Source organism: Roseateles sp. P5_E1 (assembly GCF_054049335.1).
Genome location: NZ_JBFUMN010000009.1, coordinates 1 through 56996 on the forward strand (window position 1 = coordinate 1; position 56996 = coordinate 56996).

Below are 56996 nucleotides of genomic sequence, written 5' to 3' on the forward strand. Positions count from 1 at the left end.
CGCCAATGACTGGGGCGCGCCGCAGCTCGACAACACGACGTCCTTCATCGCCCGCTTCCAGACGGTGCAGCTCAGCCTCACCGCCAACGCCGCTGGCTCCGCCCTGCCCTACACGCTGACGCCGACGCTGCAGGCCACCACGCTGCTGTCCAGTTCCACAGCGCTGAACTACGGCCCCAAGGCCGCGACACTGAGCGGCATCGTCGACAGCAGCACAGTCCTCGCCGGCAGCAAGAACTACTTCTCGGGCCGCTCCGACAACTTTGCCGCCGGCCTGTCGACCAACCCGGCCAACGCCCGTCTCGACCCCGAAGGCATCCGCGTCTCCAACGACGGCAAGAGCGTCTTCATCTCCGACGAGTACGGCCCCTACGTCTACCAGTTCGACCGCGCGACGGGCGAGCGCATCCGCACCTTCAGCCTGCCGAGCAGCTTCGCCGTTGGCAACGTCAGCTCTTCCGGCGCCGCCGAGGTCTCTGGCAACACGGCAGGCCGCGTCGCCAACAAGGGCATGGAGGGCCTGGCCATCTCGCCCGACGGAAAGACGCTGTTCGGCTTCGTGCAGAGCCCGCTGGCCCAGGACGGCGGCGACGGCGGCCGCTACAACCGCATCGTCAAGATCGACGTCGCCACGGGAGCCACCAACCAGTTCGCTTTCGACAACCAGATCAACGGCAAGGCCTACAACAGCAGCGAGTTGCTGGCACTGAACGACCACGAACTCATCGTGCTGGAGCGCGACGGCAAGGGCACGGGCGACGGCTCCAAGGCGGCGGTGAAACAGCTCGTCAAGATCGACCTGACTGGGGCCGCCGAGGTCAGTGGCATCGCCGACCTGCGCACCCAACCCGGCACGGCAATAGTCGGCACGCGATTTCTCGATATCAAGGCCGCGCTCAACGCCGCCGGCATTTCCGACGCGCTGATACCGGCCAAGCTCGAAGGCATTGCCTTCGGCGAGGATGTCATCGTCAACGGCAAAACGATGCACACGCTGTATCTCGCCAACGACAACGACTTCCTGGCCACGGCAATCCCGAACGGCGGCAGCGCGCCGGCAGCCTACGGCAACCAGTTCTACGTCTTCGCTTTCGAGGGCAATCTGACCAACCAAGCCATCGCGGCCGTGCCTGAACCCAGCCAATATGCCCTGCTGCTGGCCGGCCTGAGCCTGGTCGGTTTCGTGGCCCGGCGCCGCAGCCGCTGAGGCTCAGTCGCCCAGCAGGCTCAGGATCAGTTCGATCCTGGCCTTGACCGGGCTCAGCGCGCCGGCGCTGGGCAGCAGCCCGGGCAAGTCCATGACCGGGCCGGCGTCGCAGCGCGTGCTGCGCCAGACCTTGACGCCGCCGGCCCGGGCTTCGTGCAGCGCGGCAGCCAGCGTGGTGCTGAGCGTGCCGTTGCCCGTGCCAGCGGCGACCAGCCCGTCGATGCCTGCCGCGCAGAGCGCCCGCACGACAACGCCATCCGCACCGGCATGGTTCATGACGATCTCGACCCTCGGCCAGCGTGCGGCCGGCCGGGCGATGCGCGCCAGCCCCAGGCCATCGCCCACGGGCCAGCGGCCAAGCTGGCGCACGACGCCCTCCTCCACCCGCGCCACCAGCGCCCCGTCGACCGACTCGAAGGCGTCAACGCGATAGCTGTGTGTCTTGCGCACCTGGGTCGCATCGTGCACACGGCCTGCGAATGCGACGACGACGCCCGCCGCATCGGGCGTCGCTGCCACCTGCACCGCATCGAAAAGGTTTTGCGGCCCGTCGGGCGCCAGCGCCGTCGCCGGCCGCATCGCGGCCGTCAGAACGACGGGCTTGACAGGTGCCAGCACGCGCTGAAGGAAGTAGGCGGTCTCCTCGAGCGTGTCCGTGCCATGGGTGATGACGATGCCAGCGACTTCAGGCCGGTCGAGGTGCTGCTGTACGGCGACTGCGAGCCGCTGCCAGGTCGCGAAATCCATGTCCTTGCTGTCGAGCTGGGCAACCTGCTGCGCCTCGAGCTTCTGGCCCGACAGCGCGGGCACTGCCGCCAGCAAATCCTCAACGCTCAATTGCGCCGCCGTGTAGCCCACACCGTCGCTGGCGGTTTTGGCAGTGCCGGCAATCGTGCCGCCGGTGCCCAGAATGACGATCAGACGGTCAAAGGTTTGCAATTTCTTGGATTCCTGGATGAAAATACAGGTGCTGGACAAATTTCCAGCCCTGACGAAAAGGCCGCCCCGTGCAAGACCGACCCAAGCTTACCGCCCGACAGCAGCAGATCTTCGACCTGGTCCGCAACGCGATCGAAAGCACCGGCTCGCCACCCACCCGCGCCGAGATTGCCGCCGAGCTGGGTTTCAAATCCGCCAACGCGGCCGAGGAGCATCTGCAGGCCCTGGCTCGCAAGGGCATGCTGGAACTCGTCGGCGGCACCTCGCGCGGCATTCGCCTCAAGTCCGATGCGCTGAGCGCCRTCAACCGCGCCCGCCAATTCAACCTTCCGATTCCCCACTTCGCCCAGTTGACGCTGCCCCTGATCGGTCGAGTGGCTGCGGGCGCGCCCATCCTGGCGCAGGAGCATGTCGAGCAGACCTATACGGTCGAGCCCGGCCTGTTCGCTAGGAAGCCCGACTACCTGCTCAAGGTCAAGGGCATGAGCATGAAAGACATCGGCATCCTCGACGGCGACCTGCTGGCCGTGCAGTCGGCCAAGGAGGCGCGCAATGGCCAGATCGTCGTGGCTCGGGTCGGCGACGAGGTCACGGTCAAGCGCTTCAAGCGTGGGCCTGATGGCATCCAGTTGCTGCCCGAGAACGCCGATTTCGAGCCCATCCGCGTCGATGAGCACAGCGAGAGCTTCAGCATCGAGGGCCTGGCTGTTGGGCTGATTCGCGGACAGGGGTTCAATTGACCCCGGCGCACTCGAGATGAAAAAAGGCCCGTGTCACCGACACGGGCCTTCTCAATTGGATGGTGGAGCCGGGGGGAATTGAACCCCCGTCCGCAAGCCATCACCGGGCAGATCTACATGTTTAGCCGGCTGATTTGAATCTCACGGTCAACTCGCGCAGTGGCACGCTAGCTTTCCCGCCAGTCACTTGATCTCACGCCCCACCGAGTGACCCGGTGCGACGCCAGCCGATGTGAGTGACTTCTCAGCCTTGCCCCTTGCGGAACTCAGCCCGGCCCATCGGCCTGCCGTTGAGAAGCTCATCCGCAATTAAGCGGCGAGTGCGAACGTAGAGTCGTTTGCAGTTACTTTGTTTCCAGTGGTTTTACGAGCGGACTGGTGCTCGACATGCCCTACTCCGGATCCGCACCCACGTCGAAACCAAGTCGGCCCCAGAGACCTTGCATCTTAGGCCAGACCGAGCGCTTTCAAGAGCTCACCCGGCGCGGACAGCTCCAGGTCGGCGCCCCAATGACGAAATTCACCGCTATGGCCGAGATAGCCCCACGCCGCAGCGGCCGTTGCCATGCCAGCAGCGCGACCGGCCAGGATGTCGCGTTCGTCGTCTCCGACATAGAGGCAGGACGCCGGTACCACGTTCAAGCGGCGTGCTGCCTCCAGCAGCGGGGCGGGGTGCGGCTTGGTATGGCTCGTGGTGTCGCCGCCCACGATGGCGCCGGCCGCCAAACCCAGCGCCTTGGCAAGCGGCAAGGCGAAGCGTTCGGCCTTGTTGGTGACGATGCCCCATGCCAGGCCCGCATCAGCGAGCCCGAGAAGCTCCGCCTCGATGCCGACAAATGTGCGCGTGCTGTCATACATCAGCGCTTCGTAGCGATCCAGAAATTCACGCTTGAGTTCGTCATAGCCCGACTGACCAGGCGCCGCGCCGAAGGCTTGGCCCAGCATGCCGCGCGCGCCGGAGCCGCCATGCGGCCGATATTGCGGCAACGGCAGCGGGGTGAGACCGCGATCGGCGCGCATCGCATTGGCGGCGGCCGCGAGGTCTGCGGCACTGTCGATCAACGTGCCGTCCAGGTCGAACAGCACGGCCTGCAGATGCGACCAGGGGGCGGCAAGCTTCAAGCGGGACGGCGGCAAGCCAGCAGGTAGTTCACGTCGGTGTCGCTACCCAGGCTGTAGCGCTGCGTGAGCGGGTTGTAGGTCAGGCCGCGGCTGCCTTGCAGCTCAAGCCCGGCGTCGCGACAGAACTGCGACAGCTCCGACGGCTTCAGGAAGCGCGCATATTCGTGCGTGCCCTTGGGCAGCATCTGCAGTACGTACTCCGCACCAACGATGGCGAGCAAGAACGACTTGGCGTTGCGATTGAGCGTCGACAGGAAGACCCAGCCGCCGGGCTTGACCAGCGTCGCCAGCGCCCGCACGACCGAGGCCGGGTCGGGCACATGCTCCAACATCTCCATGCAGGTAACCACGTCAAAGCTGGCCGGTTGTTCAGTGGCCAACGCTTCGACGGCGATTTCGCGGTATTCCACGCCTTCGGTCCCCGCCTCCATGGCGTGCAGTTCTGCGACGCGCAGCGGCTTGGTCGACAGGTCGATGCCCAGCACCTGGGCGCCGGCACGCGCCATGGAATCGCTCAGAATGCCGCCGCCACAACCGACGTCCAGCACACGCTTGCCTGCCAAAGGGCAGAGCTGCTGAATCCATCCCAGGCGCAGCGGGTTGATCTCGTGCAGCGGTTTGAAGTCGCTCTCGGGGTCCCACCAGCGGTGGGCCAGTTCGCCGAATTTGGCGAGCTCTTGCGGATCGGCGTTGATCGTCATGACATCCAGAAAGTAGAAAAGCCCCGACGGCGGACCGTGCGGGGCTTTGCAAAGCGCCCGAGGGCGCTGAGCTTACTTGTTGCGCGTACCGACGACTTCGATCTCGGTGCGGCGGTTCTTGGCGCGGCCTTCGGTCGTCTTGTTGTCGGCGACGGGCTGCTTTTCGCCCTTACCTTCGGTGTAGACGCGGTTCGGCTCGACACCCTTGCCAACCAGGTAAGCCTTGACAGCTTCCGAGCGGCGGATCGACAGCTTCTGGTTGTACTCATCGCTGCCCACCGAGTCGGTGTGGCCAACGGCGATGATGACTTCCAGGTTGATGCCCTTGGTCTTGCTGACCAGGTCGTCCAGCTTGGCGGTGGCTTCGGGCTTCAGCGTCGACTTGTCGAAGTCGAAGAAGGCATCAGCGGCGAAGGTGACCTTCTCGCTGACCGGAGCTGGCGGCGGGGGAACCGGCTTCGGAGGCTGGGGAGCCGGCGCCGGAGGCGGGGGAGCAACCGGTGCCGGCGGCTCAACCTTGGGTGCCGGCTTGATTTCGCCGTCGCAGCCCTTGGCCGCCGTAGCGGGCGTCCAGAAATTGTCGCGCCAGCAATATTCGTTGGTGCCGTTCTTCCAGACGGTGCCGTCGGTTGCGCGCCAGTTGTCGATAGCTTGGGCCGATGCGCCAGACGCAGCAACGGCGACCGCGGCCACCGCAAACAGCGACGCCACACGATTCAGTTTCTTCATGATTCTCCTCTCAAGGAATGCCGCAGTTGCCCTGCGAGAGTCAGTACTCAACCTCTAACCTCAGGAGAGACTTTAGGGTTTCTCCTAGGGACCCGACGATTGTGCCATGGGGGCACCGAGACCAACGCATTGTGGCGGCCTACGTTCAAGGCCATGGTGACGATGTTGCGCTGCTGCTACAGGGGGGCGGGCCGCATAGAATTCGCGCCTTTCACCTACCTCTGAGGACGCCGCGGCCGTGTAGCGCGTGCGTCATCCTGCCGCATGACCCAGTTCGCCAAGGAAACCCTCCCGATCAGCCTCGAGGAGGAGATGCGCCGCWSCTAYCTCGAYTACGCGATGAGCGTGATCGTGGGMCGCGCCCTGCCCGATGCGCGTGACGGCCTGAAGCCGGTGCACCGTCGCGTGCTGTATGCGATGAACGAGATGGGCAACACCTACAACGCCAAGTACCGCAAGAGTGCGCAGGCGGTGGGCGAGACCATGGGCAAATACCACCCGCACGGCGACTCGGCCATTTATGACACGATCGTCCGCATGGCGCAGCCATTCAGCCTGCGCCACATGCTGATCGATGGTCAAGGCAACTTCGGCTCGATCGACGGAGATAACGCCGCCGCAATGCGATACACCGAGATTCGTCTCGACAAAATCGCTCACGAAATGTTGGCTGACATCGACAAGGAAACCGTCGATTTCGGACCCAACTATGACGGCAGCCATAAGGAACCCCTGGTACTGCCGACCCGTTTGCCGAATCTTCTGGTGAATGGCGCTTCGGGTATTGCCGTGGGTATGGCCACGAATATCCCGCCGCACAACCTCAACGAGGTTGTCGACGCCTGCCTGTTCGCGCTGAAGAGCCCGGAATGCACCGTTGACGAGCTGATGGAGATCATCCCGGCGCCGGACTTCCCGACCGCCGGCATCATCTACGGCCTGGCTGGCGTGCGCGATGGCTACCGCACCGGCCGCGGCCGCGTCGTCATGCGCGCCAAGGTGCATTTCGAGGACATCGACAAGGGTTCGCGCCAGTCGATCATCGTTGACGAGATCCCCTACCAGGTCAACAAGAAGACCCTGCTTGAGCGCATTGCCGAACTGGTGCAGGAAAAGAAGATCGAGGGCATCAGCCACATCCAGGACGAGTCCGACAAGTCCGGCATGCGCGTGGTCATCGAGCTCAAGCGCGGTGAAGTGCCCGAGGTGGTGCTGAACAACCTGTACAAGCAGACGCAGCTGCAGGACAGCTTCGGCATGAACATGGTCGCCCTCGTCGATGGCCAGCCCAAGCTATGCAACCTGCGCGACATGGTCATCGTGTTCCTGGAGCACCGCCGCGAGGTGGTGACCCGCCGCACGATCTACGAACTGCGCAAGGCCCGCGAGCGCGGCCATGTGCTGGAAGGCCTGGCGGTGGCGCTGGCCAACATCGACGAATTCATCGAGACCATCAAGACCTCGCCGACGCCGCCCGTCGCCAAGGCTGCCCTGATGGCCAAGAGTTGGGATTCGTCGCTGGTGCGCGAGATGCTGTCGCGCACCGAGACGCTGTCGGCCGGTGGCCCCTCCGCCTACCGTCCCGAAGGCCTGGAGCCCGAGTACGGCATGCAGGCCGACGGCCTGTACCGCCTGTCGGAATCGCAGGCTGGCGAAATCCTGCAGATGCGCCTGCAACGCCTGACTGGCCTGGAGCAGGACAAGATCGTCGGCGAGTACAAGGAAGTGATGGCGGAGATCGCCGATCTGCTCAACATCCTTGCCACGCCTGCCCGGGTGACAACCATCATCAGCGACGAGCTGGTGCAGCTGAAGAACGAGTTCGGCCAGACCAAGCTGGGCGCTCGCCGCAGCGTCATCGAGCACAACGCCCAGGAACTCGGCACCGAAGACCTCATCACGCCGACCGACATGGTCGTGACGCTCTCGCACACCGGCTACATCAAGAGCCAGGCATTGAGCGAATACCGCGCTCAAAAGCGCGGCGGCCGCGGCAAGCAGGCCACGCAGACGAAGGACGACGACTGGGTCGACCAGCTCTTCATCGCCAACACCCACGACTGGCTGCTGTGCTTCTCCAACCGCGGCCGCGTCTACTGGCTCAAGGTCTGGGAAGTACCGCAGGGCTCGCGCAACTCGCGCGGCAAGCCCATCGTCAACATGTTCCCGCTGCAGGCCGACGAGAAGATCACCGTCGTGCTGGCGCTGACCGGCGAGTTCCGCAGCTTCCCTGAAGATCACTTCATCTTCATGGCCACGGCCATGGGCACGGTCAAGAAGACCTCTCTGAAGGACTTCAGCAATCCCCGCAAGGCCGGCATCATCTCCGTCGACCTGGACGAGGGCGACCACCTGATCGGCGCCGCACTGACCGACGGCCACCACGATGTGATGCTGTTCAGCGACGGCGGCAAGGCCGTGCGCTTCGACGAGGACGACGTGCGCCCGATGGGCCGCACCGCCCGCGGCGTGCGCGGCATGATGCTCGAGCCCGACCAGCGTCTCATCGCCATGCTGGTGGCCGAAGACGAAACCCAGAGCGTGCTGACCGCCACCGAGAACGGCTACGGCAAGCGCACGTCCATCGTTGAGTACACGCGCCACGGCCGCGGTACCAAGGGCATGATTGCCATCCAGCAGAGCGAGCGCAATGGCCGCGTCGTCGCCGCGACGCTGGTGCGTCCCGAGGACGAGATCATGCTGATCACCGACAAGGGCGTGCTGGTGCGCACCCGCGTCAGCGAGATCCGCGAACTCGGCCGCGCCACGCAAGGCGTCACACTGATCGCGCTGGACGACGGCAGCAAGCTGTCCGGCCTGCAGCGCATCGTCGAGAACGACGCCAACGAGACCGATGCCCCTGCCGAAGATGGCGAGGCCGGCCTTACCGATGACTCCTCCGAAGCCCCCAAGGACTGATCACATGACCTCTCGCAACCTGGGCCTGGCCCTCGCCCTGGCCCTGGCCCTGGCCACCGGTACCGCCCTGGCCGATCCGTCGCCGGCCAAGAAGGCTCTGATCGACAAGATCGTGGCGCTGCAGCAGCAGGGCATGGCCGACAGCATGGCGGCCAGCATCGTGCAGCAACCCCTGCCGCAGCTGACGCAAGGCGGCCGCGCCGCGCTGCAGCAAGTGCCGCCCGAGAAGCGCGACGCGACGGCCAAGGCCATGGACGCCGAGCTGAAGAAGTTCATCGAGGAAAACGTGCCCTACCTGAAGGACAAGATCGCCAAGGCGATTGGGCCCACGGCTTCGGCCCTGCTGGACGAACGCTTCAACGAGGACGAACTGAAGCAGGTCGTCGCCTGGGCAGAATCGCCGGTCAGCCAGAAATTCGGCCTTGCCAGCGTCGAACTGCAGAAGGCCGTCGCACAAAAGGTGATGGCCGAGGCCGGCCCCACGCTGGAAGGCCGTCTCAAGGCCTTGCAGACCACGCTGGCCAAGCAATTGGGCCTGCAGCCTCCGCCGGCCGCCGCGCCCAAGCCCGCAGCCTCCGCGCCCAAGAAATAGCCTCCCGGATCTCGATGACCACAGCCCGCCCGTTCAATTTCGCCCCCGGCCCCGCCACACTGCCTGAACCGGTGCTGCAACAGGTGGCGGCCGAGATGTTGGACTGGCACGGCAGTGGCATGAGCGTCATGGAGATGAGCCACCGCGGCAAGGAGTTCATCTCCATCGCGGAAGCGGCTGAGCGGGATCTGCGCGAGCTGCTCGCTGTGCCGGCCAACTTCCGCGTCCTCTTCATGCAGGGCGGCGGACTGGGCGAGAACGCCATCGTGCCGCTGAACCTGAGCCGAGGCGGCAAGGTGGACGTCGTCGTGACGGGTTCCTGGTCGCGCAAGAGCGCTGCCGAGGCGCGCCGCTATGCCGACGTGCAGATCGCCGCCGACATCGGCAGCGGGCATGCCATCCCTGGCAACTGGCAGCTTCGCAGCGACGCGAGCTATGTCCACGTCTGCACCAACGAGACCATCGACGGCGTCGAATTCCACGACCTGCCCCGTGTCGGCAACGGCGTGCCGCTGGTCATCGACTGCTCCTCCCACCTGTTGTCGCGCCCCATCGACTGGAGCCGCATCGGCCTGGCCTTCGGCGGCGCGCAGAAGAACATCGGCCCGGCCGGCATGACTCTGGTCTTCGTGCGCGAAGACCTGCTGGGCCGCGCACTGGAGATCTGTCCTTCGGCCTTCAACTACGAAACCGTAGCGGCAGCCCAGTCCATGTTCAACACGCCGCCGACCTTCGCGATCTACGTGGCGGGTCTGGTGTTCCAGTGGGTGAAGGGCTTTGAGTACGCTGGCAAGCGCGGCCTGGCCGCCATTGAGCAGCGCAACATCGACAAGGCCGGCCTGCTCTACGCGACGCTGGATGCCTCCGGCTTCTACGARAACCGCGTCGACACCAGCTGCCGYTCGCGCATGAACGTGCCCTTCTTCCTGAAGGAYGARAAGCTCAACGAGAGCTTCCTGACCGCGGCCAAGGTCGCTGGCCTGCTGCAGCTCAAGGGTCACAAGTCGGTAGGCGGCATGCGCGCGTCCATCTACAACGCGATGCCGCTGGAAGGCGTGCAGGCGCTGGTGTCATTCCTGAAGGACTTCGAGGCCCGCCATGGCTGAACCTGTCGCCTCCCAGGCACTGCTCGCGCTGCGCGACCAGATCGACGCCCTGGACCGCCAGCTGCTGGACCTGCTGAACCAGCGCGCACGCGTCGCCGAGCAAGTCGGCGAGATCAAGCGCGCCGAGGGCACACCCTTTTTCCGCCCGGACCGCGTCGCCCAGGTCATCGACAAGATCCGTGCCGCCAACCCGGGGCCGTTGAAGTCCGAGCACGTCGCGGCCATCTGGCGCGAGATCATGTCCGCCTGCCTGGCTCTGGAGTCGCCGCAGCGCGTCGCCGTGCTCGGCCCCATCGGCACCTTCTGCGAGCAGGCCGCTCTCGAATACTTCGGCAGCGCCGCCGACATGACCTACTGCGCCACTTTCGACGAGGTCTTCCACGCGACGGCCAGCGGCAGCGCGCAGTTCGGCGTCGTCGGCGTCGAGAACATGACCGAGGGCGTCGTCACGCGCTCGCTGGACCTGTTCCTGCACACGCCCTGCCATGTGGTCGGCGAGGTCAGCCTGCTGATCCGCCACAACCTGATGCGCAAGGAGCCTTCGATGCACGGCATCGAAGCGGTGCTCGCGCACCCGCAGGCCCTGGCCCAATGCCAGAACTGGCTGAACAAGCACCTGCCCGACGTCGAGCGCCGCGCCGTGTCCAGCAATGCCGAGGGCTCGCGCCTGGCCGCCACCAACCCGGCCTGGGCCGCCCTGGGCAGCGAACGTGCCTCGCAGGTTTTCGGCCTGCACATCACCGCGCACGCCATCCAGGACGAGGCCTACAACCGCACGCGCTTCGCCGTCATCTGCCTGCCGCAGACGATGGCCACACCGCCGGCCACCGGGCGCGACTGCACCAGCCTGGTCGTTTCCGTGCCCAACCGGCCCGGCGCCATGCACGATCTGCTGGTGCCGCTGAAGAAGCACGGCGTGTCCATGACCCGCCTGGAGTCCCGCCCGGCCCGTACCGGCCAGTGGGATTACTACTTCTACATCGACCTCGACGGCCATCCGACGCAGCGCCACGTCGCCGACGCGCTGGCTGAGTTGCGCGAGCTCTGCGCCTTCTTCAAGATGCTGGGCGCCTACCCGGTGAAAAACTAACCATGTTTCAACAGCTCGGCGTGATCGGATGCGGCCTGATGGGTGGCAGCTTCGCGCTGGCGATGAAAAAAGCCGGCCTGGTCAAACGCGTCGTCGGCTACAGCAAGTCGCCGTCCACGACGGAGCAGGCCAAGAAGCTGGGCGTCATCGATGTGGCCGCCGAATCGGCGCTGCTGGCGGTGTCAGGTTCGGACATCGTGCTGATCGCGGTACCCGTGTCGGCCACCGAGAGCACGCTCAAGGCCATCCGCCACCTCGTCAATCCGGGCGTCCTGTTCATGGACGTCGGCTCGACCAAATGCGACGTCATCGAGGCCGCGCGCCGCGCCCTGGGTGACCGCTCTTCCAGCTTCGTGCCCTGTCATCCCATCGCCGGCAAGGAGTCGGGCGGTGTCCAGCATGCCGAGGCGAATCTCTACGAAGGCCGCCAGGTCATCCTGACACCCCAGCCCTTCACCAATCCGCAATTGGTGCAACGCGCCACCGATGTTTGGTCCGCGCTGGGCGCCACGGTGCTGAAGATGCGGCCGCACAACCATGACGCGGCCTTCGCCGCGGTCAGCCACCTGCCGCATCTGCTGGCCTTTGCCTATTTCCAGGCCATCGCCGAGCAGCCGGCCGCGCGCGACTACCTGAGCCTGGCCGGCCCAGGCTTTCGCGACTTCACCCGCATCGCCGCCGGCGAGCCGTCCGTGTGGCGCGACATCCTGCTGGCCAACAAGCACGAGGTGCTGGCCCAGTCCAAGCGTTTTCGCACCATGCTGGATCAGCTCGAAGCGCTGATCGAATCCGGTGACGCGCCGGCCCTGGAAGCCGCGCTGCGTCCCATCTCCGAAGGCCGTTCAGCCTGGGGCAATCCGCCCCCTGCCCCTCCTCCCGGCCGACCAGCCGGCAAGTGATGTTCAAGATCCCTTTTCTCGACCTGCCGCCCCTGCGCGGCGCCGCAGGCACCGTGCGCCTGCCCGGTTCCAAGAGCATTTCCAACCGCGTGCTGCTGCTGGCGGCCTTGAGCGAAGGCAAGACCGCCGTGCGCGACCTGCTGGCGTCCGACGACACGGCCGTCATGCTCGATGCGCTGCGGGCGCTCGGCTGCGGCGTCTGGAACGAAGGCGAGGCCATCGTCATCGACGGCCTGGGTGGCCGCCTTCGCGCCAAGGACGCCAAACTCTTTCTCGGCAACGCCGGCACCGCCATGCGGCCATTGACCGCAGCGCTTGCCCTGCTGGCCGCGACGCAGGGGGCGAGCTTCGAGGTGTCCGGCGTGGCGCGCATGCATGAGCGCCCCATCGGCGATCTCGTCAACGCGCTGCGCGGCCTGGGCTGCGAGATCGACGACCTCGGCAATGCAGGCTACCCGCCGCTGCGCCTGCGCGGCCCGTCCCAGCTCGCGCTGGACACGCCAGTGCGCGTGCGCGGTGACGTGTCCAGCCAGTTCCTCACGGCCCTGCTGCTGGCCCTGCCGCTGGTGGCAGAGCGCGACATTCGCATCGAGGTCATCGGCGAGCTGATCTCCAAGCCCTATATCGAGATCACGCTGGCCCTGCTGGAGCGTTTTGGCATCGCGGTGAAGCGTGAAGGCTGGGAGGCTTTCATCATCCCGGCCGGAAGCCGCTATCGCTCGCCCGGCGAGGTCTTCGTCGAGGGCGATGCGTCCTCGGCGTCCTATTTCGTCGGCCTCGGCGCCATCGCCGCGATCGATACGCCGATCCGCATCGAAGGTGTCGGCAGCGAATCCCTGCAGGGCGATGTGCGTTTCATCGAGGCCGCTGCCGCCATGGGTGCGCAGGTCAAGACCGGGCCCAACTGGCTGGAAGTCCGCCGCGGCGCCTGGCCGCTGAAGGGCATCACGCTGGACTGCAACCACATCCCCGACGCGGCGATGACGTTGACAGTGATGGCGCTTTATGCCGACGGCCCGACCACGCTGACCAATATCGCCAGCTGGCGCGTCAAGGAGACCGATCGCATTGCTGCCATGGCCGCCGAGCTGCGCAAGCTGGGTGCCACGGTCGACGAAGGGCCGGACTGGATCCGGGTTGAACCGCTGCAGGACTGGAAGGCCGCGGCCATCCACACCTACGACGATCACCGCGTCGCCATGTGTTTCTCGCTGGCCGCCTTCAACGGCCTCGTCACCGATCACGCCGTGCCGGTGCGCATCCTCGAGCCGCACTGCGTCGCCAAGACCTTCCCGGACTACTTCGAGACGCTGTTCGGCGTCGTGATGGCCAACGCTGCCGACATTCCGGTCGTCACCATCGACGGCCCGACCGCCTCCGGCAAGGGCACGCTGGCCGATGAGGTGGGCAAGGCGCTCGGCTTTGGCGTGCTTGATTCCGGTGCGCTCTACCGCGTCGCGGGCTTGGCCGCGCGCCGCGCCGGCTTGAACCTGGATGACGGCGACGCCGTCGCCGCCATCGTGCCGACGCTGCAACTGCGGTTCGGCGATGGCCATGTCTTCCTGGGCCAGGAAGACGTCAGTGCCCGGCTGCGAGCCGAAGCGACCGGCCTGCTGGCCTCACAGGTCGCCGTCCATCCTCAGGTGCGCAAGGCCCTGCATCAGTTGCAACTCGACTTCCGCCGCCTGCCCGGTCTCGTCGCCGACGGCCGCGACATGGGCACAGYCATCTTCCCKGACGCCTCCCTCAAGGTATTCCTCACCGCCAGCGCCGCGACGCGCGCTGAGCGCAGGCATAAGCAGTTGATTTCCAAAGGAATTTCGGCTAATATCGATAGCTTGCGCGAAGATCTGGAGGCGCGGGACGAACGGGACAAGAACCGCTCGGCCTCGCCTTTGGCCCCCGCGCAGGAYGCGCAGCTGCTCGACAACTCGGCGCTGACCATCGAAGCCTCGGTGGATCAGGTGCTGTATTGGTGGCAACAGCGCAGGCCTTTTTGACGCGCCTCGTTACGCACGAGGTGCCAGAGAAGGTCCAGGCTTGAGACGCCACGGCCCGCGGCCCTTCCCTCCGAACGTCAGTTCACTGAGGGCCGCGATGTCAACAACTTAACCCGCAGCTTGTCTGCACGCCGCGTCCGGGGCTCCCCGGCGCATCAGGATCCATCACATGTCCCAAACCCAAACCGCCCAAGCCTCCGGCATGGAATCCTTTGCCGCCATGTTCGAGGAGTCGCTGCAGCGCTCCGACATGCGCGCTGGCGAAGTGATCTCGGCTGAAGTCGTTCGTGTCGAACACAACTTCGTCGTCGTCAACGCAGGCCTCAAGTCCGAAGCCTATGTGCCCATCGAAGAGTTCAAGAACGACCAGGGCGAACTGGAAGTCCAGGTCGGCGACTTCGTCTCCGTCGCCATCGACGCCATCGAAAACGGCTACGGCGACACCATCCTGTCGCGCGACAAGGCCAAGCGCCTGGCCTCGTGGCTGAGCCTGGAAACGGCTCTGGAGTCCGGCGACTTCGTGACCGGCACCGTCTCCGGCAAGGTCAAGGGCGGCCTGACCGTCCTGGTCAACGGCATCCGCGCCTTCCTGCCCGGCTCGCTGCTGGACACCCGCCCGGTGAAGGACATGAGCCCGTTCGAGGGCAAGACCATGGAATTCAAGGTCATCAAGCTCGACCGCAAGCGCAACAACGTTGTGCTGTCGCGTCGTGCCGTGGTCGAAGCCTCCATGGGTGAAGAGCGCGCCAAGCTGCTCGAGACGCTGTCCGAAGGCGCCATCGTCAACGGCGTGGTCAAGAACATCACTGAATACGGTGCGTTCGTGGACCTCGGCGGCATCGACGGCCTGCTGCACATCACCGACATGGCATGGCGCCGTGTCCGTCACCCGTCCGAAGTCGTGACGGTTGGCCAGGAACTGACCGCCAAGGTCCTGAAGTTCGACGCCGAGAAGAACCGTGTCTCGCTGGGCATCAAGCAGCTGGGCGACGACCCGTGGTTCGGCGTTGCGCGCCGCTACCCGACCGGCACCCGCCTGTTCGGCAAGGTCACGAACATCGCCGACTACGGCGCGTTCGTCGAGATCGAGCCGGGCATCGAAGGCTTGGTGCACGTCTCCGAAATGGACTGGACCAACAAGAACATCGCCCCCAGCAAGCTGGTCTCGCTGGGCGACGAAGTCGAAGTCATGGTCCTGGAAATCGACGAAGACAAGCGTCGCATCAGCCTGGGCATGAAGCAGTGCAAGGCCAACCCGTGGGAAGAGTTCGCCGAGAACGTCAAGCGCGGCGACAAGGTCAAGGGCCCGGTCAAGTCGATCACCGACTTCGGCGTGTTCGTGGGCCTGGCGCAAGGCATCGACGGCCTGGTGCACCTGTCCGACCTGTCCTGGGACGAGACCGGCGAAACCGCCGTTCGCAACTTCAAGAAGGGCCAGGAAGTCGAAGCCGTCGTGCTGGCCGTGGACGTCGAGCGCGAGCGCATCTCGCTGGGCATCAAGCAGCTGGACAGCGACCCCTTCACCGCCTACACCACGATCAATGACCGTGGCGCTTCGGTGACCGGCATCGTCAAGACCGTCGACCCGCGCGGCGCCGAGATCGAGCTGGCTGACGGTGTGATGGCCTATCTGCGCGCTTCGGAAATCTCCCGCGACCGCGTGGAAGACGCCCGCAACGTGCTGAAGGAAGGCGACGAAGTCACCGCCGTCGTCGTCAACATCGACCGCAAGACCCGCAACATCCAGCTGTCCATCAAGGCCAAGGACAACGCCGACAACCAGGAAGCCATGACGCGCCTGAGCCAGTCGAGCGAGCGTGAAAACGCCGGCACCACCAGCCTGGGCGCCCTGCTGCGCGCCAAGCTGGACAACCAGGGCAATTAAGCCCTGTTTGAACTGCCCGGTCCTCTAGCGAATTGCTGGAGGCCGGGTATGCTCCCCACAGGCTCGCCGGCCTCGCCAGCGGGCCTGTTTCAATTCCAAGACCGACAAGCTGCCTCGCTTATGACCCGCTCCGACCTCGTCGCCGTGCTCGCCGAACGATTTGGCCAATTGACCCAGCGGGACACAGAGTTCGCGGTCAAGACCATCCTCGACGCGATGAGCGACGCTCTCGCGCGCGGCCACCGCATCGAGATCCGCGGCTTCGGCAGCTTCTCCATCAGCCGCCGCCCGCCGCGCGTGGGCCGCAACCCGCGCAGCGGCGAGCAGGTCATGATCCCCGAGAAACTGGCTCCTCATTTCAAGCCCGGCAAGGCGCTGCGCGAGGCTGTCGACAAGCATCTTCCTGTGACGGACGCCTGACCCCGCCTGAGTCAGAATCCCGGGCCATGCGCACCCTCGTCTGGCTCCTGCGAGCCCTGCTCTTCTTCACACTGTTTGCCTTCGCGCTGAACAACAGCCACGAAGCCGTCGTGCGCTGGTTCTTCGGCCACGAGTGGCGCGCGCCGCAGGTCATCATCGTGCTGCTGGCCTTTGGCTTCGGCGCCGCCTTTGGCGTGCTGGCCATGGTGCCCGCCTGGTGGCGCCACCGCCGCGCCGCCCAACGCGTCGAACCCCTGCCCGGCATGCCCCAACCCACACCCGAAGTCCCCGCAGCCCCTTACGCCGCCCACCAAGATGGAGTTTGATCCGCGCTGGCTGCTCTTTGTCCTGCCCGTCGTCTTCGTCCTCGGCTGGCTGGCCTCCAAGCTCGACTCCAAGCAGTGGAAGCTGGAACAGCGTGATTCGCCCAAGGCCTATTTCAAGGGTCTGAACCTGCTGCTGAACGAACAGCAGGACAAGGCCATCGATGCCTTCATCGAGGCCGTCCAGAACGACCCCGACACCTCCGAGCTGCACTTCGCCCTGGGCAGCCTGTTCCGCCGCCGCGGTGAGACCGAGCGCGCCGTGCGCGTGCACGAGCACTTGTTGCGCCGCGGCGACCTGCCCAAGACCGACCGCGATCGCGCCCAGCACGAACTGGCCCAGGACTTCTTCAAGGCCGGCCTGTTCGACCGCGCCGAGGCGGCCTATGCCGAACTGCGCGGTACCGCCTTCGAGCGTGAGGCGCGCCTGGCCCTCTTGTCGCTGTACGAGCGTTCGCGCGACTGGGCCAAGGCCGCCGAGGTTGCCGCAGAACTGGAAGCCGCAGGTACGGGCTCCTTCTCCGGTCGTATCGCGCATTACCTCTGCGAGCAGGCCCTGGTCGCCCAGTCCCAGGGGCATATCGACCTGGTGCCCTCCCTGCTTGAACAGGCGCAGCGCCGCGCGCCCGAAGCGGCCCGCGCCTATGTGCTGCAGGGCCAGATGCTGCTGAAGGCCGGCCAGGCCGAAGCCGCGCTTGCCGCCTTCACCAAGCTGCTCGCAGCCAATCCGCCGGCCTTCAACCTCGTTGCAGCCGACTGCGCCGCCGCCGCCAAGTCTCTGGGCCAGCCCGAGCGCGCCATCGCGTTGATCAGCGAGCAGTACCACCGCTCGCCCAGCATGCATTTGCTGCGCGCRCTGGCAGGCCTGCAGCCTGGCCCCCAACGTGAGCGCCTCGCGGCCCATCTGCGCGAGCAGCCGGCCCTGTCGGCCGCCACGGAGCTGCTCAAGCTCAATGCCGGCGCGTTGCCCGCCGACGAGGCCGCTCCCATGATCCAGACGCTGGAAAAGGCCGCCAAGCCGCTGCAGCGCTATCGCTGCGCCGCCTGCGGCTTCGAGGCCGCCCACTACTTCTGGCAATGCCCGGCCTGCCTCAACTGGGACAGCTATCCGCCGCAACCCATTGAGGAACTCGCGTAGATGAAGCCCCTCGCCCAGCCGCACACCGCTGAACGCGGTGCGCCTGACCGGTCCCCCGGGGGGACGGCGATGCTTGCCGGATTGACCGGCAAGCACATCGCCAGCGCGGGCCGGCTTGGGAGCGGCCCGGCGCTCGGCCCGCAATGACTATGGAACAACAGAAATGAGCAGCGCAGCCGAAGACCGCTTCGTCATCTGCATGAAATGGGGCACCAAGTACGGCCCCGAGTACGTCAACCGCCTGTAYGGCATGGCCGCGCGCCACCTGCGCGGCCCCTTCCGCTTCGTCTGCTTCACCGATGACGCCAACGGCATCCGCTCCGAGGTCGAAAGCCTGCCGCTGCCGGAGACGCATGCCAGCCAAGGCAAGCGCGATGGCGGCTGGAAAAAGCTCGGCACCTACCAGGCCGACCTCTTCGGCCTGAAGGGCACGGCCCTGTTCCTGGACCTGGACGTCGTCATCGTCGGCGACCTGACCGAATTCTTCGCTGTGCCCGGCGACTTCCTCATCATCAAGGACTGGAAGCGCCCCTGGCGCGTGACGGGCAACTCCTCGGTCTACCGTTTCCGCATCGGCGCCCACGCCGACGTGCTGGCCCACTTCATCGCTCACCAGGACGAGGTGCGCGCCAAGTACCGCAACGAGCAGGAATATCTCAGCCATTTCCTGCACGACCAGGGCAAGCTGGGCTACTGGCCCACGGACTGGTGTGCCAGCTACAAGTACCACTGCCTGCCGATGTGGCCCACCAGCTTCTGGCGCGACCCCTTCATTCCGGCCGGCGCGCGCGTGCTGGTCTTCCACGGCGTGATGAACCCACCCGATGCGCTGGTCGGCCGCTCGGAAGGCAACTGGCGTCACGCCCGCCCGGCAAAGTGGATCGCCGATCATTGGCGTGAATGAGGCCAGGGGCATGGACAACCGCATCGTCACTGTCGACAGCCGCGACTGGACCTCGCCCAGGCATGGTCTCGTGCCCGACCTGGAAGCCGGTCGGGTGCTGTTCTTCCCCGAGCTGCGCTTCGAGCTGACTTCAGAAGAAGCCGGGCTGCTGCGCCCCGACGTGCGTGACGAGAAGGCACGCAACATCAGCCTGCGCCTTGACGGCGTGCTCGCTGGCGCCGCCGTGCAGGGCGAAGAGCGGGCAAGGCTGGCAGCCATGATCGGGCGTTTCCGCGCCCGCGCCAGCTCGCTGATCGACGCAATCGCGCCAACCTACAAGCCGGCGCTGCGCCTGGCACCCACGAGCTATCGGCCCATGCAGGTCGAGTCGCGCGTGCAGTCCTGGCGCGCTGATGACCGCCGCCTGCATGTGGACGCCTTCCCCTCGCGCCCCAACCGCGGCGAGCGCATTCTGCGTGTGTTCACCAACCTCAACCCCAACGGCGAGCCGCGCGTCTGGCGCGTCGGCGAGGCCTTCGAGGACATCGCCCGGCGCTTCGTGCCACGCGCCAAGCCTTATGTGGCCTGGCAGGCCAAGGCCCTGAAGGCGCTGCACGTGACCAAGTCGCTGCGCACCGAATACGACCACCTGATGCTGCAGTTGCACGACGGCATGAAGGGCGACCTGGACTACCAGCGCAGCAGCCCGCAGGTCGAGATGCCCTTCCCGCCTGGCTCGACCTGGGTTTGCTATTCCGACCAGACGTCGCATGCGGTCATGTCCGGCCAGTTCATGATGGAACAGACCCTGCACTTGCCGGCCGAGGCCCAGGTGGACCGCACGGCCAGCCCCCTCGCCATCCTTGAGCGCCAGCTAGACCGCCGGCTGACCTGAATGCCCTGGTTGTCCACGGGCATCGTCCTCATCGTCGCCGGCCTGTTCCTGCGCGAACTGGCCACCGTGCTGAGGGCCCGCGTACCGACGCAGACCCGCGCCATCATGGTGGGCGACAACGCGCCGCTCTGCCAGGACGAGATTCCCAGGATCATCTGGACCTACTGGCAGCCCAGCCCGGCGCCGGCCTTCATCCAGGACTGCCTGGCCAACTGGCGCCGCTTCGCGCCCGACCACCAACTGCGCCTGCTGGACCGCGACAGCGTCTCGCAATGGCTGCCCGCGCTGCGAACCGATTTCGACGAGATGCCGCCCCACCGCCAGGCCGACTGGCTGCGCGTCCAGCTGCTGGCGCGGCACGGCGGTGTCTGGATGGACGCCTCCATGCTGCTGAGCCGCGACTTGGGCTGGCTGCACGAGACGCGCCGGCGCCGCGCCGCGGACTATGTCGGCTTCTACATCGACCGCTACACAACCCGGCCTGAGCTGCCCATCATCGAGAACTGGCTGATGGCTTCGGTGCCTGGCGGGGCTTTCGTGACCGCGCTGGCTGCCGACTTCGACCGGGCGCTGGACGAAGGCGCCGAGGCGCTGCTGCCGCGCCTGCAGACCGATGGCCGGCATGCACGCGTCGTCCAGGCGCTGCCCGATGACCTCCAGCGCCATCGATTGATGCAGATTGCAGCAACGGAGCTGCTGGACTGCGAGCCCCAGCTCGCTCGTCTCGTGCTGCTGCGCGCCGAGGACGGCCCTCTCGCCTGGCAGGCCGGCGTCGGCTGGCGTCATCGCCACTTGTACGCTCGCTTGGCCCTGGTGCCCTGCCCGCGCGTGCTGCCCGCCGTGCTCAAGCTGCGCAGCGCTGACCGCGCCATCGTCGAGCGCAACTGGCGCCGCGGCCTCGTGTCGCCCTTCAGCGCCCTGGTCCAGCTTATGGACCGCAGCAAGTAAAGCCACCTCGGCTGCAGACCTGCCTGGCTTCGTCGAAGCCCTTGCTCGCCGCAACTGCGGCCCCGGCCGCGAGCACACGGCGACACGCCGCGCACCTCTAACTCCCATCACTCTCGATATTAGGGTTCGCGCGAAGCACGGAAGAGCCACAGCCAGTAATCAACAGGTAAACAACCCCAACGTAAGCTCCTCAAAGCCGGCCTAGATCCACGTTCTGTTCAGTTAGAACGGCCATATATTTCGGGCCGGAAAATCAGAGAAGTCACATATACGCAAGGGTAAGATGAAAAAACTGTCATTCGCCAAATCCATGATTGCGGCAGCGGCGCTCGTATGTTCCGCCAGCAGCATGGCCCAAACCAGTCCGAGCCCGTTCGTCGGGCAATGGAATCAGTTCTACGCAAGTCTGAACGGCAACGCCGAATATATCGACAAGCATTCGATCCAGGGTTACGCCTTCAACGCCTTCTATCACAACTGCGGCGGCAGCGCATACCAGGACTGGGCGACAAACAACGGCCAGTCCCAGTATCTGGTCCAGATGTCCACTGGCGGATACATGACTGGGCTGCACGTCATCAACAATGAGCTGCTGTGCGCCAAGGGTGCATCGTCCGCCATCCCTGCCTTCATGGAGTCCAGCACCGTGCGGCAAGGGATGCTCGCCTGCCCGTTGGGCACCATCATGACCGGCCTCCATGTCCAGAACAACAAGATCTGGTGCGCGTCACCGGCCAGCGGCCGGATCCTGCATACCTGGGCCGAAACCGTCGACTATTCAACCGGCCGCCCCGGCACATCAGCTGCACATATGCACGCATGCCCGCCAAAGTGGGTCATGACCGGCGTCCATGTTGGCAACAACGCCTTCCTTTGCACGCCGTATGAAGGCCCGGGCATTGATCCGTGGAGCGCCGCGCCGGTGGCTGATCCCAGCGTTGGCCCGGCCGCGTCCGGCGGTGGCGGTGGCGGTGGCGGTGGTGGTGGTGGCGGCGGCGGCGGTGGCGGGCAGCAGCAGTACTGATATTCCGCTTCAGCACAGCCGTTGAACTGCAGGGTGTGCCAGCCAATCCACTGGCGCACCCGACCAGTTCCAAATTGGAATCGCTTGGCAGGAGTTCCATCCAGGAATATTAATCTCCAGGTTTGATTCGAGCATCTTCGGGAGTTGCAGCCATTGTCTTTGGAGAATGGCTGCAACTCCCGATCTGCATGAGGACTCTCGCGTCCCGTCACCACGCCCTTCGGCCGCGTGCCCCGCCTGTGCGCGAGTGCACCGCCCCTCCAGCGCGGGTCAGTCGGCTGGCACCACCGCCCCATCACCGATACTTGAAACCATCGGTCTGCAAGCGGGTGAGAGCCCCGGTCTCCTCATGAGTTCCCTGTTTCTGCGCAATCTCGATGAACACCTGCAACTGATGCAACTCCTGGGAGCGCTGGACCCACAAGTGCAGCAGGCCGGCCAACGGCTCGCCGACGCGCTGAAGGCGGGCGGCAAGATCATGTTCTGCGGCAACGGCGGCTCGGCCGCGGACAGCCAGCACCTGGCCTCCGAGCTGACGGGCCGCTTCATCAAGGACCGCCGCCCGCTCGCCGGCCTGGCGCTGACGACCGACAGCTCAGCGCTGACCTGCATCGGCAACGATTACAGCTTTGACGATGTGTTCGCCCGCCAGGTGCAGGGCCTGGGCCGCGCCGGCGATGCGCTGATCGGCATCTCGACCTCGGGCAACTCGGCCAATGTGCTGCGCGCCGTCGAGGCCGCCAAGGCCATGGGCATCTACACGCTGGGCCTGCTGGGCCGTGACGGCGGCAAGCTGGGCGCGCTGTGCGACGACAGCATCATCGTGCCGCACGGCATCACCGCCCGCATCCAGGAGGCGCACCTGCTGATCGGCCACACGCTGTGCGGCCTGATCGAGGCCAACCTGGGCGTGGGCCAATGAGCGCCCTGCCCTCGCGTGAACTGCTCGCCTCCCGCCGCATCCTCGTCGTCGGCGACGTCATGCTGGACCGCTACTGGCACGGCGCCGTGGAGCGCATCTCGCCCGAGGCGCCCGTGCCCGTCGTGCGCATCGAACGCGAGGAGGAGCGCCTGGGTGGCGCCGCCAACGTCGCGCTCAACATCCGCACGCTGGGCGCGCGGGCCACGCTGCTGACCGTCGTCGGCCAGGACGAACCGGCCCGCCGCCTGCGCGAACTGCTGCACGAGCGCGACATCGAAACCGTGCTGCGCGAGGACAAGCAGCTCTACACCATCGTCAAGCTGCGCATCATTGGCCGCGCCCAGCAGTTGCTGCGCGTGGACTTCGAGAACGAGCCCGACCACGAGGCGCTGGGCGAGATGCTTGAGGCCTTCGCCGAGCAGTTGCCCCGACACGACGTCGTGCTGTTCTCCGACTATGGCAAGGGCGGCCTCACGCACATCCCGCGCATGATCGAAATGGCCCGCGCCGCGGGCAAGCCCGTGCTGGTCGACCCCAAGGGCAGCGACTACAAGCGCTACGCCGGCGCCAGCGTCATCACGCCCAACCGGGGCGAACTGGCCCAGGTCGCGGGCGCCTGGCGCGGCGAGGAAGAGCTGCGCGCCAAGGTCGAGACGCTGCGCGCCGACATCGACGTCGGCGCCGTGCTGCTGACGCGCTCGGAAGAAGGCATGACGCTGTTCGAAGCCAGCGGCGTCACTCACGAGCCGGCACGCGCCCGCGAGGTGTTCGACGTGACCGGCGCAGGCGACACCGTCATCGCGACGCTGGCCGTGATGACCAGCGCCGGCGTGCCGCTGCCCGAAGCCATGCGCCTGGCCAACAAAGCCGGCGGCATCGTCGTCGGCAAGTTCGGCACAGCGACGGTGAGCTACGACGAGCTGGCGGCATGAGCATGCTGGAAGACAAGCTCATCGACGCCGCCGCGCTGGGCGACGCCGCGCTGGCGGCGCGGCTGGCCACGCTGGGCCGACCCATGGTGTTCACCAACGGCGTGTTCGATGTGCTGCACCGCGGCCACGTGGCCTACCTGCATGCGGCGCGCGAGCAAGGGGCGAGCCTCGTCGTGGCCGTCAACTCCGACGTCTCAGCGCGTGGCCTCGGCAAGGGGCCGGACCGGCCGCTGAACCGCGACGTCGACCGCGCCCTGGTGCTTGCCGGCCTGGCGTCGGTCGACGCGGTGCTGTTCTTCGACGAGCCCACGCCTTGCGCACTGCTGGCGCGCGTGCGCCCGCAGCTCTACGTGAAGGGCGGCGACTACGACATGGAAGCGCTGGAAGAGACGCGCCTCGTGCGTTCGTGGGGGGGCGATGCGCGCGCCATTCCCTTCGTCGACGGCTACTCGACGACCGCCCTGGTCAACCGCATCCGCGCGCAGGGCCGATGAGCGCGCGCCGCCCCGCCGCCTTCCTCGACCGCGACGGCGTCATCAACATCGACCACGGCTACGTCTACCGCTGGGAAGACTTCACCTTCGTACCTGGCGCGGTGGATGGCCTCCGCCGCCTGCAGGCTGCCGGTTACGCCCTCGTCATCGTGACCAACCAGTCGGGCGTGGCGCGCGGCTACTACGACGAAGCGGCGGTGCAGCACCTGCACGACGCGCTGCGGGAGCACCTGGCGCAACAGGGCATCACGCTGGCCGCCATCGAGTACTGCCCCCACCTGCCCGACGCGCAGTTGCCCCGCTACGCGCTCGACTGCGACTGCCGCAAGCCCGCGCCCGGCATGATCCTGCGCAGCGCCGAAGCGCTGGACGTCGACCTCGCCGGCTCGCTGATGTTCGGCGACAAGCCATCGGACGTCGAAGCTGGCCGGGCGGCAGGTGTCGGGCGCCGCGTTCTTCTCGCGAAGAACGGGCAGCCGACCCCGTCGGCCGTGGACTACCTCGACCTCCCGCAGGYGCTGGACGCACTGGGCATCGCCTGACATGAGCCGCCCGCCCGTCTTCGCGATCGAGGCCACCAACCTGACCGACGAACGCGGCACCGGCATCGGCCGCTACACGCGCCAGCTCACCGAAGCCTTGTCGGCGCTGCAGGTGCCACCGCAGGACGAATTCGAGCTGCTGCAGCTGTGCAAGCGCTCGCGCTGGCAGCTGCGCGACCGGCTGGCCCAGGGGCCCCGGCTGTCCAGCCGCTGTTGGTGGGGCCCCGTCTGGCCGCTGCCGCGCCCGGCCTGTGCCTTGCTGCATGTGCCCGACGAACGCCAGCCGCCCTGGCGCGTGCCCACCGTCGCGACCGTGCACGACCTCTACGCGGCGCTGAACATCAACTACACCGACGAGAAGAAGCGCCAGCGCAAGCTGCGCCACTACGAACATCTGCGCGACAGCTGCGCGCGGCTGGTGTGCGTCAGCGAGAACACGCGGCAGGACTTCCTGCGCCTGGTCGGCGGTGATCCGGCGCGGCTCAAGGTCGTCCATCCGGGCGTCGCACCCGAGTTCCGGCCGCACACGGCGGACGAGATTCAGGCCGTGCGCACGCGCCATGGGCTGGCGGGGCCCTATCTGCTATTCGTCGGCTCCACGCCCAACAAGAACCTGGCACGCACCATCGAGGCCTTCGCCGCTGGGCGCTTCGGCCAGGACTACACATTGATGGTCTGCGGCGAACACTCCCGCAACCAAGGCGAGGCCCTGGCGGCACGGCTTGCCGAGCTGGGCCTGGCCTCGCGCGTGCACTTCGCAGGCTTTGTCAGCGACACGGACCTACCCGCGCTCTACGCCGGCGCGGCGGCCTATCTCTTCCCGTCCTTGTACGAGGGCTACGGCCTGCCCATCCTGGAGGCCATGGCCTGTGGCACGCCCGTGCTGGCCAGCGACCGCGGCAGTTGCCCCGAGGCGGCGGGTGGCCACGCCGCTATCGCAGACCCGGAGGACATCGAGGCGCTGGCCGCGGGCATTGCGGCCGCGGTGGCGATGACGCCCGCTCGCCGCGCAGCGGCACTGGCCTACGCGCGCACGCGGACCTGGGAGGCCACGGCCCGCGGGACGCTGGCGGTCTGGCGGGAAGCGCTGGCGCGCTAGCCGATCACCTCTTGCACACGGGCCTCGACGTCCGCGGCGCCGATGTCCGACAGCTGCGCGGCCTGCAGCAAGTGCACGTGCTCGGGATCGTGCTCCAGCGGCGGGCGCGGGCCGAGCACGATGAAGGCATGCGTGCCCACCGCGGCCGCGATGTTGACGGCACCCGTGTCGTTGCCGATGCAGGACCGCGCCAGCGACAGGGCCGCCACGCTCTCGGCGACGCTGCTGTCGGTCATCGTCGCCACGCGCTCGCGCAATGCCGGCTCGACGCGCGCCAGGATGGTCTGCGCCAGCACGCCTTCCGCCGGCCCGCCCAGCAGCAGGACGCCGTGGCCACGCGCGGCCAGGCGATTGGCCAGTTCGACGAAGTTGTCTTCGCCCCACTGCTTGTAGGGCTCGGACGCGCCGATGGCCAGTGCATGAAAGGGCCGCGGCAATGGCGCCAGGCGCTCGCCCATGCGCGCCAGCGCATCGGGGCGCACGCTGATGCGAGGCACGATGAGCGCGCTGCAGAAACCCTGGGCGATGGAGAAATTCGTCGCGTCCTTGTAGCCCGCCACGGCGGGGCCGCGGTAGCGACTGATCCAGGGCGATCGGGTCAGCAGCAGGCGCTGCAGCCAGGTCTCGCCGAAGCCGAGGACGGTGCGGATGCCGGCGCGCCAGCAGACGATGATGGCGCGACCCGGATGGTCGGAGAACAGCACCATGCGGTCGAAACGCTTGGGGGCCAGCTCGGCACCCAGGCGCAACAGGCCATCCAGGCCGCTGTGGCGGCCGCGGCGACGCTCGCTCTTGCGCGGGCGCCGGTCGAAATCGATGATTTCGCGCACCCAGGGTTCGTGGCCCAGCAGCTCGTGGGCCATCGTGGTGGGCGCGGCGATGAGGCTGACCTGGCCGTCGCGGCTCTGCTCGGCCACGCAGCGGAAGTACTGCGCGTGCCACACAAGATCGCCCATGCCATTGAGCTGCAGCTGCACGGCTGTTTTGGGGCGGGTGTCTGCCGGGCTCATGCGGCCTGCGCCAGCGCGATACGGGCAACGGCGCCGGGCTGGATGTCGGCCAGCCTGGGCGCGGTCAGCATGTGCAGCGTTTCGGCGTCATGCGCCAGCAGCGGACGTGGGCCCAGCATCACCCAGGTCGGCGTGCCGACCGCAGCGGCGATCTGCACGCCGCCCGTGTCGTTGCCCAGGCAGGTCCGCATCAGCGACATGGCCGCCACGGTCTCGGCCACCGTGCCGTCCGTGACGGCCAGGACGCGCGGGCGCAGTGCCGGTTCGACGCGCTGCAGGATGGCCTGCGCCATCTCGCGCTCCGCCGGGCCGCCGATCAGCAGCACCCCGTGGCCGGCGCGGGCGAGCTCGGCAGCCAGCGCGGCGAAGTTGTCGGTGCCCCACTGCTTGTAGGGCTCCGACGAGCCGATGCACAACGCATGCATGGGCTGTGGCAGGCCACGCACTCGCGCCTTCATGCGCTCCAGCGCTTCGGGGCGCACGACGAGGCTCGGCACGATGGGTGCATCGCACCATCCATGCGCGATGGCGAACATCGTGGCGTCCTCGTAGGTGCCGACCGCCGGCCCGCTGTAGCGCCGGATCCATGGCCCATGCGACAGCAGCCGGCGCTGCAGCCAGGTCGTGCCATAGCCCAGGCGCTCAGGGATCTTCGCGGCCAGCGCCACCAGGGAGCGGTTCGTGTAGTTGGTGAACAGCACGATGCGGTCGAACTGCTTCTCGCGCAGCTCCACGCCCATGCGGAACAGGCCCAGCACGCCGCGGTGACGCCCCTGGCGGCCCTCATGGCGGCGCGGGTGGCGGTCGAAGTCGATGATCTCGCGCACCCAGGGTTCATGGCCCACCAGCTGCGGCGCGAACACGGTCGGCGAGGCAATCAGCGACACCTGCCCTCCAAAACTGGTCTCGGCGACGCGTCGAAAGTACGGCACATGCCAGACCAGGTCGCCCATGCCGACCCACTGCAGCAGGACCACGGTGCGCGGGCGGGTGTCGGGGCCTGCCGGGCCGTCCGCGGCGGAAGGGATCACCGGCGCGGGCGAAGGCGGAATCGGATGCATCGGGCGTGAGAAGCGGGGGGCGGCGGCGATTCTATGGGCCGGGCATGGCGGCACCGGCTGGCGAAGCGCCTCCAAACACGCACGACAATCACGCCCGATGTCGACCTCCGCCGAAGCCAATCCTGCCCGCCGCCTGGGCCAGTACATCTACCCGCACCGTTGGGGCGCGCTGTTGACGGTGCTGGCCTACATCGGCGCGGCCGCCACCGAGCCGATGATCCCCAAACTGATCGGCTATGCCTTCGGCGAGGGCTTCACCAAGGATGCCTTTCCGCTGTGGATGATCCCGGTCGTGCTGATCGGCCTGTACCTGATGCGAGGTGTCTTCGGCTTTGCCGGCCAGTACCTCTTCAACTGGACGCTGACGCGCAGCGTGATGGACTTCCGCTCCACCCTCGTCAACGCACTGCTGCGGCTGGACGCCCAGGTCTACACGCGCATGCAGCCCGGCACGGCGGTCAGCAAGGTCGTCAACGACCCGCAGCAGATCCTGCAGCTCGTCGGCGATGTCGGCGTGAGCGTGCTGCGCGACGGCCTGCCGGCGCTGGCAATGCTGGGCTACCTCTTCTATCTGAACTGGCAGCTGACGCTGCTCAGCCTGGTCGTCACGCCGCTGATGGCGCTGGTGATGAAGAAGCTCAACCAGCGCATGCGGCTGATGGCGACGCGCTCCTATGACTCTCAGCTGCTGCTCGTCAACAAGGTCGACGACCTGACTCGCGCCTGGCGCGTGGTGCGCCAGTTCGGCGCGGCCGCGCACGAACGCGAACGCTTCGCTGCCGTTGCCCACGACGTGCGCCGCAACAACCTGAAGACGGCAACCGCCGGCGCCTTGGCCCAGCCATTGTCGCAACTGGTCGCCAGCGTCGGCCTGTCCTTCATCATCTGCGTGGCACTGTGGCAGGCGCGCGCTCAGGGCACGGGGGTGCAGGCCTTCGCCGAGTTCGTCACGGCCCTGCTGCTGCTGACCTCGCGGCTGCGCCATTTGTCCGACCTGGCCGCGCCGCTAACTCGGGCTACCGTCATCGCCAAGGGCTGCTTCGAGCTGATGGATGCGCCCAAGGAGGCCGACAGCGGCACCCGAGAGCTGCCGTCGCACGCACACGGCGAGCTGACGATGGAAGACGTGCGCCTGACCTATCCCGGCGCCTCCCAACCGGCTCTGGACGGACTCAGCCTCGCCTTTCACGCCGGCAAGACGACGGCCCTGGTCGGGGCCTCTGGCGCGGGCAAGAGTTCCATCATCCATCTGCTGCTGGGCTTCGGCCGGCCGGACGCGGGCCACATCCTGCTGGACGACATCGACATCGAGGCGCTGACGCGTCTATCCCTGCGCCGCCAGTTCGCCGTCGTGTCGCAGGACATCGTGCTCTTCGACGACTCGGTCGCCAACAACATCGCCTACGCGCAGCCGCGCGACGAGGCCAGGCTCGAAGCCGCGCTGCGGGCCGCCCATCTGTGGGACTTCGTACAGACGCTGCCCGAGGGCGTCGAAACCCACGTCGGCGCCAACGGCAGCAAACTGTCCGGCGGCCAACGCCAGCGCCTGGCGATTGCCCGGGCGCTGTACAAGGACGCGCCGATCTGGATCTTCGACGAAGCCACCTCGGCGCTGGACACCGAGAGTGAGCGCGCCGTGCAGCAGGCCCTGGCGGCCTGGTCGGGCCGCAAGACGCTGATCGTCATTGCCCATCGGCTGTCCACCATCCGCGATGCGGACGCCATCCACGTGCTCGGCGCCGGCAAGCTTGTAGAGACCGGCACGCACGCCGAGCTGATCGCGCGCGATGGTGCTTACGCGGCCATGGTGCGGGCACAGCTCGGCGAAGCCTGACGATGAAGCGGCGGGCCCTGCTGCTGTGGGTGGCACTTCCCGCCCTGGCTCAGAGTGAGGTCGAGGCCAACACCGCGACCCGCGCGGAACTCGAATCCCTGCCTGGCCTGGGCCCGGCCCTGGTGCAGCGCCTGCTGGCCGCGCGGCCCTTCAAGGACTGGGCCGACCTGATGCGGCGCGTACCGGGTGTCAAGGCCGCCACGGCGCGCAAGCTGTCAGCGAACGGCCTGCGCGTGGCCGGCTCGGCCTTCTCAACAGCCGGCAGCGAAGCCGGCGACTCTTCAACAGCCGGCAGCAAAGCCGGCTGAGCGGCTCTTGCGCAGCAGCGCCGGGTCGATCTGCGGCGCCCGCGCCGGCCAGCCGAAGAAGCGCTGCACCTCGGCGCGCTTGGCCAGCGTGTCGCTCATGCCCAGGTTGATCAATTCGTTGACGAAGCTAGGTTCGAACAGCAGATAGCTCACTAGCGCCGAGCCGCTGGTCGTCTTGCCCTTGCCGCTGACGCCGAAGGCCCGCAGCATGGCGCGCACCGAGGGCGGCAGGCTGGCCTGATGCTCGCCGGCCAGTTCGTCCAGGCGCCGGCTGGGCGCAATGACGAGCAGCTCGATGGGCCGCAGCGCCGTTGCCGCCCTCGTCTCGCGTGACAACAGGGCGAGCGTGCGGTTGATGCGGCGCAGCCGTTCGACGTCCACCGCCAGCGCATCCAGGAAGATGTTGGACAGCGCATGGCCGGCAATCTGGGCCATGCTGGGATGGGCCTCGGTGGCGGTGACGCGGCGCCCCTCGGGTTCCTTCATGCGGCCCGCGCCGATGACGAGGACGCGCTCGGCACCCAGGTGCACGGCCGGCGAGATCGGCGCGCTCTGGCGCATAGAGCCGTCGCCGAACCACTCGGCCACGCCCTCCAGCTCCAGCAGCTCGGCCGGGAAGATGAAGGGGATGGCCGAGGACGCCATCAGGTGACTCAGGCTCAGCTTGGTCTGCACCGCCATGCGCTGCTCGCGCAGCCACGGCACGACGTGGTGATGGGTCTGGAAGAAGGTGACGTGCTGGCCCGAGGTGTAGCTGGAACCGGTCAGCGCCAGCGCGCGCAGATGGCCGCCGTCCAGCATGGTCTCGATGCGCGGCATGTCGAGGTAGCGGGCCAGCAGCTCGCGCAGCGGTGAATTGTTCAGCAGGCTGCGCGGGCGGCTGCGCGTCCAGCGTGCAATGGCCCAGCCCAGGCTCAACATGCTGAGCCAGCGCGCGCCGCTCCTCACCGCCTCGAACGCGTCGGCACGGTAGATGTTCTCGACATGCAGGCCCTGCCAGAGGTGCAGCAGACCGTCGACGGCGGCGTCGAAGTCGTCCGCGTGGCAGGCCAGCGTCGACGCATTGATGGCGCCGGCCGAGGTGCCGCTGATCACGGGAAACGGGTTCTGCTGCGTCGCGCCGGCATCGCGGCGCAGCTGGGCGATGGCCGCCAGCACGCCCACCTGGTAGGCGGCACGTGCGCCGCCGCCGGTCAGGATCAACCCCGTGACCGGTGGCGTACGGTTGAGCCCCATCGACTGGGATGCGGGCTTGGGCACGGCTTGCAGCATCGGCGGGAATCATCGCCGATGCCGGGGCTCATCCAGCTTCGTAAATGACCTCAGCCGCTGTGCCCAATTTGGCTAAAGCCTCGTCCGCGGGCCAGAAACGGCTGGCCTCGCCAAGTTCCACCAGCCAGCGCGCGCCGACGCTGTCGCCATCCGGCTCGGCCTTGACCGACACGCGCACGGGCAGGCCGAGCTTGCGCTTGCCGCCCTCCTCCGTCTCGACCTCGCGCGGCGGAAAGCGCTCGACCAGCTCCTTGACCAACCCGGCGGCACCGGCATTGCCCAGCAGCAGATGCCGGCCGAACTTGGCGCGCGCCGCCGACAGGCTCCACACCGCCTGCACATTCATGCGCAGGCCGCCCGAGAAGCGGTCGTTCTGCACCTTGCCCTGGGCAATGATGAGTTCGTCCTCGGCCAGCAGTTCCTTGTTGGCGTTCAGCAGTTCCTCGTTGGCCACGGCCTCGATGGCGTCGCTCTTGTCGTCGATCTTGAAGATGGCGACGCGGCCGCGCTGGCCGTTGATGACGCGCATGTCGCTGACGATGCCGGCCACCAGCGTCGGCTCGCGGCTGTCCACCAGGTCGGCGATCTGGCGCTTGACGATGCGCCGCACCTCGGCGCCGCCGTGGTCGAACAGGTGACCCGACAGGTAGAAGCCGATGGCGGTCTTCTCCAGCGACAGGCGCTCCTTGATGCTCCATACGGGCGCGTCGACCAGATCGGGCTCGACATGCGAGGCCGCATGCGAGTCACCGAAGTCGAACAGGCCGCCCTGGTCGGCATTGGCCTCCTGCGTTTCGGCATGCGTGTAGCCGCGGCCGACGCTGGCGAGCAGCCGGGAGCGCTCGGGGTTGATGCTGTCGAAGGCGCCGGCCTTGATCAGCGCCTCCACCGCGCGCTTGTTGACGGCCTTGCGGTCCACGCGCAGGCAGAAGTCATAGAAGCTCAGGAAGGGCCCGCCTGATTCGCGCGCGGCGATGATGGCCTCGATGGCGCCGCGGCCCGTGCCTTTGACGGCGCCCAGGCCGTAGTTGACGAGGCGGTTCGTCATCGGCTCGAAGCGGTAGACGCCCTTGTTGACGCAAGGCGACTGGAATTCGATGCCGAAGATCTTGGCGTCGTTGAGCAACACCTTGAGCTTGTCGGTGTCGTCCATTTCGATGGTCATGTTCGCGGCGTAGAACTCGGCCGTGTAGTGCGTCTTCAGCCAGGCCGTGTGATACGACAGCAGCGCATAGGCRGCGGCGTGCGACTTGTTGAAGCCGTAGCCSGCGAACTTTTCCATCARGTCAAAGACTTCATCCGCCTTGGCCTGGTCGATGCCCTTCTCCGCGGCTCCCTTGCGGAAGATCTCGCGGTGCATGGCCATTTCCTCGGCCTTCTTCTTGCCCATCGCGCGGCGCAGCATGTCGGCGCCACCAAGGCTGTAGCCGCCCAGCACCTGGGCGGCCTGCATCACCTGCTCCTGGTAGACGAAGACGCCATACGTCTCCTCCAGCACCTGCCCCAGCAGCGGGTGCGGGTACTCGATGGCCTCCTTGCCATGCTTGCGCGCGACGAACGACGGGATCAGGTCCATCGGGCCCGGCCGGTACAGCGACACCAGCGCGATCAGGTCCTCGAAGCGCGAGGGCTTGGCGTCCTTCAACAGGCGCTGCATGCCGGGCGATTCAAACTGGAACACGCTCTCGGAGTAGCCCTTGCCGAAGAGGTCGAAGACTTTCTTGTCGACCAGCGGCACATTGGCCCAGTCGAAGCCGGCGCGGTCGGCGTGGCGGGCGACGATGAAGTCCTTGGCCAGCTCCAGGATGGTCAGCGTGGCCAGGCCCAGGAAGTCGAACTTCACGAGGCCGATGGCCTCGACGTCGTCCTTGTCGAACTGGCTGACGGCCGAGGTTGAGCCGGGCTGCTGGTATTGCGGGCAGAAGTCGGTGATCTTGCCCGGCGCGATCAGCACGCCGCCGGCGTGCATGCCGATGTTGCGCACCATGCCTTCGACGCGGGCGGCGAGCTTCAACAACTCGGCCACTTCCTCGTCGCTCTTCTCGCGCTCCTCGAGTTCCGGCGCCTCGTGGCGGGCGTAGATGACCTTGGCCTTGTCGGGGTCGAAGTTGGGCGGCAGCTTGGCCAGCGTCACCGTCTTGCCCGGCGGCGCGGGGATGAGCTTGGCGATGCTGTCCACATGGCCGAAGCCCATGCCCAGCACGCGGCCGATGTCTCTCAAAGCCGCTTTCGCGGCCATGGTGCCAAACGTCGCGATCTGGCTGACCGCCGGGCGGCCATACTTGTCCTTGACGTAGTCGATGACGCGGTCGCGGTTGCCCTGGCAGAAGTCGATGTCGAAGTCGGGCATCGAGACCCGCTCGGGGTTCAGGAAGCGCTCGAACAGCAGGTTGTACTTGAGCGGGTCCAGGTCGGTGATCAGCAGTGCATAGGCCACCAGCGAGCCCGCACCCGAGCCCCGGCCCGGGCCGACCGGGCAGCCGTTGGCCTTGGCCCAGCGGATGAAGTCCGACACGATGAGGAAGTAGCCCGGGAAGCCCATCTTGATGATGGTGTTCAGCTCGAATTCCAGCCGCTCCACATAGCGCGGCCGCTCCTTGTCGCGCTCCGCCTCGTTGGGGAAGAGATGCTTGAGCCGCCCCACCAGCCCCTCGTGGCTCAGCTCGCGGAAATACTGCTCCATCGGCATCGGCGTGCCGTCGTCCAGCAGCGGCGTCGGGAAATTGGGCAGCTGTGGCTTGCCCAGCACCAGCGTCAACGAGCAGCGGCGCGCGATCTCGGTGGTGTTCTGGATGGCGCTCGGGATGTCCTTGAACAGCTGGCGCATCTGCGCCTGCGTCTTGAAATACTGGCTGGGCAGGAAGCGCTTGATGCGCTTGGGGTTGGCGAGAGTCTCTCCTTCGGCCACGCAGACGCGCGCCTCATGGGCCTCGAAGTCGTCCTCGCCGAGAAACTGGATCGGGTGCGTCGCCACCACCGGCAGGCCCAGCTCCGCCGCCAGCGGCACGCTGGCCTGCACCAGCGCCTCCTGGCCGGGCAGGCCGGCACGCTGCAGCTCGATGTAGAAGCGCCCCGGGAAGACCTCGGACAGCCGCTGCGCCCATTCCCTGGCGCGCACCTTGTCGCCCTGCATCAGCGCCTGGCCGAGGCCGCCATGCTGGGCCCCGGACAGGCAGATCAGCCCGCCACCCAGCTCCGTCAGCCATTCCCATTTCAGGCAGGCCTGGTTGCGCTGCACGTTATCGATCCACGCGCGTGACAGCAGCTCGCTGAGGTTCAGATAACCCTGGCTGTTCTGCACCAGCAGCAGCAGGCGCGTCGGCGGCTTGTCGGTGGCGTCGGTCTCCAGCCAGCAGTCGGCGCCGAGGATGGGCTGCACGCCCTTCTTGCGCATCGCGCTGTAGAACTTGATGCCGCCAAACAGGTTGGCCAAGTCGGTGATGGCCGCCGCCACCTGCCCGTCAGCCGCGGCCGCGTCGGCGGCGTCATCGGTGCGCAGGGTGCCATCCACCACCGAATACTCGGTGTGCATGCGCAGGTGGACATAGGGCAGGTCTTGCAGGTCTTGAACAGCGGTCTCGGGCATCGCCGCATTGTAGGAAGCCCCTCCGCCGTTAAGCTGCGCGCCCATGAAACACATCGCTCTCGCGCTGGCCACTGCCGGCCTGCTGTCCACCGCCCTTGCCGCACCCCTCAAGGCTGCCAAGCCCCCGGTCAAGGCGGCCGCGAAGAAGACCGCCCAGCAGATCCTCGCCGGCTCGCCGGCCAGCGACTGGCGCGGGCTCGATCCCGAGAACACGCTGCTGATGGAGTTGGCGTCGGGTCAGGTCATCATCGAACTGGCGCCGCGCTTTGCGCCAGCCCATGCCGCCAACATCCGCGCCCTGGCCCGCGGTGGCTACTGGGATGGCCTGGCCATCCTGCGCGTTCAGGACAACTTCGTCACCCAGTGGGGCGACCCCGATGGCGAGGACGCCGCCGAGGCCAAGCCGCTGCCGGCCGGCGCCTCAGCCAAGCTGCCCGCCGAGTTCTCCGTGCCGTTGGACAAGGTCGGCAAGGAAGCCGCCTTCACCAGGCTGCCCGACGTGGAAGGCTGGGCGCCACGCACCGGCTTTGCCGAAGGCTTCCCGGTCGCTGCCGATCCCAAGGCCGGCAGGGCCTGGCTGGCCCACTGCTACGGCATGGTCGGCGCCGGGCGCAGCGACGCGATCGATTCCAGCAACGGCACCGAGCTCTATGTCGTCATCGGCCAGGCGCCGCGCGGGTTGGATCTCAACATCACCGTGGTGGGTCGCGTGCTCAAGGGCATGGAGCTGCTGTCCGGCCTGCCCCGCGGCGGCGCGGCCATGGGCTTCTACGACAAGCCCGAGCAGCGCACCGGCATCCAGCGCATCCGCCTGCTGGCCGAGGTGCCGACCGCCGAGCGGCCCGCACTGCAGGTGCTGCGGACCGAGTCCACCACCTGGACGCAGCTGCTCGATGCCAGGCGCTTTCGCGGCGGCTGGTTCGTGCACAGCCCCGGCTATATCGACATCTGCAGCGCGTCGGTGCCGACGCGGCCCACTCCCTGAAGCCCCTCGTCCGGTCTCGCCCCGCTGAACGCAGGCGCGCCCAGCCGGTCCCCCGAGGGGACGGCGATGCTTGCGGCATTGAGCCACAAGCACACGCCCAAGCGGGCCGGCTCGGGAGCGGCCCAGCGCTCGGCCCAGAATACGCTGACGTCAAGCGCCCAAGTAAAGCGCGACGCGGTAGGTGACGAAGGAGGCCAGATAGGCCAGTCCGAACAGATAGCCCGTCATGATCAACGGCATCTTGTAGCCACCGGTCTCGCGCTTCACCGCCGCCAGCGTGGCGATGCATTGCGGCGCGAACACATACCAGGCCAGCAGCGACAGGGCCGTTGCCAGGCTCCAGCTCTGCTGGATCAGCGGCGCCAGCGCCTGAGCGGCATCGTCGCCGGTGGCCGACAGCGCGTAGACCGTGCCCAGCGCACTGATGGCCACCTCGCGCGCCGCCAGGCCCGGCACCAGGGCCAGGCTGATCTGCCAGTTGAAGCCGATSGGCGCGAAGATCTTGGCCAGGCCCGCGCCTAGATAACCCGCGACGCTGTACTGGATGGGCGCCCCGGTCGCGCCCTCCGGCGGGCCGGGGAAGCTGGACAGCAGCCACAGCGCGATGGTCAGCACGAGGATGATGCCGCCGACACGCTTGATGAAGATCATGGCGCGCTGCCACAGGCCAATGGCGATGGAGCGCGGATGCGGCCAGTGGTAGCTGGGCAGCTCCATCATCAGCGGCCGCACGAGGCGGCCGGTGCTCGTGAAGCGCTTGAGCACCCAGGCCACGGCCAACGCGCCGAGGATGCCGGCGAAGTAGAGGCCAAACAGCACCAGCCCCTGCAGCTCGAAGCCCGCCACCTCGCGGTGCGGCACGAAGGCGCCGATCAGGAGGGCATAGACCGGCAGCCGCGCCGAGCAGGTCATCAGCGGCGCGATCATGATGGTGACGAGGCGGTCGCGCGGATTGGAGATGGAGCGCGTGGCCATGATGCCGGGGATGGCGCAGGCAAAGCTGGACAGCAGCGGGATGAAGCTGCGCCCCGACAGGCCGACGCTGCCCATCAGCCGGTCCAGCAGCAGGGCCGCGCGCGGCAGATAGCCCGACTCCTCCAGCAGCAGGATGAAGAAGAACAGGATCAGGATCTGCGGCAGGAAGGCCAGCACGCCGCCGCAGCCGGCGATGACGCCGTCGACGATGAGGCTGCGCAGCCAGCCCTCGGGCAGCCACAGGCCGACCTGGTTGCCGAGCCAGGCCATGCCGCTCTCGATGGCGTCCTTGGGCGGCTCGGCCCAGGAGAAGACGGCCTGGAAGAGCAGGAAGAGCAGGACGGCCAGGATGACGGAGCCGGCCACCGGATGCAGCAGCACGCGGTCGACGCGGTCGCTGGGCAGGGTGGGCAGCTCATGGTCGAGCTGGAGCTCGCGCAGCAGCGTGCGCACGGTGACATGGTCGTCGACCTGTTGCTCGCCCGCGATGGCAAGGGGCGCAGCCTCCCAGACCTCAGGCTTGTCGAGCAGCGCACGCAACTCGTCCAGGCCTTCGCGGTGGATGGCGACGGTGCGCACGACGGGCACGCCAAGCTGGGCGGCCAGGGCAACCGGGTCGATCTTGAGGCCACGCCGGGCGGCCAGGTCGGCCATGTTCAGCGCTACGACGACGGGCAGGCCCATGCGGCGCACGGCCAGCAGCAGGCGCAGGTTGCGGCGCAGATTGGTGGCATCCAGCACGCAGACGACCAGGTCGGGCCGCTTCTCGCCCTTGGCGCGGCCGGCCAGCACATCGCAGGTGACGCGCTCGTCGGGTGAGCGCGGGTGCAGGCTGTAGGTGCCGGGCAGGTCCAGCAGGCGCAAGGCCTTGCCGGCCACGGTGACGAGGCGGCCTTCCTTGCGCTCGACGGTCACGCCAGCGTAGTTGGCGACCTTTTGATGGCTGCCGGTCAGGCCATTGAACAGGGCCGTCTTGCCGCAGTTGGGGTTGCCAACGAGGGCCACCAGCTTGCCGCCGCGGTGGACATGGACAACAGACTCAGTCATGGCCGCGCGGCGTCACGGCGATGCATTCGGCCTCGGCATGGCGCAGCGCAAACGTCGATTGCCCGATGCGCACGACCAGGTTGCCGGTGCGCTGGGCGCCGCGGCGCAGCACGCGCACGGCTTCACCCGGCAGAAAGCCCAGATCGGCCAGCCACGCCGCCCATTCCGGCGAATGCCCGGGTGCACTGACCTGCTGGACGGTCAGCGCCTGCCCGGCAGGGGCGGCGGCGAGGCTGGAGAACAGCGGCTCGGACATGGGCGGGCTCGGCGGACGAGTCGGTTTGATGAGAATGATTCTCATTGTACGCAAGCCCATGGCGCCCGCGCCCCGGGAATGGGTTTTGCCCTTTCGGCGGCTCGGCCGGCGCTCAGCGGGGATTGAGGCGGTCCAGCAACTGGTCGCAGGCCTTCARGGCCTTGCYGAARTCCAGCTTCGCCACCGCCGTGGAAAGCTGGGCRAGCTCGGTGCCGAAGGCGTCGGCGTGCTGCGTGGACAGCTCTTCGCAGACTGCGACCGAGCGCATATTGCGTTCGACCAGCAACTGGCGCAGCCGGCGCAGTGCTTCCAGAGGCTCGCTCACGATGGCGGGRGCAGTGGGCGGCGGCGGGCCGGGCACGACAGCGGCGGACAGCATGGCGAGGCTGGCGTCGAGCAGCCCCTGCAAGCCGACCAGATCGACCGCGCTGGCGCTGCCACCCTCGCGCAATGCCAACTCCTGGCGGCCGGCCGATACGGCCAGCGCGGTGGCGCCGACGGCGCCAGCCAAGCCGCGCAGGGTATGCAGCACGCGCGTCGCGTCGGCCAGGGCTTGTTGTTGCAGATGGCACCTGAGCGTGTCCATCTCCGCGGGCGCGTCCTGGGCGAAGGACTTGGCGAGTCGCTCGTACAAGGCGGCCCGACCGCCCAGGCGCTGCAGCGCTGCCTCGCGCTCCAGCAGCGGTGCCGACACCGGCGGCGGGGGCGGCGCCGGCCGCATGGGGATGGGGCCGACGTGGCGGCGCAGGCTGGCGACGAGCTGCTCCAGGTCCACGGGCTTGGCGACATGGTCGCGCATGCCGGCGGCCAGGCAGGCCTGGCGGTCCGATTCCATGGCATTGGCCGTCATGGCGATGATGAGGCTGTCGGCCCGGTGCGCGAGGATGCGCCGCGTGGCCTCGAAGCCGTCGATGTCGGGCATCTGCAGGTCCATCAGGATGGCGTCGAAAACGGGCTCGGCCACCTTGGCCAGATGGGCCCCCTCGACGCCGCCGCCGGCCACTGTCACGACGGCGCCCTCGCCTTCCAGCAGCTCCTGGGCCACCTGCTGGTTGACGCTGTTGTCCTCCACCAGCAGCAGGCGCATGCCCTGCAGCCGGGGTTCGGCGGTGGCCCGCGGCAGCGGCGCCGGCTGCCCACGCGTGGCTTCAGCAACGGCGTCGTGCAGCATGGACGCCGTCACCGGCTTGACGAGATAGCCGCCCAGGCCCTGGATGTCCTGCTCGCTGCGCTCGGCCAGCAGCTCGCGGCCATGGGCCGTGACCATGATGATGACGGGCGCATCGGACTCGTGGCTGGCGCGGATGCGCCGCGATGTCTCCCAGCCGTCCAGCCCCGGCATGCGCCAGTCCATCAGGATCAGTTCGTAATGCGGCTCGCCGCGCTCGGCGGCCTCGTGCACCACGTCCAGCGCCTGCTCGCCACTGGCTGCCAGGTCGCAGTCCCAGCCCAGGCTGGCGCCGATGCCCTGCAGCACCTCGCGGGCCATCGGGTTGTCGTCGACGATCAGCACCTTGAGGCCGCGCTGCGCCGTGTCGGGCTCACCGCGCTCGGCCGGTGCAGTCGCCATCAGCAGATCGAAATGGAAGCGGCTGCCCTCGCCGACGCGGCTGTCCACGCGCAGCTCGCCACCCATCAGCGCGACCAGCCGCCGGCTGATGGCCAGGCCCAGGCCCGTGCCGCCGTAGCGGCGCGACGTCGACTGCTCGGCCTGGCTGAAGCCGGCAAAGATGTGATCGAGCTTGTCCGCCGCGATGCCGATGCCGGTGTCGCGAACCTCGAAGCGCAGCCGCGCCTGCCCACCCGTCTCGCCCAGCAACGACAGCCCCAGCACCACCTCGCCGCGCTCGGTGAACTTCAGCGCATTGCCGGCCAGGTTGAGCAGCACCTGGCGCAGCCGGGTGGCATCGCCGACGAGGGCGCTGGGCAGGCGCGGGTCGAGGCGGAACAGCACCTCGATGTCCTTGGCACCAACGTTGGCCGACAGGATGACGGCCAGCTCGCGCATGAAGTCGCTGAGCTCGAAGCGGTGCGGGTCCAGCTCCATCTTGCCGGCCTCGACCTTGGAGAAATCCAGCACATCGTTGATGACGGCCAGCAGCGCCTGGGCCGCCGTGCGGGCCTTCGCCGCATAGTCGAGTTGGCGCGGCGACAGCTCGGTGCGCAGCAGCAGGTTGAGCATGCCCAGGGCCCCGCTCATCGGCGTGCGGATCTCGTGGCTCATGTTGGCCAGGAAATCGCTCTTGGCCTGGCTGGCCGCCTCGGCCGCGACCCGGGCACGTACCAAATCAACTTCGGCGCGGTGTCTCTCGGTCACGTCGACCAGCATCTGCACGACGTTGACGAGGCGGCCACGGCGATCGCGGATGGCGCTGGCGCTGCCGTCGACGAACAGCTCGCCGCCGCCGGGCAGCGCGAAACCACGTTCGAAGCGGACATGGTCCAACCGCCCGGCCGCCAGGCGCGCCAGCTCGCCACCGGGCAGGCGGCCGGGCCGGAAGTCCGGCAGATCGGCCAGCTTGGCGCCGCGCAGCGCCCCGGCCTCGCGGCAGAGCATGGCCGTCAGCGCCTGATTGACGTCGAGGATGACACCCTGGGCGTCGCACAGCGCAATGCCGACCTGGGCGCGCTCGAAGACGCCGCGAAAGCGCTGCTCGCTCTCATTGAGCGCCCGCGTGCGTTGCTCGACGCGCGCCTCCAGCAGTTGGCGCTCGACGACGAGCTGTTCCGTCATTTGGTTGAAGCTGCGCGCCAGCTCGCGGAACTCGGCAAAGCCGCAGACCGGCGCTCGCTCATCCAGCTTGCCCCCGGCGATGCGGGCCACCGCACCGCTCAGCATCTGGACGGGCTCGACCAGGCGACGCCCCAGCAGCAGACCCAGGCCCAGGGCCAGCAGCAGGGACAGGCCGAGGGCGAGAGCCAAGCGGTCGCGCAGCGCACGCGCCGGCGCAAACGCCTCGGCCGCGTCGATGTTGACGGAGATGCCCCAGTCCAGCGCGGGCAGGTGGCGCCAGGACGCGACGATCTCGATACCGGCGTAGTCGCGCGTCAGGCCGCTGCCGCTTTCGCCGCGCAGGGCGCGCACGGCCGGCGGCGGCTCGGGCGAGGCCAGGTCCAGCGAGCCGGTCAGCGTCTGCAACGGCGGCCGCTTGAGGTCGTTGATGAAGACGGCCCGGTCGCCCTGGCGCTGCACCAGCACCGTCTCGCCCGTCAGCGCCAGCCCCGAGCGCTCGGTCGCGACCCGCAGCAGGCGGTCCAGGTCGAGCTGCAACACGACACTGCCGAGCACGCGATCGCCATCGACCACCGGATGGACCAGGAAAAGCGTCGCCGGGCCCTCGCCGCGCAGGCGCTGGGCCGGCGTCAGCTGCGGGTCCAGCTGGCCGATGGCGCGGCGGTGCGCGGCCAGCAGCTCGCTGCCTTCGTAGGCGCCGCCGTCCAGCCGCGCCAGCTCGGGTGTCGAGCCGGCCGGTGCCTTCATCGCGAAGCTGATGCGGCCGTCGGGCTGCACCAGCAGCAGGTTGAGGTATTTGCCGCTGTCGTAGAGGCGCTCGAAAAAGGCCCGGCTGCCGGCACTCACGCGGGTAGCCACCGCGTCGCCGCGCTGCACCAGCAGCTCGCGCGCGTCGCTGGCCTGGGCCACGAGGCGGCCATCGACCTCGACCTCGTTGAGGTATTCGTTGATCTCGTGGACCTTCTTGCGCGAGATCGCCACCAGGCCTTCGGTCACCGTCTCATGCAGGCTGTTCTCAAAGCTGGAGAGCTGCCACAGCCCGACCAGCCCCAGGGGCAGCATCGACAGCAGCATCAGGCCCAGCAGCAGGGCCGGGCCGACGCGCCAGGCGCGGCGCGTCGACTCCACGACCGGCACGGCGGCGATCACGGCGCGCCCTCGGTGCGCGGCAGCACCGCCATCCAGTGCTCTGCCGAACGGAAGACCGGCCACGGTGCCGGCTTGATGTAGCGCGGCAGCGCGAACACCTCGGCGAGCTGACCGCCCGGCTTGACCTGGGCGATGCGCAGCTGGCGCCACAGATGCCGGCTCTGGCTGTCCACCGCCCCGAAGCCCTGGGGGGCTGAGATGCTCTGCTGCAGCACATTGGCATTGACCGCGTCCGTCTGCGCGCTGCCGACCTCGCGCACCGCGGCGGCCCAGAGCTGCACGCCGATGTAAGCCGACACCGCCGGATCACTGGCCTGGATGCCCTCGCCCTGGCTGCGCCGCAGCCGCGCCAGGAAGGCCTCATTGGCCGGCCCGGGCTGCGACTGCAGATAGCTCCAGGCCGTGAAATGGCGGTCGAGCCGGCCGCCGTCGTAGGCGGTCATCTCGGGTTCGGCGGCGCGCAGGGACATCAGCGGCAGGTCGGTCAGGCCGGCCGCCACCAGGGCATCGAAGAAGGCGCGATTGCTGCTGCCACCAATGGTGCTGATGACGACATCGGGCTGGACGCGCTGCAGGTCGGCCAGCACGCCGCCCATGTCGGTGCCTGCCAGCGGCACATAGCGCTCGGCCAGCACCTGGCCGCCACTCAGCAGGATGAAGTCGCGCAGCATCGCGTTGACACGCCGCGGGTAGAGGCCATCGGTGCCGATGAGGTAGACCCGCCGGCCGAAGCCATGCATGGCCCAGTCGGTGGCGGGCAGCGCGTGCTGGTTGGGCGTGGGGCCGGTGTAGATGATGTTCGGCGACTGCTCCATGCCCTCGTAAGCCAGCGGGTAGAACAGCAGATGGCGATGAGTCTCGACGACAGGCCTGACGGCCTGGCGGCAGTTGGACGACCAGCAGCCGAACAGGGCCACCGCATGTTCGGTGCTGATGAGGCGCTCGGCGGCGGCGGCAGCAACGCGCGGCTCGGAGCGCGTGTCCTCGATCTTGAGTTCGACGCGTCGGCCCAGCAGACCGCCGCCGGCATTGATTTCCTCCACCGCCAGCTTGACGGTGGCCACCAGCGGCGCCTCACTGGCCGCCATCGGGCCGCTCAAGGCATGTAGCAGCCCGATGACGATGGGGCCCTGCGCGGCCTGCGCCGACGGCCTTTGCAGCAGATAGAGCCCCAGCCCCAGTGCCAGCACCAGCAGCAGGCCGCCCAGCAACGCCAGTCGGGCGCGAATGCCTGCCAGCATCAACCCGCCGCGCGCCGCGCCTCGGGCGATATCAGCGGCAGCGTCAACCGCACCGTCGTGCCCACGCCGGGCGTGGACTCGACCTGGATCTGCCCGCCCAGTGCAAAGGTGACGAGATTGCGCACGATGTACAGGCCAGGCTCGCTGCGGTTGGGGCCGAAACGCGTCGAGAAGAAGGGGTCGAAGACGCGCCCGAGCATGCCGGGCGGGATGCCGACGCCATGGTCCTGCACGGTGACTGTGAGCTGGTCCGTGCCCAGCGGCCGCACGCGCAGGTGGACCTCGCCACCGGCCTCGCGGTAGGCATGCTTGACGGCGTTCTGGATCAGCGTGGACAACACCTTGGCCAGGGCGCCGCGAAAGCTCAGCAGGTGCAGATCGTCGCCGGCGTCCAGCTCGCAGCGCACCTGGTGAGTCTGGAGTGCCGGTGCCAGGCCGGCCACCACCTCGTGCACCAGTTCCAGCAGCGAGAAGCTGCGGCGCTGGTCGCCGAAGTTGTCGGCCGTGGACTGCAGGAAGGAGTCGACGATGGACAACGTGCGTTGCAGGTTGGACAGCACCAGGCCGACGCTCTCCTCGCTGACGCGCAGGTGCTTGTCGAGGTCGCTGCGCTTGATGTTGCTGGTGCCGGACAAGCCGCGCAGATGGGTCAGGTCGTCCTGCAACGTGCAGGCCGAGATCAGCGCGTTGCCCAGCGGTGAGCTCAGCTCCTGGGCGATGCCCGAGATGGTGCGGCCGACCGAGGCCAGCTTGTCGCGCTGGAAGAGCTCGATCTGCGAACGCGCAAAGCTCTCGGACGCCAGCTTGAGCGCCAGCTGGGTGCGCACCCGCGCCTTGACGACGACGTCGACAAAGGGCTTGGGGATGTAGTCGACCGCGCCATGGGCAAAGCCCTGGGCCTCGTCGTCGGCGCTGCCCTGCACGGTGACGAAGATGACGGGCACGCCGCGCGTGCGCGGATCGGCCTTCAGGCGGTCGCAGACCTCATAGCCGCTCATTTCGGGCATCAGCACGTCGAGCAGGATCAGGTCGGGCAGCTGCTGGGCACAGAAGGCCAGCGCCTCGGCGCCGCTGGTGGCCATGGAGACCTCACATTCGTCCACCAGCAGCTGGTAGAGCGCATGGATGTTGCTCGGCTGGTCGTCGACTACGAGGATGAGCGGCATGGCGGGTCAGAATAACCGCTGCACCTCCCCGACAACCACAGGCATGCCCGGGGCTTTCCCCAGGGCGTGGCTACGGATTCCGTCGCACATTCGGGTCATCCGCGACAACCATAATCGGCAAGTTCACACGCGATCGCCCATGCCCCAGCGCACGTTCACGCTCGGCCTACTCTGGCTTGCCATGGCGGCGCTGCTGGCGCTTCTGGCCCTGCTTTGGAGCCTGCGCGACGCAGGCGGCGCGGCCGTCGACGCTGCCCTGGTCATCAATACCTTGTTGCTGCCCCTGCCCGCGCTGTGCATGCTGGTGCTGCGGCGCGGCGTCGATGCGGCCGAGTCACACCGGTCGGCCACCGAAGCCAGGACACGCTTCCTGACCCAGCTCAGCCACGAGATCCGCACGCCCATGAATGCCGTCATGGGCATGACGCAACTGGCGCTGCAGACCCAGCTCACGCCCGAACAGCGTGACCTGCTGACCAAGGCCGATGCCGCCTCGCGCATGCTGCTCAGCCTCGTCAACGACGTGCTGGACGTCGCCAAGATCGAGGCCGGCCACATGGCGATCGAGTCGCTGCCGCTGCGGCTGGAGGACGTCGTCGGCCAGGCCATGGAGCTGGTCAGGCCGGTGCATGCCAACCCCGCTGTCGCGCTCATCTGCGACTGGGCCGACGCCAGCCTGCTCGGCTCGCGCGGCCAGCTCCGCGGCGACGCGCTGCGGTTGCAGCAGGTGCTGGTCAACCTGCTGGCCAACGCCCTCAAGTTCACGCCGGCGGGCCAGGTGCAGCTGCGCCTGGCGGCCGCACCCACCGACGATCAGGGCCGCGTGCCGCTCTGCATCACCGTGCAGGACAGTGGCATCGGCATGAGCACGGAGCAGCTCGACGGCCTGTTCCGCGAATTCCGGCAGGGCGACGCGCCCATGCAGCGGCGCCATGGCGGCACCGGCCTGGGCCTGGCCATCACGCGCCGCCTCGTCGAGCTGATGGGTGGCGTGCTCGGCGTGCACAGCACGCCCGGCCAGGGCAGCAACTTCGAGATCCGCCTGCCGCTGCCGCTGGACGCGGACGCCGCGACGCCCGCGCCGCTCAAGCCGCAGCGTCTGCTGCTGGCCAAGGCCCGCCCCGAGGGTCGCGAGGCGACGCTGGCCCTGCTGCGCCATCTCGGCTTCGGCGCTGGCCTGGCCGCCAGCACCGATGCCGCCAGCACGCGGGCCGCGCTGGTCGAGGCCCACCAGGCCGGCAAGCCCTTCGAGTGGCTGCTGCTCGACTGGCAGTTGCCCGGCCCGGACGCAACCGGTGCCGAACTGCTGGCCCAGTTGCGCCGCGACCACCCGGCCTTGCGCATCGCCGTGCTCTGCCCGCCAGGCGTCGACGACGGCCCGGCCCAGGCGCGCAGCTTCGGCGCCCGCGCGCTCTGCCCCAAGCCGCTGCTGCCCGGGGAGTTGCGCCGCTTGCTCGGCGACGCCCCGGCCGACCGGCCCGCCGGCCTGGATGCCCAATCCCTGGCCGGACTGCGCGTGCTGCTGGTCGAGGACCATCCCGTCAACCAGGAGATCGCGCTGCGCCTGCTGAGCAGCCGCGGCGCCCAGGTCGACGTCGCGGCCAACGGACAGGAAGGCCTGGACCGCCTGCTGGCGCGCGGGCCAGCCGCCTACGACCTCGTGCTGATGGACCTGCAGATGCCCGTGCTCGATGGCCTGAGCGCGACGCGCAAACTGCGCGAGCTGCCCGAGTTCGACGCCCTGCCCGTGCTGGCCATGACGGCCCATGCGCTGGCCGAGGAGCGCGCCCAATGCACGGCTGCCGGCATGCAGGGCCATATCGCCAAGCCGCTGGACGTGGCCCGCCTGGTGCGCGAGCTGCAGCGCTACCGTCCTGCTGCCAAGCCCCCGGCGCCGCTGCCGCCGCGCCCGGCGCTGGACCTGCAGACCGGGCTGCGCCAATTCGATGGCCAAACGGCGCTTTACCGTCGCACGCTGCAGGGTTTTGCCGACCAGTACACCGCCGGGCTGGCCGGCTGGTCCGACTGGCTGGCTGCTGGCAACTGGGCTGAACTGCGCCGCGCCGCCCACACGCTGCAGGGCCTGGCCGCGACGCTGGGCGCTCAGCCCCTGCACCAGGCCGCCCTCGCACTGGAACGCAGTGCCGCCGCGGCCGACGCCGACAGCGCCAGCCGGCATCTCGGGCGCGTCGAACCTGCCCTGGCGCTGCTGCTGACCGAGATCCAGGCCGCCCTGGCACGCAGCTGGGATGACGTGACGGCTCCGCGCCCGAGCGGCCCGGGTGACGTGGCCGAGCTGCATCGGCTCCTGACTCACAGCGACAGCCGTGCGCTGGACTGGTGGCAGGCCCATGGCGCCCACAGCGGCCTGGCACCCGATGTGCGCCAGCGCCTGGAGCAGGCCCTGGCCGCACTCGACTTTGATGCCGCGGCCCTCGTGCTGAAGGGCATGGCTTGAGGGCCCCGGTCATCGTCGTCCTCGGCCCGGTCGGCACGCGCTGGCTCTTCAAGGTCATCGTCGCCTCCGCGCTGTTCGCCTGGGCGAGTGAGGCGGCCATGGGTGTCATCGAACCCAGCGACCGCATCGCCTATCCGCTGATCGCGACCGCCTTCTCAGCCCTGGCCCTGCTCGTCTGGCGGCGGCCGCAGCGGCTGCGCCTGTGGCAGCGCATCGGCGTCACGCTGCTGGCCCTGTACTTCTCCTTGACCATGCTGGTGTTCACGCTGCGGCCCGACCCGGGACCGAGCCTCTACACCCTGGGCAGCTTTGCGCCTTGGGCCATGGGTGGCAGCCTGCTGCTGTTCACGACCTGGCGCGCCCGCGAGGCGCTGTGGATCTCTCTGAGCCTGCTCGCCATCATGCTGGCGCCGCCCACGCTGCTGCGCTTCTCCGGCACGCCACCGCAATGGCTGATGCAAGGCTGGCCGCTGATCGCCAACCTTGGGCTGTGCCAGACCATGTTCTGCGTCGCGCTGTGGGGCCTGTCGCGCCAGCTCGGGCGCCTGACCCAACTCGCGCCCGCTGCCAGGGGCCTGGGCACGGCCGAAGACCTCATCGAAGCCCGTCTCATCGAACTGGAGCGTTCGCGCGCCGCAGCCGAAGCGGCCTCGCGGGCCAAATCCGACTTCCTGGCCAATATCGGCCACGAGATCCGCACGCCCATGAACACCGTGCTCGGCCTGACAAGGCTGATGCTGGCCGGGCGGCTGCCCGGTGAGCAACGCGGCCGGCTGCAGCAGGTGGCGAGCGCCGGCGAGTCCCTCGTCAAGCTCATCGATGGCCTGCTGGATTACGCCGACCTCGACACCGGCCGCATGCAGCTCGCCGCCGAGCCCCTGCACCTCGAGCAGCTGCTGGCCAGTGCTTTCGACGCCGTGCGGCCGGCGGCACAGGCCAAGCAGCTGGAACTGGTCTGCGACATCGCCTCGCCGGAGCTGCTGGGCGCGGCGGGCGCGCGCCGCGGCGACGTGGTGCGACTCACCCAGCTCATCACCGAGCTGCTCGTCAACGCCGTCAAGTTCACGTCAACCGGACAGGTCAAGCTCAGCGCCGAGCTGGATGCGGCCGGCGGCTGGATCCTGCGCGTGCGTGACACCGGTCTGGGCATGGCGCCGGACCAACTGGCGCGCCTGTTCACGCCCTTCGCCCAGGCCGAGGCCGGCGCGACACGACGCTTTGGCGGCACGGGCCTGGGCCTGGCGATCTGCCGCGCGCTGGCCGAGCGCATGGGCGGAACCCTCTCGGCAAGCAGCGCTCCGGGCCGCGGCAGCGAGTTCGAGCTCAGCCTGCCGCCGGCTCCCTGCCCTGAGCTGGCGCCACCGCCCGCCCCGCCACCGCAGCGCGTGCTGCTGGTGCAGGCGGCCCACAGCGGTGGCCACGAAACGTTGATTGCGCTGCTGAAGGCGCTGACACCGACCAGCCGCATCGACCTGCTGGCCCAGGGCCGCCAGGCCCTGTCCCGCCTGGTCACCGTGCCGGCCAGCCAGCCCTATGACCTGTTGATCGTCGACTGGGTGCTGCCCGACATGGAGGGCAGCGAGCTGCTGGCCTGCCTGCGCGACAGCGGCCCGTCGCGCGCCCGCCGCACCGTGCTGCTGAGCGCCTTCGACACGCCAGTGCTGCGCGAGCGCGCACTGCGCCTGGGCGCCGAGGCCCTGTGCAGCAAGCCCCTGCTGCCGCACATGCTGCGCCGCCTGCTGGACCTGGACCGCCCTCTGCCGGTCGACCTGCTCCTGCCCCTGCCCAAAGTCCTGAACCGGACAACGCCCGGCGCCGACCCGACCACGCTGATCAATGAGCTCGACACCCTGCTGGGCGAGGCCGACAGCAATGCGCTGACGTTGTGGGAGCAGCATGAATCCGCCTTCATCGAGATGTTGCCGGCACCGCGGGCCAAAGCCCTGGCGGGTGCCATGCAACGCTTCGATTTCGACGAGGCCCAGGCCGCGTTGCGCGGTGAGACCAAGGACGCAAGCCCGCCATGACGATGATGCTGCCCGAGTTCACCGGTACGTCACAGGCCACGGTGCTGGTCGTCGACGACACGCCGGCCAACCTGACGCTGCTGGCCCAGGTGCTCAAGCCCGATTACCGCGTGCAGCTGGCCGTCAGCGGCGCGAAGGCGCTGGAAATATGCCGCCGCCAACCGCCCGACCTGATCGTGCTCGACGTGATGATGCCGGAGCTGGATGGCTACGAGGTCTGCCGCCGGCTCAAGGCCGACCCGGCCACACGCCGCGTGCCCGTCATCTTCCTGACCGCGTTGACCCGGCCCGAGGACGAGAGCGCCGGCTTCCAGGTCGGCGGCGCCGACTTCATCCACAAGCCCTTCAACCCCGCCACCGTGCTGGCCCGCGTGCGCACCCATCTTCAGCTCAAGCTGGCCGAGGACCACCTGCTGCGCCACAACGCGCTGCTGAGCGGCGAGCTGGGCGCGCGCCGGCGTGAGGTCGAGCGGCTGCGCGACACCACCCTCTTCGTCATGGTCGGCCTGGCGGAGTTCCGCGACGCCGATACCGGCAACCACATCCAGCGCACCCAGGAATATGTGCGTACGCTGGCGCAGTGGATCGCCGCCCAGCCCGACGGGCCGCTGGACCTCACGCCCGAAGCCATCGACGAGCTCGCCAAGGCCGCGCCGCTGCACGACATCGGCAAGGTTGCCATCCCTGACGCCATCCTTCTCAAGCCCGGCAAGCTGTCGCCGGACGAATGGCAGGTCATGAAGACCCATGCCGAACACGGCGCCGACCTGCTGCAGCGCGCCATCGACCGCCTTGGCGACGACGCCGGTCCGATGCTGACCTTCGGCAAGCAGATTGCCCGGCACCATCACGAGAAATGGGACGGCAGCGGCTATCCGGACGGCCTGGCCGGCGAGGCCATTCCGTTGTCGGCCCGGCTGATGGCCGTTGCCGACGTCTATGACGCCTTGATCAGCGTGCGGCCCTACAAGCAGGCCATGAGCCACGACGAGGCGCTGGCCTTCATCCGCAACGGCGCCGGCAGCCATTTCGACCCGCGCATCGTCGAGGCGCTCAATGCCTGCCTGGATGAGGTGCGCGGCATTGCTTCGCGCTGGGCTGACTGAGCCGCCCCGATAATCCGCGGCCTCATGCAGTCCGGCCCCATCCTCAACATCTCCTGCTATCTCTTCGTCTCGCTGGCCGACACGGCGGCGCTGCGCGATCGGCTCCATGCCCGCGCCGAAGCCCTGGGCCTCAAGGGCACGGTGCTGATCGCCGAGGAGGGCATCAATCTCTTCCTGGCCGGCCCGGCCGAAGCCGTGAACACCTGGGTGGCCGAGCTGCGCGCCGACCCACGCTTCGCGACACTGACACCCAAGGAGAGCTGGAGCGAGGTGCAGCCCTTCCAGCGCCTGAAGGTCAAGGTCAAGCCCGAGATCATCCGCATGAACCACCCGACCATCCGCCCCGACCAGGCGCCGCGCGCACCGGCCTTGGCGCCGGCCGTGCTGGCCCGCTGGCTGGACCAGGGCCATGATGACGCCGGCCGCGAGATCGTGCTGCTGGACACGCGCAACGGCTTCGAGGTCGACCAGGGTGCCTTCGACGGCGCCATCGACTGGCGCCTCGACAAGTTCAGCGACTTCCCCCAGGCCCTGGCCTCGCACAAGCAGGAACTGGTCGGCAAGACCGTGGTGAGCTACTGCACCGGTGGCATCCGCTGCGAGAAGGCGGCCATGGTGTTGGAGGAGCAAGGCCTGACGGCCTGGCAGCTTGACGGCGGCATCCTGAAGTACTTCGAGGACACCGGTGGCAAGCATTACCACGGCAACTGCTTCGTGTTTGACGATCGCAGGGGCGTCAACGCCGACCTGAGCCCAACGTGATGAAAGGGCGATTTGGCGACTTCGCGCTGAAGGCCATCGGCATCCTGCTGATGCTGGCGGCCCTCGGCTTTGCCGTCAGCAAGGCGCCGGACCGCTCGCTGGAAAGCCTGGTGCCACGCTGGGCGCCGCCGCCGTCGGACTTCGTCGACCTCGATGGCCTGCTCGTGCACTACCGCGACCAGGGCCCGAGCAGCGACCCGCTGCCCATCGTCCTCATCCATGGCACCGGCGCCAGCCTGCACACCTGGGAAGGCTGGGCGGCCGAGTTGAAGTCCACCCGGCGCGTCATCAGCTTCGACCTGCCGGGCTTCGGCCTGACCGGGCCGAACGCCGACAACGACTACAGCGATGCCCGCTACGTCGCCTTCGTGCGCCAGTTGCTGGCGCGCCTGGGCGTGGGTCGGGTCATTCTGGGTGGCAACTCCCTGGGCGGCGAAATCACCTGGCAGGTGGCCCTGGCCGACCCCGCCAGCGTCGCCGGCCTCGTCCTGGTCGACGCCGCCGGCTTCGATTTCGAGCCGGAATCCATGCCGCTGGGCTTTCGCATCGCCCGCATCCCGGTGCTGCGCGAGCCCATGCGCTGGCTGCTGCCACGCCGCGCCATCGAGGAAAGCGTGCTCGACGTCTACGGCGACAAGAGCCGCGTGACCGCCGCCCTGGTGGACCGTTACTACGAACTGACGTTGCGCGAAGGCAACCGTGTCGCCTTGATGCGGCGCATGGATCAGCTAGCTCCTGGCCCCTTCCAACGCCTGCCCGAGATCAAGGTCCCTACCCTCATCCTCTGGGGCGAGCGCGACCGGCTGATCCCGCTGCGCTGGGGCCGCGAGTTCGCAAAGGCCATCCCGAACAACAAATTGGTGGTTTTCCCGAAGCTGGGCCATGTGCCTCAGGAGGAAGACCCGGCTGCTACCCTTGCGGCCTTGCGCGACTGGTTGCCGACGGTCCCCTCGTCCAAGGACTACCTTGGCCGGTCCCCCGAGGGGACGGCGATGCTGTGGCCGGCGACCGGCAATCACATCGCCCCAGGCGGGCCGGCTAGGGAGCGGCCCGTCGCTCGGCCCGCAAGTCGCTGAATAAATGGAAGGTCTGACATGAAGAAGATTGCCCTGTTCACCTTGGCCTTGGCCGCATCGCTGGCCCAGGCCCAGGCGCCCGAATGGAAGAAGCTGCGCATCGGCGTCGAAGGCGCTTACCCGCCCTTCTCCGAGATCGGCCCGGACGGCAAGCTCAAAGGCTTCGAGATCGAGCTCGTGCAGGCCTATTGCGCCGAAATGAAGGCCCAGTGCACCCTGGTGCAGCAGGACTTCGACGGCCTCATCCCCGCCCTGCAATCGCGCAAGGTGGACGCCATCTTCGCCAGCGTCTCCATCACCGAGGAGCGCCAGAAGGTTGTCGCCTTCTCCAAGCCTTACTACAACACCCCGGCCCGCCTCATCGCCAAGGCGGGCGTGAAGCTCGACCCCACGGCCGCCGGACTGAAGGGCAAGAAGATCGGCGTGCAGCGCGGCACGACGCATGAGACCTACGCCGCCGCGACCTTCAAGCAGAGCGAGATCGTGCGCTACGGCAGCCAGGATCAGGTCTTCCTGGACCTCAAGTCCGGCCGCATCGACGCCACGCTGATGGATTCGCCCGCCGGCGACTTCGGATTCCTGAAGAAGCCAGAGGGCAAGGGCTTTGCCTTCTCGGGCCCCGCCATCATCGACGACAAGGTCTTCGGCGTCGGCACCGGTGTGGGCATGCGCAAGGCCGACGAGGCCACGCTGGGCAAGAAGTTCAATGCCGCCATCGATGCCGTGCAGGCCAACGGCACCTTCAAGAAGCTCGCCGACAAATACTTCGACTACGACATCGCGCCGCGCACCAAGCAGTGATGCGTCGCCGCTCCGCCCTGGCCCTGCCCGTTGCCCTGGCCCTCGCCAGTACGGCCGGGGCCCAGGCGCCGCAGCGCCTGCGCATCGGTTTCGCCGTGGGCTACGCCCCTTTCAGCGAGATCGGCACCGACGGCCAGCTCAAGGGCTTCGAGATCGACGTGGCCCAGGCCCTGTGCGCGCGTCTGGGCCAGCAGTGCGCCCCGGTCATCCTGGAGTTCGACGGCCTGATCCCGGCGCTGCAATCGCGCAAGATCGACGCCATCATGGCCTCGATGTCGATCACGCCAGAGCGCCAGCAGGTCGTTGCCTTCTCGTCGCCCTACTACTACTCGCCGGCCCGCCTGGTCATGCGCGGCGACCCACGCGCCGACGTCAGCCCAGCCGGCCTGAAGGGCAAGCGCATCGGCGTGGAGCGCGGCACCATCCATGAACGCTTCCTGGCCGAACAATTCAAGGGCATCCAGCTGATGCGCTACGCCACCCAGGACCAGGCTTTCCTGGATCTGAAGTCTGGCCGCCTGGACGCCACGCTGGTGGACGCGGTCATCGCGCAGTTCGGCTTCCTCAACCATGCCGACGGCCGCGGCTTCGGCTTTGTCGGGCCCGACTTCGCCAAGGACCAGCGCTACTACGGCAAGGGCATCGGCGTGGGCCTGCGCAAGGCCGATGCGGCGACGCTGGGCCAGCGCATCGACGAGGCACTGGCCGCGTTGCGTGGCAACGGTACTCTGAAGACTTTCAACGACCGCTATTTCAGCTTCGACCTCATCACCCCTCCCCGCTGAGCGCGGCCTTCTTTCTCATGTTGCACGGATTCCTCCCCAGCCTGCTCGAAGGCTCCGCCGTCACGCTGGCGGTGGCGCTGTCTTCGCTGGCCATTGCCTCCCTGCTGGGCCTGGTTGGCGCGCTGGCCAAGCTGTCGCGCTCACGCGTCGCGCGAGGCGTGGCAGCCACCTACACCACGCTGATCCGCGGCGTGCCCGACCTGGTGCTGATGCTGCTCGTCTTCTACGGTGGCCAGCTCGCCGTCAATACCATTGCGCCCAAGCTTGGCCATGATGACTTCATCGATATCGACCCCTTCATCGCCGGCGTGCTGACCATCGGCTTCATCTTTGGCGCCTACCTGACCGAAGCCTTCCGCGGCGCCTTCCTGGCCGTACCGCCGGGCCAGCGCGAGGCGGGCCTGGCCTATGGCATGAGCCCGCGCCTGGTGCTTTGGCGCATCACACTGCCGCAGATGCTGCGACATGCCCTGCCCGGCATCTCCAACAACTGGCTGGTGCTGATCAAGAGCACGGCCATCGTGTCCATCATCGGCCTGTCCGACCTGATGACGCGCGGCAAGCAGGCCGCCGGCACGACGCGTGAGCCCTTCACCTTCTTCCTGGCCGTGGCCCTCATCTATCTCGTGTTCACCAGCGTGTCGGAACTCGTCTTCGCCTGGGCACAGCGGCGCCTGGCCATCGGCACCAAGGCGGGCAAGTTATGAACTTCGATGCCGTCGGCGAGAACTTCCCGCTCTACCTCACCGGGCTCGTCACCTCGCTGCAGCTGCTGGCACTGTCTTTGGCAGGCGGCCTGGTGCTGGCCGTGCCGCTGGCCATCGTGCGGACCGTGTTCCTGGGCTGGCCATCGCGGCTTGTCTGGCTCTACACCTATGTTTTCCGCGGCACGCCGATGCTGGTGCAGCTCTTCCTCATCTACTACGGCGCGGCCCAGTTCGAGATCGTGCGCGACAGCTGGGCCTGGCCCTGGCTGTCGTCGGCCACCTTCTGCGCCTGGCTGACCTTCACGCTGAACACGGCCGCCTACACGACCGAGATCATTGCGGGCAGCATCCGCGCTTTGCCGGCCGGCGAGATCGAGGCCGCCAAGGCGCTGGGCATGGGCCGCGGGCTGATGCTGCGCCGCATCGTTCTGCCTGCCGCGCTTCGCCGTGCCCTGCCGGCCTATGGCAACGAGGCCATCTTCATGCTGCATGGCACCTCGCTGGCCAGCACGGTGACACTGCTGGACGTGACCGGCGCGGCCCAACAGGTCTATGCCAAGTACTACCTTCCCTTCGAGGCCTTCATCACGGCCGGCGCCTTCTATTTCGTGCTGACGCTGTGCCTGGTCGGTCTGTTCCGCTGGGCCGAGAACCGCTGGCTCAAGCCGATGATGTCCCGCTAGCCATGAATATCCAACGCCATCCCTTGCTCTCCCCTGCCCCGGGCACGCAGCGCGAGCTGGTCTCGCTGCATTACGGCCAGCCCGGCGGACAAAAGACCTACATCCAGGCTTCGCTGCACGGCGACGAGCTGCCTGGCATGCTGGTCGCCCACCACCTGCGCCTGCAGCTTGACGCGCTGGAGGCTGCCGGCCAGATCAGCGGCGAGATCGTCCTCGTCCCCATGGCCAACCCCATCGGCCTGAGCCAGTTCATGCTGCATGCCCATCTGGGCCGCTTCGAGCTGACGACGGGTGAGAACTTCAACCGCCATTACCCGGACCAGATCGATGCCGTCGCCCAGGCGGTAGCAACCCAGCTGGGCAGCGACGCCGCGGCCAATGTCGCCCTGCTGCGCCGCGCGCTGAAGGCGGCGGTGCTGGCCAGCCCGGTCGATACCGAGCTGCAGTCGCAGCGCCGCAAGCTGCTGAGCCTGTCCTGCGACGCCGACATCGTGTTGGACCTGCATTGCGACGCCCAGGCGCTGATGCACCTCTACACCGAGACGCCCTGCTGGCCCGACTGCGACCCGCTGGCGCGCTTCCTGCGTTCGCGCCTGACGCTGCTGGCCCAGGACTCGGGTGACAACCCCTTCGACGAGGCCTGCTCCCAGGTCTGGTGGAAGTGGGACAAGCATTTCGGCGGCAAGTTCCCGATTCCGCAGGCCTGCCTGTCGGTCACCGTCGAGCTGCGCGGCGCGGCCGACGTGACGCATGAGCTGGCCGCCGCCGATGCGAAGAACATCGTCGACTTCCTGCGCTGGCGCGGCCTGATTGCCGGCGACAAGCCCGAAGTGCCGGAGGCCATCGGCGACGCCCGCCCGCTGGCCGGCAGCATGCCGATCAAGTCGCCGGTGGCCGGCGTGCTGACCTTCGTCAAGGAGGTGGGTGTGGAGGTGACGGCCGGCGAAGTGCTGGCCCATGTCATCGACCCCATCACGGCCGAGGTCACTGAATTGAAGAGCCCGGTCGACGGCCTGTTCTTCGCGCGCGACTTCCTGCGCTTTGCGAACGCCGGCATGCGCGTCGCCAAGGTCGCGGGCCGCGAGGCGCTGCGCACCGGCAAGCTGCTCGGTGCTTGACATGAAGCCCCTCGCCCAGCCCAGCCGCGCTGAACGCGGGCAGGTCCGGTCGGTCTTGCAGACCGCGCTGCGGCATGTGCCGCAGCCCTTCGGCAGGCACATGCCGCCCGCAGGGCGCCATGTGTCCGGCCTCAGCCCCCTGGGGGACGGCGATGCTCGCGGCATCGAGCCGCGAGCACATCGCCAGCGCGGGCCGGCTTGGGAGCGGCCCTGCGTTCGGCCCGCAAAGAGAAACTGAAATGACGATCCAACTCCAGGCCACCAACATCCACAAGCGCTTCGGTGATCGCGAGGTGCTCAAGGGCATTTCCTTCGCGGCGCGTCGCGGCGATGTCGTCACATTGATCGGGTCCTCGGGCTCGGGCAAGAGCACCTTCCTGCGCTGCCTGAACCTGCTGGAACAGCCCAACGAAGGCGAACTGAGCCTGTGCGGCGAAGCGCTGAAGCTGACCCGCGACCGCGACGGCACGCTGAAGGCCGCCTCGCCTCAGCAGCTGCAGCTGTGGCGCGCCAAGCTGGCCATGGTGTTCCAGAACTTCAACCTCTGGGCTCACATGACAGTGCTGGAGAACGTCATCGAGGCACCCATCCACGTGCTGGGCAAGCCCAAGGCCGAGGCCATCGAGCGCGCGCAGGCGCTGCTGGCGCGCGTCGGCGTCTCGCATCGCGCGAACGTCTACCCGGCCCAGCTGTCGGGCGGCGAGCAGCAGCGCGTGGCCATTGCCCGGGCGCTGGCGGTCGACCCCGAGGTCATGCTGTTCGACGAGCCCACGTCGGCGCTGGACCCGGAACTGGTCGGCGAGGTCCTCAAGGTCATGCGCGACCTGGCGGCGGAAGGCCGCACGATGATCGTCGTGACCCATGAAATGGGCTTTGCGCGCGAGGTCTCCAACCACTGCCTGTTCCTGCACCAAGGCAAGGTCGAAGAGGAAGGCAACCCCAAGGAAATGCTGCTGCGCCCGCAGTGCGAGCGGCTGCAGCAGTTCCTCAGCGGCGGGTTGAAGTAGGGCGGCATGCACCGCGCGCTGGCCCGACTGCTGTGGCGCGCGCTGGCGGTGCTGGGCCTCGTGCTGGCCATGATCGGCGTCGTGCTGCCGGTCCTGCCGACGGTGCCCTTCCTGCTGCTGGCCGCCTGGGCGGCCGGCAAGGGTTGGCCGGCGCTGGAGAACTGGCTGCTCAACCACGCGCACTTCGGCCCCGGCATCCGCCGTTGGCGCGAGCGCGGCGCCGTGCCGCGTCGCGCCAAGTGGCTGGCGGTCGTGATGATGGCCTGCAGTGCCGTCATGCTGGTGCTGACGCC

The 56996-nt window shown here is 68.0% G+C and carries 49 protein-coding genes and 1 other RNA gene (1 of these 50 running past the window's edge); 36 read left to right on the forward strand and 14 right to left on the reverse strand.

The window, feature by feature from the left end:
- A partial coding sequence (locus ACXJKJ_RS10790) for an esterase-like activity of phytase family protein (protein WP_457390094.1) occupies nucleotides 1–1207 on the forward strand: 1207 nt, incomplete at its 5' end.
- 3 nt (nucleotides 1208–1210) lie between these two features.
- Here the strand turns inward: ACXJKJ_RS10790 and ACXJKJ_RS10795 are convergent.
- Nucleotides 1211–2146: an asparaginase gene (locus ACXJKJ_RS10795; RefSeq protein ID WP_457352772.1), complete on the reverse strand. Its 936-nt coding sequence runs from the start codon at nucleotides 2144–2146 to the stop codon at nucleotides 1211–1213.
- A gap of 68 nt (nucleotides 2147–2214) precedes the next feature.
- On the opposite strand from ACXJKJ_RS10795, the gene lexA reads away from it, so the two are divergent.
- The gene (gene lexA, locus ACXJKJ_RS10800; RefSeq protein WP_457390095.1) at nucleotides 2215–2886 is read left to right on the forward strand and encodes a transcriptional repressor LexA; all 672 of its coding nucleotides are present in this window, start codon (nucleotides 2215–2217) and stop codon (nucleotides 2884–2886) included.
- Between the two features lie 60 nt (nucleotides 2887–2946).
- On the opposite strand, the gene ssrA is transcribed toward lexA, so the two are convergent.
- From ssrA to ompA, 4 genes are all read right to left on the reverse strand, one after another.
- Nucleotides 2947–3319, reverse strand: a transfer-messenger RNA (tmRNA) gene (ssrA, locus tag ACXJKJ_RS10805).
- 14 nt (nucleotides 3320–3333) lie between these two features.
- Complete coding sequence (locus tag ACXJKJ_RS10810; protein WP_056202139.1) at nucleotides 3334–4008, reverse strand: HAD-IA family hydrolase; 675 nt, start codon at nucleotides 4006–4008, stop codon at nucleotides 3334–3336.
- A complete protein-coding gene (gene ubiG / locus ACXJKJ_RS10815; RefSeq protein ID WP_457390096.1) occupies nucleotides 4005–4709 on the reverse strand; it encodes a bifunctional 2-polyprenyl-6-hydroxyphenol methylase/3-demethylubiquinol 3-O-methyltransferase UbiG in 705 nt (234 codons plus the stop codon). Before ubiG ends, ACXJKJ_RS10810 begins: the two co-directional genes overlap by 4 nt.
- A 72-nt stretch (nucleotides 4710–4781) precedes the next feature.
- The gene (ompA, locus tag ACXJKJ_RS10820; RefSeq protein WP_057299396.1) at nucleotides 4782–5438 is read right to left on the reverse strand and encodes an outer membrane protein OmpA; all 657 of its coding nucleotides are present in this window, start codon (nucleotides 5436–5438) and stop codon (nucleotides 4782–4784) included.
- Between the two features lie 264 nt (nucleotides 5439–5702).
- On the opposite strand from ompA, the gene gyrA reads away from it, so the two are divergent.
- The 19 genes from gyrA (at nucleotide 5703) to ACXJKJ_RS10915 (ending at nucleotide 25549) form a co-directional block, all read left to right on the forward strand.
- A complete protein-coding gene (gene gyrA, locus ACXJKJ_RS10825) occupies nucleotides 5703–8357 on the forward strand; it encodes a DNA gyrase subunit A (protein WP_457390097.1) in 2655 nt (884 codons plus the stop codon).
- Nucleotides 8358–8361: 4 nt separating this feature from the next.
- On the forward strand, nucleotides 8362–8949 hold the full coding sequence (locus tag ACXJKJ_RS10830) for a DUF2059 domain-containing protein (RefSeq protein ID WP_457390098.1): 588 nt from the start codon (nucleotides 8362–8364) through the stop codon (nucleotides 8947–8949).
- 14 nt (nucleotides 8950–8963) lie between these two features.
- On the forward strand, nucleotides 8964–10055 hold the full coding sequence (gene serC / locus ACXJKJ_RS10835) for a 3-phosphoserine/phosphohydroxythreonine transaminase (protein ID WP_457390099.1): 1092 nt from the start codon (nucleotides 8964–8966) through the stop codon (nucleotides 10053–10055).
- On the forward strand, nucleotides 10048–11145 hold the full coding sequence (gene pheA / locus ACXJKJ_RS10840) for a prephenate dehydratase (protein WP_457390100.1): 1098 nt from the start codon (nucleotides 10048–10050) through the stop codon (nucleotides 11143–11145). The genes serC and pheA overlap by 8 nt, the downstream gene beginning before the upstream one ends.
- Nucleotides 11146–11147: 2 nt before the next feature.
- Entirely contained in the window at nucleotides 11148–12044 is an 897-nt protein-coding gene (locus ACXJKJ_RS10845) for a prephenate dehydrogenase (RefSeq protein WP_056202119.1), read from the forward strand.
- Complete coding sequence (locus ACXJKJ_RS10850; RefSeq protein ID WP_457390101.1) at nucleotides 12044–14044, forward strand: bifunctional 3-phosphoshikimate 1-carboxyvinyltransferase/cytidylate kinase; 2001 nt, start codon at nucleotides 12044–12046, stop codon at nucleotides 14042–14044. The genes ACXJKJ_RS10845 and ACXJKJ_RS10850 overlap by 1 nt, the downstream gene beginning before the upstream one ends.
- Before the next feature lie 169 nt (nucleotides 14045–14213).
- A complete protein-coding gene (rpsA, locus tag ACXJKJ_RS10855) occupies nucleotides 14214–15929 on the forward strand; it encodes a 30S ribosomal protein S1 (RefSeq protein WP_082532915.1) in 1716 nt (571 codons plus the stop codon).
- 120 nt (nucleotides 15930–16049) lie between these two features.
- Complete coding sequence (locus ACXJKJ_RS10860; RefSeq protein WP_056202110.1) at nucleotides 16050–16349, forward strand: integration host factor subunit beta; 300 nt, start codon at nucleotides 16050–16052, stop codon at nucleotides 16347–16349.
- 26 nt (nucleotides 16350–16375) lie between these two features.
- Nucleotides 16376–16675 carry a LapA family protein gene (locus ACXJKJ_RS10865; RefSeq protein ID WP_056202107.1) on the forward strand — a complete coding sequence of 100 codons (300 nt, stop codon included), beginning with the start codon at nucleotides 16376–16378 and terminating at the stop codon, nucleotides 16673–16675.
- Nucleotides 16665–17810: a lipopolysaccharide assembly protein LapB gene (lapB, locus tag ACXJKJ_RS10870; protein WP_457390102.1), complete on the forward strand. Its 1146-nt coding sequence runs from the start codon at nucleotides 16665–16667 to the stop codon at nucleotides 17808–17810. Before ACXJKJ_RS10865 ends, lapB begins: the two co-directional genes overlap by 11 nt.
- Before the next feature lie 163 nt (nucleotides 17811–17973).
- Nucleotides 17974–18714: a glycosyltransferase gene (locus tag ACXJKJ_RS10875; RefSeq protein ID WP_457352782.1), complete on the forward strand. Its 741-nt coding sequence runs from the start codon at nucleotides 17974–17976 to the stop codon at nucleotides 18712–18714.
- A 10-nt stretch (nucleotides 18715–18724) separates the two neighbouring features.
- A complete protein-coding gene (locus ACXJKJ_RS10880; RefSeq protein ID WP_457390103.1) occupies nucleotides 18725–19588 on the forward strand; it encodes a Kdo hydroxylase family protein in 864 nt (287 codons plus the stop codon).
- Nucleotides 19589–20536 carry a glycosyltransferase family 32 protein gene (locus ACXJKJ_RS10885; protein ID WP_457352786.1) on the forward strand — a complete coding sequence of 316 codons (948 nt, stop codon included), beginning with the start codon at nucleotides 19589–19591 and terminating at the stop codon, nucleotides 20534–20536. It begins immediately after the preceding gene.
- Between the two features lie 283 nt (nucleotides 20537–20819).
- On the forward strand, nucleotides 20820–21560 hold the full coding sequence (locus ACXJKJ_RS10890; RefSeq protein WP_457390104.1) for a hypothetical protein: 741 nt from the start codon (nucleotides 20820–20822) through the stop codon (nucleotides 21558–21560).
- Between the two features lie 349 nt (nucleotides 21561–21909).
- The gene (locus tag ACXJKJ_RS10895; RefSeq protein ID WP_457352790.1) at nucleotides 21910–22482 is read left to right on the forward strand and encodes a D-sedoheptulose-7-phosphate isomerase; all 573 of its coding nucleotides are present in this window, start codon (nucleotides 21910–21912) and stop codon (nucleotides 22480–22482) included.
- A complete protein-coding gene (gene rfaE1 / locus ACXJKJ_RS10900; protein WP_457390105.1) occupies nucleotides 22479–23414 on the forward strand; it encodes a D-glycero-beta-D-manno-heptose-7-phosphate kinase in 936 nt (311 codons plus the stop codon). Before ACXJKJ_RS10895 ends, rfaE1 begins: the two co-directional genes overlap by 4 nt.
- Nucleotides 23411–23908, forward strand: coding sequence for an adenylyltransferase/cytidyltransferase family protein (locus ACXJKJ_RS10905; protein WP_457352794.1), 498 nt, complete (start codon nucleotides 23411–23413; stop codon nucleotides 23906–23908). Before rfaE1 ends, ACXJKJ_RS10905 begins: the two co-directional genes overlap by 4 nt.
- On the forward strand, nucleotides 23905–24450 hold the full coding sequence (gene gmhB / locus ACXJKJ_RS10910) for a D-glycero-beta-D-manno-heptose 1,7-bisphosphate 7-phosphatase (protein ID WP_457390106.1): 546 nt from the start codon (nucleotides 23905–23907) through the stop codon (nucleotides 24448–24450). Before ACXJKJ_RS10905 ends, gmhB begins: the two co-directional genes overlap by 4 nt.
- 1 nt (nucleotide 24451) lies before the next feature.
- Nucleotides 24452–25549, forward strand: a complete 1098-nt coding sequence (locus tag ACXJKJ_RS10915) for a glycosyltransferase family 4 protein (RefSeq protein ID WP_457390107.1) — start codon at nucleotides 24452–24454, stop codon at nucleotides 25547–25549.
- On the opposite strand, the gene ACXJKJ_RS10920 is transcribed toward ACXJKJ_RS10915, so the two are convergent.
- Complete coding sequence (locus ACXJKJ_RS10920) at nucleotides 25546–26559, reverse strand: glycosyltransferase family 9 protein (RefSeq protein WP_457390108.1); 1014 nt, start codon at nucleotides 26557–26559, stop codon at nucleotides 25546–25548. The two genes, ACXJKJ_RS10915 and ACXJKJ_RS10920, sit on opposite strands and share 4 nt — an antisense overlap.
- The gene (locus ACXJKJ_RS10925) at nucleotides 26556–27590 is read right to left on the reverse strand and encodes a glycosyltransferase family 9 protein (RefSeq protein ID WP_457390109.1); all 1035 of its coding nucleotides are present in this window, start codon (nucleotides 27588–27590) and stop codon (nucleotides 26556–26558) included. The genes ACXJKJ_RS10920 and ACXJKJ_RS10925 overlap by 4 nt, the downstream gene beginning before the upstream one ends.
- 127 nt (nucleotides 27591–27717) lie before the next feature.
- Here ACXJKJ_RS10925 and ACXJKJ_RS10930 point away from each other — a divergent pair, with 127 nt between their 5' ends.
- Both ACXJKJ_RS10930 and ACXJKJ_RS10935 read left to right on the forward strand, forming a co-directional pair.
- Nucleotides 27718–29454, forward strand: a complete 1737-nt coding sequence (locus ACXJKJ_RS10930) for an ATP-binding cassette domain-containing protein (protein ID WP_457390110.1) — start codon at nucleotides 27718–27720, stop codon at nucleotides 29452–29454.
- Between the two features lie 2 nt (nucleotides 29455–29456).
- The gene (locus ACXJKJ_RS10935; RefSeq protein WP_457390111.1) at nucleotides 29457–29762 is read left to right on the forward strand and encodes a ComEA family DNA-binding protein; all 306 of its coding nucleotides are present in this window, start codon (nucleotides 29457–29459) and stop codon (nucleotides 29760–29762) included.
- On the opposite strand, the gene ACXJKJ_RS10940 is transcribed toward ACXJKJ_RS10935, so the two are convergent.
- A complete protein-coding gene (locus ACXJKJ_RS10940; protein ID WP_082532913.1) occupies nucleotides 29736–31034 on the reverse strand; it encodes a patatin-like phospholipase family protein in 1299 nt (432 codons plus the stop codon). The two genes, ACXJKJ_RS10935 and ACXJKJ_RS10940, sit on opposite strands and share 27 nt — an antisense overlap.
- Before the next feature lie 28 nt (nucleotides 31035–31062).
- The gene (dnaE, locus tag ACXJKJ_RS10945; RefSeq protein ID WP_457390112.1) at nucleotides 31063–34620 is read right to left on the reverse strand and encodes a DNA polymerase III subunit alpha; all 3558 of its coding nucleotides are present in this window, start codon (nucleotides 34618–34620) and stop codon (nucleotides 31063–31065) included.
- 43 nt (nucleotides 34621–34663) lie between these two features.
- Between dnaE and ACXJKJ_RS10950 the strand changes: the two genes are divergently transcribed.
- The gene (locus tag ACXJKJ_RS10950) at nucleotides 34664–35605 is read left to right on the forward strand and encodes a peptidylprolyl isomerase (RefSeq protein WP_457390113.1); all 942 of its coding nucleotides are present in this window, start codon (nucleotides 34664–34666) and stop codon (nucleotides 35603–35605) included.
- Nucleotides 35606–35755: 150 nt separating this feature from the next.
- Here ACXJKJ_RS10950 and feoB read toward each other — a convergent pair whose 3' ends face one another.
- The 5 genes from feoB to ACXJKJ_RS10975 form a co-directional block, all read right to left on the reverse strand.
- On the reverse strand, nucleotides 35756–37627 hold the full coding sequence (feoB, locus tag ACXJKJ_RS10955; protein ID WP_457390115.1) for a ferrous iron transporter B: 1872 nt from the start codon (nucleotides 37625–37627) through the stop codon (nucleotides 35756–35758).
- Nucleotides 37620–37883: a FeoA family protein gene (locus ACXJKJ_RS10960; protein ID WP_082532912.1), complete on the reverse strand. Its 264-nt coding sequence runs from the start codon at nucleotides 37881–37883 to the stop codon at nucleotides 37620–37622. The genes feoB and ACXJKJ_RS10960 overlap by 8 nt, the downstream gene beginning before the upstream one ends.
- A 112-nt stretch (nucleotides 37884–37995) precedes the next feature.
- Entirely contained in the window at nucleotides 37996–41766 is a 3771-nt protein-coding gene (locus tag ACXJKJ_RS10965) for a response regulator (protein ID WP_457390116.1), read from the reverse strand.
- Entirely contained in the window at nucleotides 41763–43007 is a 1245-nt protein-coding gene (locus ACXJKJ_RS10970) for an urea ABC transporter substrate-binding protein (protein WP_457390117.1), read from the reverse strand. The genes ACXJKJ_RS10965 and ACXJKJ_RS10970 overlap by 4 nt, the downstream gene beginning before the upstream one ends.
- Nucleotides 43007–44173, reverse strand: a complete 1167-nt coding sequence (locus ACXJKJ_RS10975) for a response regulator (RefSeq protein ID WP_457352815.1) — start codon at nucleotides 44171–44173, stop codon at nucleotides 43007–43009. The genes ACXJKJ_RS10970 and ACXJKJ_RS10975 overlap by 1 nt, the downstream gene beginning before the upstream one ends.
- A gap of 139 nt (nucleotides 44174–44312) precedes the next feature.
- Here ACXJKJ_RS10975 and ACXJKJ_RS10980 point away from each other — a divergent pair, with 139 nt between their 5' ends.
- The 12 genes from ACXJKJ_RS10980 to ACXJKJ_RS11035 form a co-directional block, all read left to right on the forward strand.
- Nucleotides 44313–46631, forward strand: a complete 2319-nt coding sequence (locus ACXJKJ_RS10980; RefSeq protein ID WP_457390118.1) for a response regulator — start codon at nucleotides 44313–44315, stop codon at nucleotides 46629–46631.
- Nucleotides 46628–48658 carry an ATP-binding response regulator gene (locus ACXJKJ_RS10985; protein ID WP_457390119.1) on the forward strand — a complete coding sequence of 677 codons (2031 nt, stop codon included), beginning with the start codon at nucleotides 46628–46630 and terminating at the stop codon, nucleotides 48656–48658. Before ACXJKJ_RS10980 ends, ACXJKJ_RS10985 begins: the two co-directional genes overlap by 4 nt.
- Nucleotides 48655–49764 (forward strand): HD-GYP domain-containing protein, encoded by a 1110-nt coding sequence (locus tag ACXJKJ_RS10990; RefSeq protein WP_157281946.1) that lies wholly within the window; start codon nucleotides 48655–48657, stop codon nucleotides 49762–49764. Before ACXJKJ_RS10985 ends, ACXJKJ_RS10990 begins: the two co-directional genes overlap by 4 nt.
- A 24-nt stretch (nucleotides 49765–49788) precedes the next feature.
- Nucleotides 49789–50526 (forward strand): sulfurtransferase, encoded by a 738-nt coding sequence (locus ACXJKJ_RS10995; RefSeq protein WP_457390120.1) that lies wholly within the window; start codon nucleotides 49789–49791, stop codon nucleotides 50524–50526.
- Nucleotides 50526–51602, forward strand: coding sequence for an alpha/beta fold hydrolase (locus ACXJKJ_RS11000; protein WP_457390121.1), 1077 nt, complete (start codon nucleotides 50526–50528; stop codon nucleotides 51600–51602). Before ACXJKJ_RS10995 ends, ACXJKJ_RS11000 begins: the two co-directional genes overlap by 1 nt.
- Before the next feature lie 18 nt (nucleotides 51603–51620).
- A complete protein-coding gene (locus ACXJKJ_RS11005) occupies nucleotides 51621–52403 on the forward strand; it encodes an ABC transporter substrate-binding protein (RefSeq protein WP_056202041.1) in 783 nt (260 codons plus the stop codon).
- Complete coding sequence (locus tag ACXJKJ_RS11010; RefSeq protein WP_457390122.1) at nucleotides 52403–53188, forward strand: transporter substrate-binding domain-containing protein; 786 nt, start codon at nucleotides 52403–52405, stop codon at nucleotides 53186–53188. Before ACXJKJ_RS11005 ends, ACXJKJ_RS11010 begins: the two co-directional genes overlap by 1 nt.
- Before the next feature lie 17 nt (nucleotides 53189–53205).
- Nucleotides 53206–53895 (forward strand): ABC transporter permease, encoded by a 690-nt coding sequence (locus ACXJKJ_RS11015; RefSeq protein WP_457390123.1) that lies wholly within the window; start codon nucleotides 53206–53208, stop codon nucleotides 53893–53895.
- Nucleotides 53892–54578: an ABC transporter permease gene (locus ACXJKJ_RS11020; protein ID WP_457352831.1), complete on the forward strand. Its 687-nt coding sequence runs from the start codon at nucleotides 53892–53894 to the stop codon at nucleotides 54576–54578. The genes ACXJKJ_RS11015 and ACXJKJ_RS11020 overlap by 4 nt, the downstream gene beginning before the upstream one ends.
- 2 nt (nucleotides 54579–54580) lie before the next feature.
- The gene (locus ACXJKJ_RS11025) at nucleotides 54581–55696 is read left to right on the forward strand and encodes a succinylglutamate desuccinylase/aspartoacylase family protein (protein ID WP_457390124.1); all 1116 of its coding nucleotides are present in this window, start codon (nucleotides 54581–54583) and stop codon (nucleotides 55694–55696) included.
- 239 nt (nucleotides 55697–55935) lie between these two features.
- The gene (locus ACXJKJ_RS11030) at nucleotides 55936–56703 is read left to right on the forward strand and encodes an ABC transporter ATP-binding protein (protein WP_457324865.1); all 768 of its coding nucleotides are present in this window, start codon (nucleotides 55936–55938) and stop codon (nucleotides 56701–56703) included.
- Between the two features lie 6 nt (nucleotides 56704–56709).
- Nucleotides 56710–56996 carry the 5' portion of a YbaN family protein gene (locus ACXJKJ_RS11035; RefSeq protein WP_457390125.1) on the forward strand. 82 nt of this gene lie beyond the right edge of the window, so only the first 287 of its 369 coding nucleotides appear in the window; it begins with the start codon at nucleotides 56710–56712; the stop codon falls past the right edge of the window.

What these genes read in the sequence shown, in the direction of transcription:
- ubiG (WP_457390096.1), bottom strand. Translation starts at nt 4,709, where the DNA reads ATGACGATCAACGCCGATCCGCAAGAGCTCGCCAAATTCGGCGAACTG.
- ompA (WP_057299396.1), bottom strand. Translation starts at nt 5,438, where the DNA reads ATGAAGAAACTGAATCGTGTGGCGTCGCTGTTTGCGGTGGCCGCGGTC.
- ACXJKJ_RS10830 (WP_457390098.1), top strand. Translation starts at nt 8,362, where the DNA reads ATGACCTCTCGCAACCTGGGCCTGGCCCTCGCCCTGGCCCTGGCCCTG.
- pheA (WP_457390100.1), top strand. Translation starts at nt 10,048, where the DNA reads ATGGCTGAACCTGTCGCCTCCCAGGCACTGCTCGCGCTGCGCGACCAG.
- ACXJKJ_RS10845 (WP_056202119.1), top strand. Translation starts at nt 11,148, where the DNA reads ATGTTTCAACAGCTCGGCGTGATCGGATGCGGCCTGATGGGTGGCAGC.
- rpsA (WP_082532915.1), top strand. Translation starts at nt 14,214, where the DNA reads ATGTCCCAAACCCAAACCGCCCAAGCCTCCGGCATGGAATCCTTTGCC.
- ACXJKJ_RS10860 (WP_056202110.1), top strand. Translation starts at nt 16,050, where the DNA reads ATGACCCGCTCCGACCTCGTCGCCGTGCTCGCCGAACGATTTGGCCAA.
- ACXJKJ_RS10865 (WP_056202107.1), top strand. Translation starts at nt 16,376, where the DNA reads ATGCGCACCCTCGTCTGGCTCCTGCGAGCCCTGCTCTTCTTCACACTG.
- ACXJKJ_RS10880 (WP_457390103.1), top strand. Translation starts at nt 18,725, where the DNA reads ATGGACAACCGCATCGTCACTGTCGACAGCCGCGACTGGACCTCGCCC.
- ACXJKJ_RS10885 (WP_457352786.1), top strand. Translation starts at nt 19,589, where the DNA reads ATGCCCTGGTTGTCCACGGGCATCGTCCTCATCGTCGCCGGCCTGTTC.
- ACXJKJ_RS10890 (WP_457390104.1), top strand. Translation starts at nt 20,820, where the DNA reads ATGAAAAAACTGTCATTCGCCAAATCCATGATTGCGGCAGCGGCGCTC.
- ACXJKJ_RS10895 (WP_457352790.1), top strand. Translation starts at nt 21,910, where the DNA reads ATGAGTTCCCTGTTTCTGCGCAATCTCGATGAACACCTGCAACTGATG.
- rfaE1 (WP_457390105.1), top strand. Translation starts at nt 22,479, where the DNA reads ATGAGCGCCCTGCCCTCGCGTGAACTGCTCGCCTCCCGCCGCATCCTC.
- ACXJKJ_RS10905 (WP_457352794.1), top strand. Translation starts at nt 23,411, where the DNA reads ATGAGCATGCTGGAAGACAAGCTCATCGACGCCGCCGCGCTGGGCGAC.
- ACXJKJ_RS10915 (WP_457390107.1), top strand. Translation starts at nt 24,452, where the DNA reads ATGAGCCGCCCGCCCGTCTTCGCGATCGAGGCCACCAACCTGACCGAC.
- ACXJKJ_RS10920 (WP_457390108.1), bottom strand. Translation starts at nt 26,559, where the DNA reads ATGAGCCCGGCAGACACCCGCCCCAAAACAGCCGTGCAGCTGCAGCTC.
- ACXJKJ_RS10930 (WP_457390110.1), top strand. Translation starts at nt 27,718, where the DNA reads ATGTCGACCTCCGCCGAAGCCAATCCTGCCCGCCGCCTGGGCCAGTAC.
- ACXJKJ_RS10935 (WP_457390111.1), top strand. Translation starts at nt 29,457, where the DNA reads ATGAAGCGGCGGGCCCTGCTGCTGTGGGTGGCACTTCCCGCCCTGGCT.
- ACXJKJ_RS10940 (WP_082532913.1), bottom strand. Translation starts at nt 31,034, where the DNA reads ATGCTGCAAGCCGTGCCCAAGCCCGCATCCCAGTCGATGGGGCTCAAC.
- ACXJKJ_RS10950 (WP_457390113.1), top strand. Translation starts at nt 34,664, where the DNA reads ATGAAACACATCGCTCTCGCGCTGGCCACTGCCGGCCTGCTGTCCACC.
- ACXJKJ_RS10960 (WP_082532912.1), bottom strand. Translation starts at nt 37,883, where the DNA reads ATGTCCGAGCCGCTGTTCTCCAGCCTCGCCGCCGCCCCTGCCGGGCAG.
- ACXJKJ_RS10970 (WP_457390117.1), bottom strand. Translation starts at nt 43,007, where the DNA reads ATGCTGGCAGGCATTCGCGCCCGACTGGCGTTGCTGGGCGGCCTGCTG.
- ACXJKJ_RS10975 (WP_457352815.1), bottom strand. Translation starts at nt 44,173, where the DNA reads ATGCCGCTCATCCTCGTAGTCGACGACCAGCCGAGCAACATCCATGCG.
- ACXJKJ_RS10980 (WP_457390118.1), top strand. Translation starts at nt 44,313, where the DNA reads ATGCCCCAGCGCACGTTCACGCTCGGCCTACTCTGGCTTGCCATGGCG.
- ACXJKJ_RS10990 (WP_157281946.1), top strand. Translation starts at nt 48,655, where the DNA reads ATGACGATGATGCTGCCCGAGTTCACCGGTACGTCACAGGCCACGGTG.
- ACXJKJ_RS10995 (WP_457390120.1), top strand. Translation starts at nt 49,789, where the DNA reads ATGCAGTCCGGCCCCATCCTCAACATCTCCTGCTATCTCTTCGTCTCG.
- ACXJKJ_RS11000 (WP_457390121.1), top strand. Translation starts at nt 50,526, where the DNA reads ATGAAAGGGCGATTTGGCGACTTCGCGCTGAAGGCCATCGGCATCCTG.
- ACXJKJ_RS11005 (WP_056202041.1), top strand. Translation starts at nt 51,621, where the DNA reads ATGAAGAAGATTGCCCTGTTCACCTTGGCCTTGGCCGCATCGCTGGCC.
- ACXJKJ_RS11010 (WP_457390122.1), top strand. Translation starts at nt 52,403, where the DNA reads ATGCGTCGCCGCTCCGCCCTGGCCCTGCCCGTTGCCCTGGCCCTCGCC.
- ACXJKJ_RS11015 (WP_457390123.1), top strand. Translation starts at nt 53,206, where the DNA reads ATGTTGCACGGATTCCTCCCCAGCCTGCTCGAAGGCTCCGCCGTCACG.
- ACXJKJ_RS11020 (WP_457352831.1), top strand. Translation starts at nt 53,892, where the DNA reads ATGAACTTCGATGCCGTCGGCGAGAACTTCCCGCTCTACCTCACCGGG.
- ACXJKJ_RS11025 (WP_457390124.1), top strand. Translation starts at nt 54,581, where the DNA reads ATGAATATCCAACGCCATCCCTTGCTCTCCCCTGCCCCGGGCACGCAG.
- ACXJKJ_RS11030 (WP_457324865.1), top strand. Translation starts at nt 55,936, where the DNA reads ATGACGATCCAACTCCAGGCCACCAACATCCACAAGCGCTTCGGTGAT.